At 64.2% G+C, this 57,671-nt stretch carries 45 protein-coding genes and 1 riboswitch (1 of these 46 running past the window's edge); of the genes, 19 read left to right on the forward strand and 26 right to left on the reverse strand.

Annotated features, from left to right (window positions below):
- Window positions 1-74 precede the first annotated feature (74 nt).
- A complete protein-coding gene (locus RTP54_RS22410; protein WP_312365839.1) occupies window positions 75-1,046 on the forward strand; it encodes a 3'-5' exonuclease in 972 nt (323 codons plus the stop codon).
- Window positions 1,047-1,303: 257 nt separating this feature from the next.
- On the opposite strand, the gene dinB is transcribed toward RTP54_RS22410, so the two are convergent.
- From dinB to RTP54_RS22435, 5 genes are all read right to left on the reverse strand, one after another.
- Window positions 1,304-2,479, reverse strand: a complete 1,176-nt coding sequence (dinB, locus tag RTP54_RS22415) for a DNA polymerase IV (protein ID WP_409517183.1) — start codon at window positions 2,477-2,479, stop codon at window positions 1,304-1,306.
- Window positions 2,445-4,511 (reverse strand): ATP-dependent helicase, encoded by a 2,067-nt coding sequence (locus RTP54_RS22420; RefSeq protein WP_312365986.1) that lies wholly within the window; start codon window positions 4,509-4,511, stop codon window positions 2,445-2,447. Before RTP54_RS22420 ends, dinB begins: the two co-directional genes overlap by 35 nt.
- A 216-nt stretch (window positions 4,512-4,727) precedes the next feature.
- The gene (locus tag RTP54_RS22425; RefSeq protein ID WP_312365840.1) at window positions 4,728-5,252 is read right to left on the reverse strand and encodes a helix-turn-helix domain-containing protein; all 525 of its coding nucleotides are present in this window, start codon (window positions 5,250-5,252) and stop codon (window positions 4,728-4,730) included.
- Between the two features lie 24 nt (window positions 5,253-5,276).
- Window positions 5,277-6,323, reverse strand: coding sequence for an NAD-binding protein (locus tag RTP54_RS22430; RefSeq protein WP_312365841.1), 1,047 nt, complete (start codon window positions 6,321-6,323; stop codon window positions 5,277-5,279).
- On the reverse strand, window positions 6,320-6,991 hold the full coding sequence (locus RTP54_RS22435; RefSeq protein ID WP_312365842.1) for a class I SAM-dependent methyltransferase: 672 nt from the start codon (window positions 6,989-6,991) through the stop codon (window positions 6,320-6,322). The genes RTP54_RS22430 and RTP54_RS22435 overlap by 4 nt, the downstream gene beginning before the upstream one ends.
- Window positions 6,992-7,358: 367 nt before the next feature.
- Here RTP54_RS22435 and recX point away from each other — a divergent pair, with 367 nt between their 5' ends.
- Together recX and RTP54_RS22445 are read left to right on the forward strand one after the other, a co-directional pair.
- A complete protein-coding gene (gene recX / locus RTP54_RS22440) occupies window positions 7,359-7,967 on the forward strand; it encodes a recombination regulator RecX (protein WP_312365843.1) in 609 nt (202 codons plus the stop codon).
- A 223-nt stretch (window positions 7,968-8,190) separates the two neighbouring features.
- Window positions 8,191-8,925 carry a L,D-transpeptidase gene (locus tag RTP54_RS22445; RefSeq protein ID WP_112810770.1) on the forward strand — a complete coding sequence of 245 codons (735 nt, stop codon included), beginning with the start codon at window positions 8,191-8,193 and terminating at the stop codon, window positions 8,923-8,925.
- Window positions 8,926-8,976: 51 nt separating this feature from the next.
- On the opposite strand, the gene RTP54_RS22450 is transcribed toward RTP54_RS22445, so the two are convergent.
- The 10 genes from RTP54_RS22450 to RTP54_RS22495 form a co-directional block, all read right to left on the reverse strand.
- Complete coding sequence (locus RTP54_RS22450) at window positions 8,977-9,768, reverse strand: L,D-transpeptidase (protein ID WP_312365844.1); 792 nt, start codon at window positions 9,766-9,768, stop codon at window positions 8,977-8,979.
- 73 nt (window positions 9,769-9,841) lie between these two features.
- A complete protein-coding gene (locus RTP54_RS22455) occupies window positions 9,842-10,807 on the reverse strand; it encodes a murein L,D-transpeptidase family protein (protein ID WP_112832547.1) in 966 nt (321 codons plus the stop codon).
- Window positions 10,808-11,114: 307 nt separating this feature from the next.
- A complete protein-coding gene (gene dhaL / locus RTP54_RS22460; RefSeq protein ID WP_312365845.1) occupies window positions 11,115-11,762 on the reverse strand; it encodes a dihydroxyacetone kinase subunit DhaL in 648 nt (215 codons plus the stop codon).
- A 57-nt stretch (window positions 11,763-11,819) separates the two neighbouring features.
- Window positions 11,820-13,907 (reverse strand): bifunctional sugar-binding transcriptional regulator/dihydroxyacetone kinase subunit DhaK, encoded by a 2,088-nt coding sequence (locus RTP54_RS22465; protein WP_112815133.1) that lies wholly within the window; start codon window positions 13,905-13,907, stop codon window positions 11,820-11,822.
- A gap of 282 nt (window positions 13,908-14,189) precedes the next feature.
- The gene (gene dhaL / locus RTP54_RS22470; protein WP_312365846.1) at window positions 14,190-14,831 is read right to left on the reverse strand and encodes a dihydroxyacetone kinase subunit DhaL; all 642 of its coding nucleotides are present in this window, start codon (window positions 14,829-14,831) and stop codon (window positions 14,190-14,192) included.
- A 15-nt stretch (window positions 14,832-14,846) separates the two neighbouring features.
- Window positions 14,847-15,839, reverse strand: a complete 993-nt coding sequence (locus RTP54_RS22475) for a dihydroxyacetone kinase subunit DhaK (protein ID WP_312365847.1) — start codon at window positions 15,837-15,839, stop codon at window positions 14,847-14,849.
- 30 nt (window positions 15,840-15,869) lie between these two features.
- Window positions 15,870-16,643 carry an SDR family oxidoreductase gene (locus tag RTP54_RS22480; protein WP_112811134.1) on the reverse strand — a complete coding sequence of 258 codons (774 nt, stop codon included), beginning with the start codon at window positions 16,641-16,643 and terminating at the stop codon, window positions 15,870-15,872.
- Window positions 16,644-16,704: 61 nt separating this feature from the next.
- A complete protein-coding gene (locus RTP54_RS22485; protein ID WP_112811135.1) occupies window positions 16,705-17,691 on the reverse strand; it encodes a substrate-binding domain-containing protein in 987 nt (328 codons plus the stop codon).
- A 147-nt stretch (window positions 17,692-17,838) separates the two neighbouring features.
- Complete coding sequence (locus RTP54_RS22490; RefSeq protein WP_112811136.1) at window positions 17,839-18,843, reverse strand: ABC transporter permease; 1,005 nt, start codon at window positions 18,841-18,843, stop codon at window positions 17,839-17,841.
- Between the two features lie 58 nt (window positions 18,844-18,901).
- Window positions 18,902-20,380 carry a sugar ABC transporter ATP-binding protein gene (locus RTP54_RS22495; RefSeq protein WP_312365848.1) on the reverse strand — a complete coding sequence of 493 codons (1,479 nt, stop codon included), beginning with the start codon at window positions 20,378-20,380 and terminating at the stop codon, window positions 18,902-18,904.
- 300 nt (window positions 20,381-20,680) lie between these two features.
- Between RTP54_RS22495 and RTP54_RS22500 the strand changes: the two genes are divergently transcribed.
- The 9 genes from RTP54_RS22500 to RTP54_RS22540 all read left to right on the forward strand — a co-directional run bounded on the left by RTP54_RS22500 (window position 20,681) and on the right by RTP54_RS22540 (window position 32,484).
- Complete coding sequence (locus RTP54_RS22500) at window positions 20,681-21,751, forward strand: HlyD family secretion protein (RefSeq protein ID WP_312365849.1); 1,071 nt, start codon at window positions 20,681-20,683, stop codon at window positions 21,749-21,751.
- Window positions 21,751-24,537 (forward strand): ribosome-associated ATPase/putative transporter RbbA, encoded by a 2,787-nt coding sequence (rbbA, locus tag RTP54_RS22505; RefSeq protein WP_312365850.1) that lies wholly within the window; start codon window positions 21,751-21,753, stop codon window positions 24,535-24,537. Before RTP54_RS22500 ends, rbbA begins: the two co-directional genes overlap by 1 nt.
- A gap of 2 nt (window positions 24,538-24,539) precedes the next feature.
- Window positions 24,540-25,652, forward strand: a complete 1,113-nt coding sequence (locus tag RTP54_RS22510) for an ABC transporter permease (RefSeq protein ID WP_312365851.1) — start codon at window positions 24,540-24,542, stop codon at window positions 25,650-25,652.
- Window positions 25,653-25,744: 92 nt separating this feature from the next.
- Window positions 25,745-25,954, forward strand: a riboswitch (cobalamin riboswitch).
- 175 nt (window positions 25,955-26,129) lie between these two features.
- Complete coding sequence (locus tag RTP54_RS22515; protein WP_312365852.1) at window positions 26,130-28,043, forward strand: TonB-dependent receptor domain-containing protein; 1,914 nt, start codon at window positions 26,130-26,132, stop codon at window positions 28,041-28,043.
- Window positions 28,043-28,912, forward strand: a complete 870-nt coding sequence (locus RTP54_RS22520) for an ABC transporter substrate-binding protein (protein ID WP_312365853.1) — start codon at window positions 28,043-28,045, stop codon at window positions 28,910-28,912. Before RTP54_RS22515 ends, RTP54_RS22520 begins: the two co-directional genes overlap by 1 nt.
- Window positions 28,909-29,910: an iron ABC transporter permease gene (locus tag RTP54_RS22525; RefSeq protein ID WP_312365854.1), complete on the forward strand. Its 1,002-nt coding sequence runs from the start codon at window positions 28,909-28,911 to the stop codon at window positions 29,908-29,910. Before RTP54_RS22520 ends, RTP54_RS22525 begins: the two co-directional genes overlap by 4 nt.
- On the forward strand, window positions 29,907-30,701 hold the full coding sequence (locus tag RTP54_RS22530) for an ABC transporter ATP-binding protein (protein ID WP_312365855.1): 795 nt from the start codon (window positions 29,907-29,909) through the stop codon (window positions 30,699-30,701). Before RTP54_RS22525 ends, RTP54_RS22530 begins: the two co-directional genes overlap by 4 nt.
- 11 nt (window positions 30,702-30,712) lie before the next feature.
- A complete protein-coding gene (locus RTP54_RS22535) occupies window positions 30,713-31,747 on the forward strand; it encodes a DUF6925 family protein (RefSeq protein ID WP_312365856.1) in 1,035 nt (344 codons plus the stop codon).
- Between the two features lie 116 nt (window positions 31,748-31,863).
- The gene (locus RTP54_RS22540; RefSeq protein WP_112832548.1) at window positions 31,864-32,484 is read left to right on the forward strand and encodes a pentapeptide repeat-containing protein; all 621 of its coding nucleotides are present in this window, start codon (window positions 31,864-31,866) and stop codon (window positions 32,482-32,484) included.
- A gap of 33 nt (window positions 32,485-32,517) precedes the next feature.
- Here the strand turns inward: RTP54_RS22540 and RTP54_RS22545 are convergent, their stop codons facing one another.
- Entirely contained in the window at window positions 32,518-32,772 is a 255-nt protein-coding gene (locus tag RTP54_RS22545; protein WP_112811314.1) for a hypothetical protein, read from the reverse strand.
- A 102-nt stretch (window positions 32,773-32,874) separates the two neighbouring features.
- Window positions 32,875-36,897 carry an AAA family ATPase gene (locus RTP54_RS22550; protein WP_312365857.1) on the reverse strand — a complete coding sequence of 1,341 codons (4,023 nt, stop codon included), beginning with the start codon at window positions 36,895-36,897 and terminating at the stop codon, window positions 32,875-32,877.
- Window positions 36,898-37,369: 472 nt separating this feature from the next.
- Between RTP54_RS22550 and RTP54_RS22555 the strand changes: the two genes are divergently transcribed.
- Complete coding sequence (locus RTP54_RS22555; RefSeq protein ID WP_312365858.1) at window positions 37,370-43,153, forward strand: alkaline phosphatase D family protein; 5,784 nt, start codon at window positions 37,370-37,372, stop codon at window positions 43,151-43,153.
- 35 nt (window positions 43,154-43,188) lie between these two features.
- On the opposite strand, the gene RTP54_RS22560 is transcribed toward RTP54_RS22555, so the two are convergent.
- The gene (locus RTP54_RS22560; protein WP_312365859.1) at window positions 43,189-44,097 is read right to left on the reverse strand and encodes an SDR family oxidoreductase; all 909 of its coding nucleotides are present in this window, start codon (window positions 44,095-44,097) and stop codon (window positions 43,189-43,191) included.
- Between the two features lie 89 nt (window positions 44,098-44,186).
- Between RTP54_RS22560 and RTP54_RS22565 the strand changes: the two genes are divergently transcribed.
- On the forward strand, window positions 44,187-44,771 hold the full coding sequence (locus RTP54_RS22565; RefSeq protein ID WP_312365860.1) for a TetR family transcriptional regulator: 585 nt from the start codon (window positions 44,187-44,189) through the stop codon (window positions 44,769-44,771).
- Window positions 44,772-44,877: 106 nt separating this feature from the next.
- Entirely contained in the window at window positions 44,878-45,900 is a 1,023-nt protein-coding gene (locus RTP54_RS22570; protein ID WP_312365861.1) for a serine hydrolase, read from the forward strand.
- 33 nt (window positions 45,901-45,933) lie between these two features.
- On the opposite strand, the gene RTP54_RS22575 is transcribed toward RTP54_RS22570, so the two are convergent.
- The 6 genes from RTP54_RS22575 to RTP54_RS22600 all read right to left on the reverse strand — a co-directional run bounded on the left by RTP54_RS22575 (window position 45,934) and on the right by RTP54_RS22600 (window position 52,857).
- Entirely contained in the window at window positions 45,934-46,950 is a 1,017-nt protein-coding gene (locus RTP54_RS22575; RefSeq protein WP_312365987.1) for a LacI family DNA-binding transcriptional regulator, read from the reverse strand.
- A gap of 122 nt (window positions 46,951-47,072) precedes the next feature.
- On the reverse strand, window positions 47,073-48,353 hold the full coding sequence (locus RTP54_RS22580) for a D-tagatose-bisphosphate aldolase, class II, non-catalytic subunit (protein WP_312365862.1): 1,281 nt from the start codon (window positions 48,351-48,353) through the stop codon (window positions 47,073-47,075).
- A 5-nt stretch (window positions 48,354-48,358) separates the two neighbouring features.
- Window positions 48,359-49,300, reverse strand: a complete 942-nt coding sequence (locus RTP54_RS22585; protein ID WP_312365863.1) for a sugar kinase — start codon at window positions 49,298-49,300, stop codon at window positions 48,359-48,361.
- A gap of 19 nt (window positions 49,301-49,319) precedes the next feature.
- Window positions 49,320-50,282 (reverse strand): ABC transporter permease, encoded by a 963-nt coding sequence (locus RTP54_RS22590; RefSeq protein ID WP_112811154.1) that lies wholly within the window; start codon window positions 50,280-50,282, stop codon window positions 49,320-49,322.
- A complete protein-coding gene (locus tag RTP54_RS22595) occupies window positions 50,279-51,790 on the reverse strand; it encodes a sugar ABC transporter ATP-binding protein (RefSeq protein ID WP_312365864.1) in 1,512 nt (503 codons plus the stop codon). The genes RTP54_RS22590 and RTP54_RS22595 overlap by 4 nt, the downstream gene beginning before the upstream one ends.
- 176 nt (window positions 51,791-51,966) lie before the next feature.
- Window positions 51,967-52,857, reverse strand: a complete 891-nt coding sequence (locus RTP54_RS22600; RefSeq protein WP_112811156.1) for a substrate-binding domain-containing protein — start codon at window positions 52,855-52,857, stop codon at window positions 51,967-51,969.
- A 343-nt stretch (window positions 52,858-53,200) separates the two neighbouring features.
- Here RTP54_RS22600 and RTP54_RS22605 point away from each other — a divergent pair, with 343 nt between their 5' ends.
- The 4 genes from RTP54_RS22605 to RTP54_RS22620 all read left to right on the forward strand — a co-directional run bounded on the left by RTP54_RS22605 (window position 53,201) and on the right by RTP54_RS22620 (window position 55,296).
- Window positions 53,201-53,896 carry an RNA polymerase sigma factor gene (locus tag RTP54_RS22605; RefSeq protein ID WP_312365865.1) on the forward strand — a complete coding sequence of 232 codons (696 nt, stop codon included), beginning with the start codon at window positions 53,201-53,203 and terminating at the stop codon, window positions 53,894-53,896.
- Between the two features lie 87 nt (window positions 53,897-53,983).
- The gene (locus tag RTP54_RS22610; RefSeq protein ID WP_112815185.1) at window positions 53,984-54,508 is read left to right on the forward strand and encodes a DUF4142 domain-containing protein; all 525 of its coding nucleotides are present in this window, start codon (window positions 53,984-53,986) and stop codon (window positions 54,506-54,508) included.
- Between the two features lie 9 nt (window positions 54,509-54,517).
- Window positions 54,518-54,838 (forward strand): cupredoxin domain-containing protein, encoded by a 321-nt coding sequence (locus RTP54_RS22615; RefSeq protein WP_312365866.1) that lies wholly within the window; start codon window positions 54,518-54,520, stop codon window positions 54,836-54,838.
- A gap of 173 nt (window positions 54,839-55,011) precedes the next feature.
- Window positions 55,012-55,296, forward strand: coding sequence for an acylphosphatase (locus tag RTP54_RS22620; protein ID WP_312365867.1), 285 nt, complete (start codon window positions 55,012-55,014; stop codon window positions 55,294-55,296).
- 122 nt (window positions 55,297-55,418) lie between these two features.
- On the opposite strand, the gene RTP54_RS22625 is transcribed toward RTP54_RS22620, so the two are convergent.
- Window positions 55,419-56,861: an RtcB family protein gene (locus tag RTP54_RS22625; RefSeq protein ID WP_312365868.1), complete on the reverse strand. Its 1,443-nt coding sequence runs from the start codon at window positions 56,859-56,861 to the stop codon at window positions 55,419-55,421.
- Between the two features lie 192 nt (window positions 56,862-57,053).
- Window positions 57,054-57,671, reverse strand: partial view of a class 1b ribonucleoside-diphosphate reductase subunit beta gene (nrdF, locus tag RTP54_RS22630; RefSeq protein ID WP_112815109.1) — the 3' portion only. 372 nt of this gene lie beyond the right edge of the window; the window shows 618 of its 990 coding nt (coding positions 373-990); the start codon falls outside the window, past its right edge — the gene reads right to left on this strand; it ends in the stop codon at window positions 57,054-57,056.

The following is a 57,671-nucleotide window of genomic DNA, read 5'->3' on the forward strand; positions in this document are numbered from 1 at the left end:
TGACAGTGCCGGAAAGTGGTGGCGCGATGGGCGCTCGCTCTTCCCTTCCATCGAAAGTTCCGGGAAAAGGGCCGATGGCATTGCAATACGACATGTTCGTCTCGCCGGATCCGGACGAGACCGGTGCACGCTCAAGGCGTGGCTCCCCGCGCGCCGCGGTCGGCATGAGTGCCGGCGCCATGGTCGACCACCTGGAGGCGACGGGTCGCTACCGCGTCCTGCAAAAGCTTGAGGCGCGTCCGGTCGTCTCGGCACCGCGTGCCGGGTTTCCGCTCGTCGGCGTCATCCTCGACACGGAGACCACTGGCCTCAATCACCGCAAGGACGAGATCATCGAGATCGGGCTCATCGCCTTTACCTTCGACGCCGAAGGCAGGATCGGCGACGTGATCGACGTCTATGGCGGCCTCAGGCAGCCGGGCGGGCCGATCCCGCCCGAGATCACCCGCATCACCGGCATAACCGACGACATGGTTGCCGGAGAGACGATCGACCTGGCTCGGGTGCAGGCGATCGTCGCGCGCGCCGATCTGATCATCGCCCACAATGCCGGGTTCGACCGGCCGTTCTGCGAAGCTTTTTCACCGATGTTCGAGAAGAAGGCATGGGCCTGCTCGGTGTCCGAGATCGGTTGGAGTGATCGCGGTTTCGAAGGCACGAAGCTCGGCTACCTGATCGGGCAGGCCGGCTATTTCCACGACGGCCACCGCGCCGTCGACGACTGTTTTGCGCTGCTCGAAGTGATTGACGGTGCCCATGAGGGCCCGCAGCCGTCACCCTTTGCCGAACTCTATGCGGCAAGCCAGCGGTCACGCGTGCGTCTCTACGCTGAAAACAGCCCTTTCGAAATGAAGGACCACCTGAAGGGCCGCGGCTATCGCTGGTCTGACGGCAGCGACGGCCGCCCGAAATCCTGGTGGATCGAGGTCGGTGAGGACGCGCTGGAAGACGAACTGCGGTATCTCAGAGCCGAGATCTATCGCTGGAGCGAGGCAGATCCGCCGACGGTGCGGCTGACGGCCTTCGATCGCTTCAAGGCGCGCTGAACGTTCCGATCGGCGCTGAGCGCATGGCTGGTCTGCGAAGTCGGCTCTACGAAAACCGTGGGCATTCTGTATATTGAACTCATCGAAGCGATGCACCTCCTCCCGCAGAACTTCGATGCATGCAGGCGCTTTCTCCTCCTCCCAATGAGCGCCTGCCGGAATGGCAACACTCCTCCTCCCAGTTGCCATTCAATCCCTTTAAGAGCCTGCCGCACCTCCTCCCGCGGCAGGCTTTTTCTTTTGCAGAACACAATCCTTCAGAACGAGAGCTCAAGCTGCAAGCGAGCTTGTTCCTCGCTGCCGCCGAGCGACGACAGCGTGACGCCGAGCAGGCGTATCCCGCGCTTGAACGGGTGGACGGATGAAAGCAGCGATCCGGCGACCTCCAGCATCTCAGCAGCGCCGCTGACGGGCAAGCCGAGCGTTCGGCTGCGTGTCGCCTGCGTGAAGTCCGAATATTTCACCTTGACGGTCACGGTCTTGCCGCTCATCCCGTGTGCCTCGCAATAGCGCCATACCTTGTCGGCGAGCGGCAGCAATTCGGCCAGGGCCGGCTCGAGCTCGTAGATGTCCTCGACGAAGGTGTCTTCGGCGCCGACCGATTTGCGCACCCGGTCGGGCTGGACGCGCCGTTCGTCGATGCCGCGGGCAATGCCGTAGAAATAGGGGCCGGACTTGCCAAAATGTTCCTGCAGGAAGGCAAGGGACTGCTGGCGCAAATCGAGGCCGGTCTCGATTCCCAGCCGCTTCATGCGCTCGGCCGTTGCCGGCCCGACGCCATGAAACTTCTTCACCGGCAGCGCCTCGACGAAGGCCGGCCCGTTCTTCGGCGTGATCACGAACAGGCCGTCAGGCTTGCGCTGGTCGCTCGCCATCTTGGCGAGGAACTTGTTGTAGCTGATGCCGGCAGACGCCGTCAGCTTCGTTGCCGCCTTGATTTTCGCCCGGATCTCCTCGGCAATCTCGGTGGCGATCTCCATGCCCTTCAGATTGTCGGTGACGTCGAGATAGGCCTCGTCGAGCGATAGCGGCTCGATGACGTGCGTGTATTCGGCAAAGATCTCGCGGATCTGCTGCGACACGGCACGATAGACCTCGAAGCGCGGCTTGACGAAGATGAGGTCCGGACATTTGCGCTTCGCCGTGACGGAGGGCATGGCGGAATGGACGCCGTATTTCCGCGCTTCGTAGCTTGCTGCCGCCACGACGCCGCGCGCGGCCGCTCCGCCGACCGCCACGGGCTTGCCGCGCAGTTCCGGGTTGTCACGCTGTTCGACCGAGGCATAGAAGGCATCCATGTCGATGTGGATGATCTTGCGCTGTCGCTCCGTGCCGGCCGCGTCGGATGCGGGCTGTCGGGCGGTCACGCTGTCTTCCGGCTCGGCCACGTGCGGCTTCCTACTTCCACATCGTCCGCATGCGGGCGCCGACATCGATGCGGATCTGCTTGGCGCTGCGCTCGGACGCAGCCGCGCTGACCAGTGGCCAGGACGCCGTTTCGAAGAACTGTAGGAGCGTTGCCGGGATGAAGCGCGTGCGCGCGGCAAAGACATGGCGGTCGCCCTGCGCATGCTGGCCGCTGGTGAAGAAGCGCTGCGGGGTAATCAGCGTCAGATTGTCCTTTGCCCTGGTCATGCCGACATAGAGCAACCGGCGTTCTTCCTCGAGCTCGTGCGTCGTGCCGACGCTAAGGTCGGAGGGGATGCAGCCGTCGACGACGTTGAGCATGAAGACCGAGCGCCATTCCTGCCCCTTGGCCGAATGGATGGTCGACAGGATCAGGTAGTCCTCGTCGAGCAGCGGCACGCCTGCCTGGTCGCTGGTCGCATCCGGCGGATCGAGCGTCAATTCGGTCAGGAACCGTTCGCGGCTCGGGTAGCCGCCGGCGATCTGTTCCAGTTGCAGGAGATCGGCTTTTCTCGTGTCCGCATCCTCGTGAATACGATCGAGATGCGGCTCGTACCATTCCCGCGCCTGGGCGATTTCACCCGGCCAGCCTCCGGCCTGTTTGCGCAACCCCTCGATCAGGGTGACAAAGGCAGCCCAGCTGTCGCCGGAGCGCGGCGGCGCCGGGATTTCGGCAAGCGCCGTCAGCGGTTCCGGATCTGCGGCAATCGCGTCTAGGATCTTGCCGGCCGTCTGCGGCCCGACACCCGGGATCATGTGCAGGAGGCGAAAGCCGGCGACCCGGTCGCGCGGATTCTGGGCAAATCTCAGCACCGCCAGCATGTCTTTGACATGGGCGCTGTCGAGAAATTTCAGCCCTCCGAATTTGACGAAGGGGATGTTGCGCCGGGTCAATTCCACCTCGAGCGGTCCGCTGTGGCTGGACGTGCGAAACAGCACCGCCTGCTGCTTCAGCGTCATGCCGACCTCGCGGTTTTCCAGCACCTTCTCGACGATGTAGCGCGCCTGGTCGGCTTCATCGGCGACCGCCAGCAGTTTCGGCCGTTCCGTCGATTGCCGCTCGGTCCAGAGGTTCTTGGTGAAGCGCTCGCGGGCGAGGTCGATGACGCCATTGGCGGCGGCGAGGATCGTCTGGGTGGAACGATAGTTTCGATCGAGCGTGATGACGTCGGCCGGCGGGGTGAAGGTGCCCGGAAAATCCAGGATGTTGCGCACGGTCGCCGCCCGGAACGAATAGATCGACTGGGCATCGTCACCGACAACCGTCAGCCCCCGGCCTCCCGGCTTCAAAGCCATCAGCACCGAGGATTGCAGGCGGTTGGTATCCTGATACTCGTCGACCAGCACATGGTCGAAGCGGCCGCCGATGTCATCTGCGAGTTCCGGCACGCTGACGGTCTGCGCCCAATAGAGCAAGAGGTCGTCGTAATCGAGCACGTTTTGCGCCTGCTTTGCCTCGACATAACAGGCAAACAACTGCTTCAGTTGCTCTTCCCAGCTGGAAACCCAGGGGTAGTGCGCGCGCAAGACCTCGCCGAGCGGCGTCTCGGAGTTGACGGCACGCGAGTAGATCGACAGGCAGGTGCCTTTGGTCGGAAACCGGGTCTCGGTCTTCGACAGGCCAAGTTCGTGCCGCACAAGGTTCATCAGGTCGGCGCTGTCTTCCCGGTCGTGGATGGTGAAATCGACGTTGAGCCCGATCTGCTCGGCGTAGATGCGCAAGAGGCGCGCGCCGATGCCATGGAAGGTGCCAGCCCAGGTTAGCGCGTCGGTGGCAACGGCAGCGTTTGCGCCCAGCACCTGGGCGCAGATGCGCTCGACCCTTCGTGCCATTTCGGACGCTGCCCTGCGTGAAAACGTCATCAGCAGAATGCGGCGCGGATCGGCGCCGTTGACGATGAGGTGAGCGACGCGATGGGCAAGCGTATTGGTCTTGCCGGAGCCTGCGCCCGCTATGATCAGCAGCGGCCCGGCGATGGTTTCGCCCGGCGCGGTGACGCCAAATTCGACGGCGTCGCGCTGCCGGTCGTTCAATTTTTCCAGATAGGCCGCCGCCACGCCGAAGTCCCCGGTAAGTCCCTGCAGATGCTGCCCCTTGCGCCGAGCACCGGCGCAAACGCCCGTCGCTCCGGGCAATGCCGAGGCATCCCCGCGCTTGAGATCGTGATTCACGGCGGGGAACGAATAAGGAACATATCAGCCGAAGATCATATTGCAAAGGCCCGATTGGCTTTGCCGCAGCCGCAGCGTCTTCGGACGAAAGCCGTTCAGCGCTCAGGTCGCAAGCGAGATTCCGTGCCGGTTGGCCACTGCGGCAACAGAGGGACGCTCGCCGGGGGCGGGGTCGCTCAAGTGGCGAAGGCCGATACCGCGCAATTCATCGACGAAGGACTGTACCGCGGCGTCTTCGGCGGGCCGGCCGAGCCGGGTGGCGACGACGCGCACAAGCTGGGCCAGATGGGCGTGCAGAACCGCCTGCAGCTCTCGATCGTCGTCGATTTCGAGCAGGATCGCCAGGAGAAAACGCATGCGTCCACGGTCGAACACCAGCGTTGACAGCATGGCCTCGACGGACGACGCGTCCGCCTGCGTCTGCCCTGCGGCACGCGAATGGGATGCGTCAAGCAGGGCGATGAACAGGTCGGCCTTGCGCGGGAAATAGTAGGTGAGGTGCGATTGCCGCAGGCCCGTCGCCTTGGCGATCTTCGGCTGGGTCAGCGCCTTCATGCCCTGCGCCTCGATGATGTCGAGCGCTGCATCGAGAATGCGCTGGCGGGTTGTGTTGTCAGGTTTGGCCATGACCTCTCTTTCCTTAGCCGAGTTCTAGCTCATAAAAGGCGCCGGGCAAGGGTCATCGCCAAGATGGATGATGCCGCCCTCCTCGCCAAGCGGTGCGACGAATGTGCCGAGCGACATCAGCCCCTCCAGGTGATGGACCCCCGCTGGAGGGCGAGCGGACAGAGCGTGTTCGACGGTGACGGCGGCGATGAGAGCGGTGATTTCAGCTTCGTGCTGCCCTTCGAAGTGGGCGGTGATCGCATGCGGCATGCCATTTCGACTGCCCGACACGACGATGGACAATGCCGCGCGTTTGGATCCGAAGCGCAGCCGCGACAGTATTCTGGTCAAGGTCGGCACCCATGCGCTCCGGCCGCGCAACAGCGGCAAGGCACGAAACAACAGACGGCTGATCGCAGCCGGACAGAAGGTCAGATAGGTCGCCACGTCGGGGATCGGGAGTGTACGACGAAGCACATGCTGGTCGGCGAAATCGAAGGCCAGGGCCGGATGGTTCGTTGCCTTTGCGCCGAACGGGAGTTCGACAAGTTCGGTTGACCGCCCTGGATCGACGATCCCCTTGAGCGTCCAGGCGATCGCCGCGGGACCGTGATCGTCGCCCAGCCCCAGCATGATGCCGATGGTGGCGCGGTGCACCTGATGCAGCCGCGCGGCGCAGGCCTTGACCATCAGATTGGTGAGGCCTGGCGCGAAGCCGACGGAAAGAATGGCGCAGCCGTCGTTTGTCTTCGCAAGGTCCTCCAACTGTTCGACCTTTCTGAAGAAGGCGTCGGTGGCGGTCACGTCGATATAGAGGATGCCTCGGGAGAGGGCGAAGGCGGCAAAGGCGACCTCATCCTGATCGATGCAGACCACGACCGTGTCGATGTCGGCAAGGGCGGCCTGCCAGCCGGCCGGATCTGACAGGTCTACGCTGCGCGCCGTGCAACCGAGCTTTGCTGCGGCTTTTCGGCCCTTGTCACAACTTCTGCCGGCGATGACGACCGTGCCGATCCCCAAAGTTATGAGGCGCCGCGCGATCCGGCTACCGACATGGCCGTAACCACCGACAATGAGGATTGTTGTCGTCATGACGCCCGAATTCTCCTGGCAACGACGCCGCGATAGCCAAGCGCGGTGAAAAACACCTGCGGCGCTTCAAAGCCGGCCTCTGTGACCAGATCAGCGAGCCGCTCCGGGGTTGCGCGGAACCAGTCTTTGCGGACGCGGGTCATGACGTCATCGGCGGCTTCGACCTCAAGTCCTTGGCCGATCATCCATTGGCGATAATCGTCTTCGAAGAGGGATGCGTCAGTGGGGTCGATGAGCACCAGCGGTGCTCCGTCACAAAGCCGATCGGCAACAGCCTTGAGAAAGGCCGCCTTCGCGCCGTCGTCTCTGAGGAAATGCAGGACGAGGGACGCAAGGGCTGCGTGATAGGTTTCGCGCGGCGCATCTACTGCTGTTGCCTGTTCGAACCGGACCCTGTTGGCAAAACCATATTGCCGCGCCTTTGTCTCGGCGCGTGCCAGCATTCCGGCGGAAGGGTCGATCGCGGTGAAGTCTGCGACCGGCAGCGCGCGGACAAGCGCGATCAGGTCTTCACCCGTGCCGCAGCCGACGACGAGGACATGTGTGCCGTCGCCGAGCCGGTTTGCGAGTATCGCAGCGGCCAGTTGCTGGCCCAGCCGATAGCCCGGCACCCTCGCCACGATGCGCTCGTCATAGTCGACGGCGGCCAGATCGGAAAAGGCGGACATATCGATTGTTTCCTTGGCGTTGTGGCAGAGGCGTGCGACTCGCATCCGCGGGGAGGGGTGAAGCAATGGCAATGCCGTCGGATCGCTTGCGCGACCCCTACTTTCTCCGGAGTTTGCAATAATTAGTTGGTAGCCTACCAAGAAAATTCTTGCAACTGGAAAAGAGCTGGACCTCAGATCCCGTTCTGCTGCCAACGAGCGTCGTGGTGGCATCGATCGGAGCGCCGCCATAGACCGGGTTGGCCACTCCCGGTGATGACGACTGTCGCGCGCACGCGCCACCCTGCCGAGATCAATCCGATACCCGCGACTACCGAAGCGGTGCGTTTGCGGCTATCTCTGTGGACCACGCCTTCCGATCCGTCGCATGACCAGCGAGCCCGCCGCCCCCGTGACAGCAAACGACCTGCAAAACGATCATCCTCAACCTGACGCACCGGTTTCCGGCGCGCCTACGCCTCGCATGCTCTCATGGGCGCGCAACTCGGCCGTCTATCGCCTTGAACGCCAGATGATGACGGAGAAGCAGCTGTTCGATGCCATCAGCAGGAAGGCGCGGCAGAAGTTCGAGGATATCAGCCCGGAGCAAATCAAGGCGGTCGCCGAATTCGCGGTGAAGTTCGCCTATGACCTGAACGCACTGAATGACGCCGACTATGCCCAACTCTCCACCCAATCGGCGGTGCGCAGCGGCAAGTCGAAACGGGCAATTGCGCAGAAGCTCTCGGCAAAAGGTATCGACCGGGAGACGGCATCCGTCGCGCTCGAGGCGACCGACGATCTCTATGCGGCCGTCGTCTTCGCCCGCAAGCGCGGGTTCGGTCCATTTCGCCGCGGCGAACTTGACGACAAGCGCAAGGCCAAGGAACTCTCCGCCTTCGCCCGCAACGGCTTCGGCTTCGAGATCGGCAGAAAGGTGTTCGAGATGAGCCCTGACGAGGCGGACGCCGCCTTGCGCAGGGATGCCGTTTCGTAACGCAAGGGTACGCCCATCTCTGCCCATTCATTCGGTCGACCGCCTGCCAAGGTCATGGGCATCGTCGCGGCGTTCGACCGAGTGAATTTTGCAACAGTCGGACAATGGTGAGCGGCAGGCGGGCGCCATCCACCAATGAGATCGGTTTTGACCACATTTCGGTCACGAATGGGACCAAAAGCAGACCTCTCTCCGCGCATGTCCCCAACCCCGGAATAAAACAGTGTCTTTTCAATTGTCCCGCCGATCGCTGCTTGCAGTGGTCGCAAGCTCCATTTTGAGCGCCTGCACGCAGGTTCCCAAGCCCGGTCTCGATGCAAACGCCGCCGACAAGGCCAACAAAAAGGTCGTCACCCCACCGGAGAAGGCTCCGGTCGAGGTCGAGCGCAAGGACGAGCCTGCCTCCAAGCTCGACTACGCCAGGATCTACGGCCCGGTGAAGGATGAGGGATATGATATTCCGGCGGTCGAGTTCGGCGCGATCAAGCCGGAGTTCCTGCGCCAGGAGGTTGCCTATGCGACCAACGAGCCGGCCTATTCGATCGTCGTCGATACGCAGAGCATGTTTCTCTACTGGGTGCTGCCCGGCGGCAAGGCGATCCGTTACGGCGTCGGCCTCGGCGCGGCGGGCCGCGCCTGGAAGGGCAGGGCCGTCGTGCACTGGAAGCGCAAGTGGCCGCGCTGGACCGTGCCGGACGACATGGTCGCGCGCCAGCCGCATCTGAAGAAATACGGCATCGAGGCCGGGGGCATGGATCCGGGCCTCAGCAATCCTCTCGGCGCGCGCGCCATGTACATCTTCCAGGACGGTCAGGATACGCTCTATCGCATCCATGGGTCGCCGCAGTGGCGCTCGATCGGCAAGAATGCGTCCGCCGGCTGCGTGCGCATGCTGCAGCAGGACGCGATCGATCTTTACAACCGCGTCCGCGGAAAAACGCCGCTGCTCGTCATCTGACGCCACGGCTCACGCGTGGGGGCATTGCTGCTCCCACGTCGTCCTCCCGCCTCAATAGATCGGCGGGGGTGCTCCGGGGATGCCGCCTTCGCCGGGAAGCAGGCTGTTCTGCGGCTCCATCTGTTGCGCCGCCATGCCGCCGGCTGACAGATCCGTCACCACGATTGGCGTGCCGTTCGGCACACGGTCGTAGAGGTCGACGACGTCCTGGTTGATCATGCGCACGCAGCCCGACGACACCGACTGGCCGATGGTCCACCATTCGGGCGAGCCGTGGATCCGGTAGAGCGTGTCCTCGCCATTCTGGAAGATGTACATGGCGCGGGCGCCCAGTGGATTTTTCAGCCCCGGCTCCATCCCGCCGGCCTCGATGCTGTATTGCTGCAGCTCCGGCTGGCGGGCGACCATCTCGTTCGGCGGCTTCCAGCGCGGCCACGGCCGCTTGTACTGGATGACGCCGCGACCGGCCCAGGCAAAGCCTGCCCGCCCGAGGCCGACGCCGTAACGCATCGCCTGCCCATTTTCATAGACCCGATAAAGGAAATGGTTGCCGACATCGACGACCAGCGTTCCTGGCCGCTCGCCGGTCGGGTCAGGAACCATCTGCCGGTAGTAACGCGGGTCGATCTTTTCGTAAGGGATAGCCGGCAGCGGATAGGTCTCACCCGGCTTTTCGCCGTACATCTCCGAAAGCACGGTGTTGCCGACCGGCACCGGTTCGGGGGCCGGCGCATATTGCTGCGAAACCTGCTCGCGCGGCGTGCCGCACCCGGCCAGTCCGAGTGCCGCTATCCCGGCAGAAAGCTTCAGGAAGGATCGGCGGCCGACATTACGGTGGGGCATGGGTGTCCTCAGTTACCTACGTTCGACGACCACCGGGCGAGACCGCATCAGCGTCATCGCCCGCCGCCACCGCTCACAGGCCGGCAAAGGGATCTGCCAGCGCCGCATCCGGTCGGCTAATGGGGTATTTAGTTGCGGATATCTTGGCGGCCAGCTTTTCAGCACCGTTTTTCTCAAGCAGCGCCCGGAAGCTCGGGTGCATGCCGCCATCGACATAGGCGTTGATGGGCGCCGTGGTCTGGTTGGCGACCAGGCCGGCGATCTTGGCGTCTTCGCTTTGAAGCCGTGCCATCAGCCCGGCGTCGGGCGTCGCCGCGGCCGCCGGGCAGGCGGCAAGCGGGCTTGTCGGCTCGCCGCCGACGAATTCCGTATTGAAGACATAACGGCCGCCGCACACCGAGACCTTCGGCTGGCGCTTCGTCGCCTCGAAGATGTCGTAGCCCTGCTTGATGTTCTTCCAGAAGGCAAAGTTCGGATCGCTGCTGTGACTGGCCATGTTTGCAGCCGTCATGCGGAACGGATAGGCCTGGACCTGGAACTGTCCCTGGCCGCCGGCAAGGGCGCGCTGGACAACCGCGTAGATTTCGCCGACCCCCTGGTCCGTCAGCGCGTAGCAGCCCGACGAAGAGCAGGCACCATGCACCATCAGCGCCTCGCCGGTATAGCCGAGCGCGGATTCCAGCCGGTTGGGATAGCCCAGATTGAACGACAGATAGAACTGCGACTTCGGGTTCAGCATGCTCGCGGACACGTGGTAGAAGCCTTCCGGCGCCTGGCGGTCGCCGGCCTTGGTCTTCGGCCCGAGCTTTCCCGACCAGCGGCACATCGGATAGGTCTTCAGCAGCGCATACTGGCCAGACTTGTTCTGCTTCCAGATCTCAAGTTCGCTCTCCTGCTTGAAGATGCGAACGAGGACCGGGCTTTCAGGCTTGGAGCCGTTCTTGGCCATGGCGCCGATCAGCTTGGCCGGGATCGGCGGCGGCGCGCGAACGTCGTCGAATTCCGACATGCAGCCGGAAAGGGCGATGGCGGCCATCATGGCGACAGCGGCGCGGCGGGCCTGTTTCGTCTTGCCCAGAATCTCGCCGGTCTTGGACGGCGACAGGGAAAGAAGATGTCTCGTTATGCGCCGCATGCGGGCTCCTTGAAATGGCGACCGGACCTTAAAACCTCAAGCCGCTATAGCTGCAAGCGCTTGCGGCTGGCTTTCGTCTCGCGGCAGTTCAACAAAACTTGAACGCCGGGCATTTCCGATGCACACCAGCCTTGGCATGTGATGGTAAATTTTGTCCAAACAGCGGCATCACGTGCGCGTGACCCGGTCGGATCTGGTCGCCGCCCGCGTGTCAGGCCGCATTGTTCAGCGAAGATGCCATGGCGCGCAGGATCACCACGGATGATGCGGCCCCAGGATCGACATGGCCAAGCGAGCGTTCGCGCACCCGGGCCGCGCGTCCCTTGGTGGCAATCATCGAGCGCGTGGCGTTGGCGCCGGCCTCGGCCGAAGCGACGACGTCGTGCCAGAAACCGTCCGCACTCTTGTTTTCGGCAAGCGCTGTCGCTGCGGCGTCAGCTGCCGGCAGCCAGGCATCCAGCATCGTCTTGTCGCCGCGTTGTCCCTTGCCGCGTTCGCGCATGCCCGAGCCCATGGCGTCGATGATGGCGGCGCAGGTGGCAAGGTCGAGTTCGGTCTTGCCGGCGACAGCCTGTGCTGCCCGGCGGAAGGCCGTCGCATAGAGCGGCCCGGTCGAGGCGCCGACGGCGTTGAGAAAGGCGCCGGCCGCCGTCGCCATCACGTCGGAGATATGCGCTTCATCAAGGTCGAGCTTTGCCAGTTCGGCTTTCACCGCCAGGAAGCCGAGCGACATGGTGGTGCCGTGGTCGGCATCGCCGATGGCGCCATCGAGTTCCGACAGATGATCCTTCTCGGCTTCCACGGCATCGGAGATCACCTGAAACATGCTGACCAAGCGGCGCGCCGCATTTTCCGACATCACTGTCCTCCCAGAACGCCCGGTCCCCATGATGGATCATGGATCCCTGACGGAATGCTAATTGATACGCAGGAAAGCCGTTTCGCAAGGGTGGTGCAGCAGCCCGGTCAGTTCCTGGTCGAGATGGAGGATCGAGATCGATGCGCCGACCATGTCGAGAGACGTGCAATAATGGCCGATCCAGTTGGCTTCAATCTCTATGTTCTTGGCGGCAAGGCGCTGCGCCACGCGCCGGTAGAGAATATAGAGCTCCATCAGCGGCGTCGCGCCGAAGGAGTTGATCAGAACGGCGACCCGATCTCCCGATGTCGCCTTCATCTCCTTGAAGATGTTGTCCATGATGGCGTCGGTGATGTCGTCGGCGGGCTTGATGCGCTCGCGCGTCACGCCGGGCTCGCCGTGGATGCCCATGCCGATTTCCATGTCGTCGGGACCGATCTCGAAATTGTGCCGCCGCGTCTGCGGCATTGCGCAGGGCTCGAGCGCTACGCCGACCGTGTAGGTTCTGAGGTTCGCCTTGCGGGTGACGGCCTCGCAGGCGTCGAGCGAAAGGCCCTGGTCGCAGGCCGCACCCGCGATCTTGAAGATGAAGAAGTTGCCGGCAACGCCGCGCCGTCCCTCGCGATCCTCGATCGGTGAGGAGGCGATGTCGTCCGTGGTGAGGACGGTGCGGACCTTGATGCCTTTTTCCTCGGCGATCTCAGCGGCCATCTCGAAGTTCATCACGTCGCCGGCATAGTTGCCGTAGACGAAGAGCACGCCCTCGCCGCCGGATGCGGCCACCGCGCATTGGACGATCGGGTCAGGCGGTGGCGAGGAGAAGATGTTGCCGACGGCAACTGCGTCGGCGAGCCCTTTGCCGACATAGCCGAGGAAGCAGGGCTCATGTCCGGTGCCGCCGCCGATGACAAGGCCGACCTTGCCCGGGCGCGGCCCCGATTTGGCGACAAGCGCGCGATGCGAGCCGTTGATCGGTTCGATGTAGTCGCGGTGCGCCCTGACGACGCCGTCCAGCATTTCCTCGACGACTTCATTGGGGTTGTTGAGGAATTTCTTGACGTGGGTGCGGTAGGAGCTGGGCGTCTGCGCCAGCTTCGGGCGTTGCGACATGCGCGCGTCGAGGCCGGTGACGCCATCGGCCCTGAGGATGCCGTGACCCGTGGCGGCGTCGGTGATCAGCACGTTGACATAGCCGCCGCGCAGTGCGGCAAGCAGCGCCGGTACCTTGTCGAAGCCGCCGGCAACCGCGATGCGCGTGCCGATCCGGCGCAGCACGTCGAGCGAAATGCCGACCGTCCTGTCGTCGAGCGGCCCGGAGACGGGGCGGCCGCGCTCGTCGATGAAGCGGCCCGCGACGACACCCACGGCCCCAGCCGCGAGATAGTCCTGCAGCGATACGGTGTCGAAGAAGCCGCTGGTATGGATCGTCGAGTTCGGGCGCAGCGACGAAATGCCGAAGAGGATGCGGTTGGCCTGTGAAAGCGTGGCGAATTGCTCCTGCAGCAGCGGCTCGTCGAGCAGCATCTGCCGCAACGCACCCGACTTGACGATCGCCGGCGCGGTGATGCCGACGCAGCGCGCGCCGATGGCACGGGCGATCGATGCGGCGCAGAGTTCGGGCGTATAGGAAAATGCCGCCGTCGTGCCGCCGGTCGCCTGCACCACGGTCATATCCTGAAGCGCCTGCGCCTCCGCATGCTCGCCGACCGACATGACCGTGCGGCCCCAGGAGACCGCCAGCGTGTCGCCGGATTTCACCAGCTTCTGCAGCGCCATGGCGCCGGCGACGCCGAGCCGGTCGATCAGCGGCCGGGCATTGTCATCGCTCGGAACGACGAGACAGTCGGAAAGGCCGAAATGGCGCTTGAGTTCCTGGGCGATCGTCAGCGAGGCGAGCCGTGCCGGCTCGAGCGAGATGTTGACGATGCCCTTTTCGCGGGCGTCGGCGAGGTAGCTGTTGACGGTCGCACGCGAGACGCCCATGGCATCGGCGATCTCACCCTGGGTCATGCCATCTTCGTAGTAAAGCCAGCAGGCCCAGACATAGGGATCGTCACCATAGCGCAAGGGGATGGCATCCGACGGGTCGGTCGTGGCGCTTCTGCCGGCGCCGCCCTTTCGTGACGAGGATGTCTTCGATGTCATCTGGTTGCGTTCGTTCCCTGTTTTGGTTGGTGAACATGGAAGCAACGTCGTGCTTTTGCAACCTTGCAGCAGTGCGACTTTGGCCGGGCCGAAGGAAGTGCCAGGTTTATACAGTCGATTTGTTGCGCCACGCATTTCGGTGCGGGCGCCGGCCGGCGCCACCGGCCGAACTCCCTTGGTCGCGGTGCGCGATCCCGCCGTATTCAGCGGGATCGCGCCGGCCCTGGGAGGCGTAGCGTTCAGGCAAAGGCACGCTAGCCGTGCCGTCGCCCTCGTCGTGAATTAGGCAAGGCGCGCGCGGGCGCCGAGCGAGAGTTCCTTCAGGATGATCGCGCAGGAGGTGGCGCCCGCATCGAGCACGCCGAGCGAACGCTCGCCGAGACGGCTGGCGCGACCGATCTTGGCAACGAGATCAATGGTCGAATCGCGGCCAGCCTCGGCGGCTGCAACCAGCGCGTCGAGCGCTTCCTCGAACGGCTTGCCATCGGCCGTCGCGCCGTCGAAGGCTTCGACTGCCGGAACGAGCGTGTCGATCAGCGTCTTGTCGCCCACCTTGGCCGAGCCGATCGACTGGATGCCCTCGAGGCCGGCATGCAGCATGGTGCTGTAGGTCGCGGCATCGATGGCAGGAACGCCGTCGAGCTTTTCGGCGAATTCGGTGAACATCACGCCGTAGAGCGGGCCCATCGAGCCGCCGATCTCGGTCATCAGCACGGTGCCGAGCGTGTCGAGCGCCTCCGACAGGGTGGTTTCCCTGTCCTTCAGCCGGTCTGCCGCCATGCCAAAGCCCTTGGCCATGTTGACGCCGTGGTCGCCGTCGCCGATCTTGCCGTCGATTTCGCTCAAGTAAGCGCGGTTCTCGATGATGCGCTCTGCGAGCGACAGCACGATCGCGCCGGAACTGGCGTTGCTAAACGTCTGCATGATACGCCTCTTTCGTCACAGGATGGTGGTGCAGCGAACCTCGACGTCGAGGAGCGCCTTGAGTTCGTCGTCGAGCGCCAGAACGGTCAGCGTCGCGCCGACCATTTCGAGCGATGTGAAGTAGTTGCCGATATAGGTGCGGTAGATCTTGAGGCCGCGAGCGGTGATTTCCTTCTCGATCGTGTCGTTCAGGATGTAGAGTTCGTTGAGCGGCGTGGCGCCAAGGCCGGAAACCAGCACTGCGACTTCGGTGCCAGATTCCAGATTGTGATCGTCGAGTACGATCTGGCACATGTCTTGCGCGACTTCGTCGGCGGTCTTCAACGCCTCGACCCGCACACCCGGTTCGCCGTGGTGGCCGATGCCGACTTCCATGGTGCCGGGCTCGATCTGGAAGTTCGGATGGCCGACGGCGGGAAGCGTGCAGGGGCCAAGGCCGACGCCGATCGAACGGCAATTGTCGATCGCCTTCTGTGCGGTTGCGCGCACCTCTTCGAGGCTTGCGCCTTCGGCTGCCTTGGCGCCGCCGATCTTCCACATGAAGATCTCGCCGGCCACGCCGCGGCGCTTCTCGCGCTCCTCGGGCGGTGCCGAGCAGACGTCGTCATTGGCAACGACGGTCAGGACGTCGATGCCGTCCTTGGCCGCAAGCTTGATCGCCATCTTCACGTTCATGTTGTCGCCGGCATAGTTGCCGTAGAGGCAGACGACGCCCTTGCCGCCATTGGCTTCGCGGATGGCGTCATGGAAGCTTTTGGCGGTCGGCGACGAGAACAGCTCGCCGACGGCGACCGCGTCGAGCATGTTGCGGCCGGCGTAGCCGATGAAGGCCGGCTCGTGGCCCGAGCCGCCGCCGGTGACGACGCCGACCTTGCCGGCGATCGGCGCGCCCCTGGCGACGACCACGCGCGGGTTGTCAGCCAGGCGAACGATGTCCGAGTGAGCCTTGACGAAGCCCTTGACGGTATCCTCGACGACCTCGTCGGGATTGTTGATGAACCTTTGCATGGTGTCTCCTGTAGATGGGGTCGTGGCTCGTCAGAGAATGGTGTAGCCGCCGTCGATCAGAAGATCGGCGCCGTTGATCATGTCGGCTCCCGCCGACGACAGGAACACGGCGGCGGCCGCGATCTCTTCCGGGTAGGCGAAGCGGCCGGCCGGGATGCGCTTCTTGGCAGCCTCGCCCTTTTCGCCGCTCCAGGCCTTCTTGCCGAGCTCGGTCAAGACGATGGTCGGCGAGATGGTGTTGACGGTGATGCCGTGCTTGCCCCATTCGGCCGCAAAGGTCTTCGACATGCCGATGACGCCGAACTTCGAGGCGCAATAGGCGACATGGTCCTCGATCGCGACGGTGCCTGCCTGCGAGGCGAGGTTGACGATCTTGCCGCCCTTGCCAGCCGCGATCATCGCCCGGCCGACGGCCTGGGTGACGAGAAAGCTGCCCTTCAGGTTGATGGCGATGGTCTTGTCCCAATGGTCGAGCGACAGCTCTTCGGCGGGTGCCAGGAAAACGACGCCGGCGCTGTTGACGGCGATGTCGATACCGCCAAAGGCGGCGACCACGCCTGAAACGGCCGCATTGACCGAGGCCGCGTCCGAAACGTCACAGACGAACGGCCTTGCATCACCCCCGAGAGCCGTGGCCTTGGCGCGCGCGATGTCTTCGTTGATGTCGAGCACGGCCACTTTCGCGCCCTTTTCGGCAAAGGCGCTGGCAACGGCCGCGCCAATGCCGGAGGCGCCGCCGGTGACGAGGGCAACCTTGCCGCTCAGCGGAAAATTGAGGTCGATCTGGGGTGTGGTCTCGGTCATGTCCTGGTTCCCTCGGCGGTTTGAGAAGCGGGGCGGGAAGGCCGCCCCGCTTCGGTTGGCGTTACTTGCGGGCTTCGAGCAGCTTGTCGACGTTCTCGGTCGTGACCGGCGTCCAGGGAACGTTGTATTCCTTGCCCTTGCCGTCGTTGAACGGCATGTCGGGATACTGCGCCCAGATGTCGGACTGCGGCTTGTAGTCGCCCTTCTTCGCCTGGAAGATCGCGAGGTCGAGCGCGCCCTGCGCCTGGGCGCGGGCATCCTGTAGGATCGACGTCATCGTGCCTTCCTTGACGGCCGTCAGAGCATCGGTCACGCCGTCGATACCGGCAATGGCGAAATCGTCGACCTTGAGGCCGGCCGACTTGATCGCTTCGATCGCGCCGAGCGCCATCTCGTCGTTCTGGCCGATGACGCCGTTGATCTGGCCCGCATGCGCCGTCAGCCAGTTTTCCATCAGGGTCTGGGCTTCGGCACGCGACCAGTTGGCGGTCTGCTGCTCGAGAACCTTGACGTCAGGGCACTCGGCCAGCGCCTTCTTGTTGCCTTCCAGGCGGGAGATCTGCGCCGACTGGCCGATCGGCCCTTCGATGATCACGACATTGCCCTTGCAGCCGATCTTGTCGAGCACGGTCTTGGCTTCCATGTAGCCCGAGACGGTGTCGTCGGAGCCGACATAGGCTGTCAGGAGATCGGAGTTGACGCGGGTGTTGGAACCGACGACCGGGATGCCGGCGTCGTGGGCGGCCTGAACGGCGGTAGCACCGGCCTCGATATCGATCGGAACGAAGATGATCGCGTTGAACTTCTGCGTGATCATCGTGTTGAACTGTTCCTGCTGGACCAGGGCGTCGTAGCGGCCGTCGAATACGGTCAGTTCGACTTCGCCGCTCTTGACAGCGGGATGCTCCTCGAGGGCTGCCGACCAGATCTGCATGAATTCGGCGTTCAGACCGTAAGGTGCGGCGCCGATCTTGAGCTTTTCCTGCGCGACGGCTGACGACGCGAAGAGGGCCGTGGCGGAGGCCAGGGCGATCACGAGTTTCTTCATGCTACTCCTCCTTGAGTGTTGTTTCCGCGGCCTTCATGGCGCACGGGTTGGTGGACGGCCGCTGACGGGCGGCCATTCCTCGGGGTCAACGACCCTGATTTTCGGGTGAGCGACCCTGACCCCTTGAGGGCAGGCTCGCTGACGGGGTCAAAGACCCTGATTGCGCTTCTGGTCGAGCATCACGGCGCCGACGATCAGGGCGCCCTTCAAGACCTGCTGGTAGTAGGATTGGATACCCATCAGATCGAGGCCGTTGTTCATCACGCCGATGATCAGCGCGCCGATCAACGTCCCCGTCACCCGGCCGACGCCGCCCGAAAGGCTGGTGCCGCCGATGACGACCGCTGCGATCGCGTCGAGTTCATAGGCGATGCCGGCCTGCGGCAGGGCCGAACCCGTTCTCGCCGACAGCATCATGCCTGCCAGGCCGGAGAGCCCGCCGGAAATGACATAGACGAGGAAGCGGATGCGGGTGACGTTGATGCCGGAGGTCTTTGCCGCGTGCGGGTTGCCGCCGACGGCATAGATGTAGCGGCCGAAGCGCGTGCGCGTCAGGATCCACCAGGAAGCGAGAAAGACGATGGCGAGCAGGATGACCGGCATCGGGATGCCGAGGATGTTGCCCGTTCCGATCCAGCGGAATTCCGGCGTGAGCGCCGGCACCGGCTTGCCGCCGCCATAGATCAGCGTCATGCCGCGTGCTGCGGACAGCATGCCGAGCGTGGCGACGAAGGCGGGAACCGAAAAGCGCGAGACGATGAAGCCGACGATGATACCGCAGGCGACGCCGACGAGAATGCCGATCGCCAGTGCCACAAAGAAGGGGTAGGGCGCCCCGGCGACGCCGGCCGTGGCCGATGTGGTCGCGAAGCTGGCGCTGACCATGCCGGCGAGCGCCACCACCGAGCCGACGGAGAGGTCGATCCCGCGCGTGAGGATGACGAAGGTCATGCCGATCGCCAGCACGCCGTTGATCGACGTCTGCAGGAGCACGTTGGAGATGTTGCCCGGCGTCAGGAAATACTCGTTGGAGAACGAGAGGATGACCGCCAGGAGCAGGAAGGCGAGAAAGATGCCGTATTCCTGGATCAGCGTGCCGCGTTTTTCGGCGCTGAACCAGCTGCTGGACGGATTGTTTTCTATATTGGACACGGTTCTCAGGCCCCTTTGATGTCGGACAAGCGCTTTTGGCGTCGATCTCGCGGGTGGTTCAGGTCGATAGATGCACGAGCGACTGGGCGTCCGTCGCCCGGCGCTCGTAGATGCCGGCGGATTTTCCCTGGCGCATGACGAGGATGCGGTCGGACATGCCGAGCACCTCGTCGATCTCGGAGGAAATCATGACGACGGTGCCGCCGGCGGCGGTGAAGTCGCAGATGATGCGGTAGATCTCGCGCTTTGCCCCGACATCGACGCCGCGGGTCGGCTCGTCGAGCAAAAGCAGTCGCGGCTGGCGCAGGAACCACTTGCCGAGCACCACCTTCTGCTGGTTGCCGCCCGATAGGCCAGAGACGGGCATCGTGTCGCGCGCAGCCTTGATGCCGAAGCGGGCGATCATTTGGGCGCTGGCTGCAGCCTCGTCCCGCCCCTTCATGACGAAGCGCGGGCTCATCTCTGGCAGGCTCGCCAGGCAGATGTTGCCGCGAACGCTGTCGGCGAGATTGAGGCCGCTGACCTTGCGGTCCTCGGTGACAAGCGCGATGCCGCTCGCCATCGCGTCGGCGGGCTTGCTGACCGTGATCCGTTCGCCTTCGAGCAGGACGCTGCCCTGCGACGGGCGATCGAGGCCGAACAGGCAGTTGAAGATTTCCGTGCGGCCCGAACCCATCAGTCCGTAGATCCCGAAGATCTCGCCCTTGCGCACGGAGAACGAGATGTCCTCGATCTTGCCCGGCAACGTCAGGCCCGAAACCTCCAGGCCGATCGTGTCGGTCGGATCATTGGTCTTGATGTATTCCTCGCCCAGTTCGCGCCCGACGATCATCTTGATCAGGCCCGGACGATCGATATCGGCAAGCAGCCCGCTGCCGACATAGCCGCCGTCGCGGAACACCGTGTAGCTGTCGGCGATCTGGAAGATCTCCGACAGCCGGTGCGACACGTAGACGACGCCCTTGCCCTCGGCCTTGAGGCGGGCAACCGCGGCAAACAGGTGCTGTGCTTCCTTCTCGCCGATCGCCGATGTCGGCTCGTCCATGAAGATGACTTCGGCTTCATGGCTGAAGGCCTTGGCGATTTCGACGAGTTGCATCTGCGCGACCGAAAGCGTCATCATCGTCTGGGTGGCGCGGATGCCGAATTCGAGCCGGTCGAGAAGCTGCTGCGCGTCGCGGTTCATCTTCTTGAAGTCGATGCCGCCGAACCGCCCCGATGGCTCGCGCCCGAGGTAGATGTTTTCGGCGACCGTCATGTGCGGAACTGGGCTCAGTTCCTGCTCGATGATGGCGATGCCGGAGGCAAGCGCCTCGGCCGGGTTGCCGTAGCGCACCTCCTTGCCGCGCCGCCAGATCGTGCCGCCGTCGCGCTGCTGGATACCCATCAGGATCGAGAGAAATGTCGATTTGCCGGCGCCGTTGCCGCCGCACAGCGCGTGGACGGAGCCGGCCTGAAGTTCAAGGCGACCGTCGCGCAAGGCCGCGACGCCCCCGAATGATTTCTTCAGTCCTTCAACCTTCAAAAGCGGTTGCATGGTGTCCTCCCACGCTGCGATGGCGATTTAGCCGCCACCGATTTCGACAAAAATCACATGATGATCGACATCTGTCAATATCGAGATTTTACTTTTGATTTTTTTGGTCGTCTTTTGTCAAAATCGAGTTTGGCCGTGGCATGAATTGACATGAGTCAATGCAGGCCTCCGGCCCCTCGGGCTTGTTTTAGCGATCCGTTTACGTCGCGATGACGGTTTGCCACGCCGGGCCTATTCCCGGTTGAGTTTGGGTCATCGCGGGCTATTGTCGTGCTGTGCATTGGAAGGTGGGACGCTGATATGGAAAAAGCCCGGAAGAATTGGCTGATACTCGGCCTCGCCGTTCTGGCTCTGGCCGGCGGCTACTACGCCTGGCAGAACCTCGATCGCAACGCGCTGCCCGCAGGGATCGCCAGCGGCAATGGCCGCATCGAGGCGGTCGAGATCGATATCTCGACGAAAACGCCGGGCAGAATCAAAGAGATCATGGTTGACGAGGGCGACTTCGTCACTGCCGGTCAGGTGCTCGCCCAGATGGACACGGTCCAGCTCGAAGCCCACAAGCGCCAGGCAGAAGCGCAGCAGCAGCGTGCCATCGTCGGCGTCGAAGCGGCAAAGAACTTGGTGACCCAGCGCGAGGCGGAAAAGGCCGCAGCCGAAGCCGTGCTGGCGCAGCGCCGGGCACAACTGGACGCTGCCGAGCGGCGCCTCGCCCGATCGGAGCAACTCGTCAAGACGAGCACCGTCTCGCAGCAAGTGCTGGATGACGACCGTGCAACGGCGGAAGGCGCCCGCGCTGCGGCGAAGGCCGCGGAAGCCTCGCTTGCGGCATCCGATGCCGCGATCAATTCGGCGAAATCCCAGGTGATCGATGCGCAAGCCTCGGTCGAGGCGGCCAAGGCTTCGGTCGAGAGCATCGATGCCGACATCAACGACAGCACGCTCGTCTCGCCGCGCGACGGCCGCATCCAGTATCGTGTCGTCCAGCCCGGCGAAGTGCTGGCGGCAGGCGGCCGCGTGCTCAATCTCGTCGATCTCGGCGACGTCTACATGACCTTCTTCCTGCCGACGGAACAGGCCGGCCTGTTGTCGATCGGTAGTGAGGTCCGGTTGATGCTCGACGCCGCACCGCAATACATCATTCCCGCCAAGGTCTCCTATGTCGCCGATGTCGCCCAGTTCACGCCGAAGACGGTCGAGACGGCCGAAGAGCGCCAGAAGCTGACCTTCCGCATCAAGGCGCAGATCCCGAAGGAGCTGCTGAAGAAGTATATCCGCATGGTGAAAACCGGGCTTCCCGGTGTCGCCTATGTCAAGGTCGATCCCAAGGCCGAGTGGCCGGCGAGCCAGACCGGCACGCTGGTGCAGTGATGGCGGATCCCGACAGGGCCGGCCTGTCGCCGGCAGAGCCCGTGGTTCGCCTGAATGCCGTCACGCTTTTCTACGGCAAGGTGAGGGCGCTCGATGACGTGACACTCGACGTCCCCTCCGGCTGCATGGCCGGCCTGATCGGGCCCGACGGGGTTGGAAAATCGAGCCTGCTCTCACTCGTCGCCGGCGCACGCGCCGTCCAGGGCGGCCGCGTCGAGGTGCTAGGCGGCGACATTGCCGATGCCGGCCATCGCCGCCGGACCTGCCCGCGCATCGCCTACATGCCCCAGGGCCTGGGCAAGAACCTCTATCCGACGCTCTCCGTGTTCGAAAACGTCGATTTCTTCGGCCGGCTGTTTGGCCATGATCGCGAGGAGCGCGAGCGGCGGATCGCCAGCCTGCTTCAAAGCACCGGCCTTGCCCCCTTCGCCGACCGTCCGGCGGGAAAGCTTTCCGGCGGCATGAAGCAGAAGCTCGGCCTCTGCTGCGCTCTCATCCACGATCCCGATCTCCTCATCCTCGACGAGCCGACAACCGGCGTCGATCCCCTGTCGCGCCGGCAGTTCTGGGAGCTGATCGACGAAATCCGCACCGAGCGGCCAGGCATGAGCGTCATCGTCGCCACCGCCTATATGGAAGAGGCGGCTCGCTTCGACTGGCTGGTGGCGATGGATGCCGGCCGGGTGCTGGCGACGGGGACGCCGGACGAACTGCTGCAAAAGACCGGCGTCGACACGCTTGATGCCGCCTTCATCGCGTTGCTTCCGGAAGATCTCAGGCGCGAGCATCATGACGTCGTCATTCCGCCGCGCCCGGAAGGGGTGGGCGACGATATCGCCATCGAGGCCAACAACCTCACCATGCGTTTCGGCGATTTCGTCGCCGTCGACAATGTCAGCTTCCGCATCGGCCGCGGCGAGATCTTCGGCTTCCTCGGCTCGAACGGCTGCGGCAAGACGACGACGATGAAGATGCTGACGGGCTTGCTTGCCGCAAGCGAAGGCACGGCCAAGTTGTTCGGCCGCGAGGTCGATCCGCGCGACATGGAGGTGCGCCATCGCGTCGGTTACATGTCGCAGGCCTTCTCGCTCTATACCGAGCTCACGGTCCTGCAGAACCTCGAACTGCACGCCAAGCTCTTCGGCATGGCGGCGGACACGATACCGAAGCGGATCGAGGAGCTTGCCGATCGTTTCGACCTTTCGGGCGTGATGGCGGCGCTGCCGGATGCCTTGCCGCTCGGCGTGCGCCAGCGCCTGTCGCTGGCGGTCGCCCTGATCCATTCGCCCGATATCCTCATCCTCGACGAGCCGACATCGGGTGTGGATCCCGTCGCGCGCGACAGTTTCTGGCAGATCCTCGTCGACCTCTCGCGCAACGAGCAGGTGACGATCTTCATCTCCACCCATTTCATGAACGAGGCGATGCGTTGCGATCGCATGTCGCTGATGCATGCGGGCAAGGTGCTGGTCAGCGACACGCCCTTGGGCATCATGAAGAGCCGCTCGGCATCGACGCTGGAAGAAGCGTTCATCGCCTATCTGGAAGAGGCGATCGCTGGCGCCAAGCAGACGGCCCCTTCCGTGGTGAGGGCGCAGGCTTCGTCGAAGCCGGCAATCGCCCAGGCGGTCGAACGAAAGGCGTCGGCGACGTCCGGGTTCTTCGACGTCGGGCGCATGTTCAGTTACACCCGCCGCGAGGCGCTGGAGCTGGTGCGCGATCCCATCCGGGCGACACTTGCGACCATCGGCACGGTCATCCTGATGTTCGTCATCGGCTATGGCATCAACATGGATGTTGAGGACCTGACTTTTGCGGTGCTCGATAACGACCAGACGACCACCAGCCGCGAATATATTCTGGAAATCGCCGGCTCGCGCTATTTCATCGAGAAGGACCCGATCACCGATTACGCCGACCTCGACCGGCGCATGCGCAACGGCGAACTGAGCCTCGCGATCGAGATCCCTCCGGGCTTTGCCCGCCGCGCCGCCCGGGGCGACACGGTCGAGATCGCCGCCTGGATCGACGGCGCCATGGCGAGCCGCGCCGAAACGGTCAAGGGCTACGTGCAGGGCCTGCATGCCCATTGGCTGACCGGCAAGATCCGCGAGCGCTATGGTGCCGCGGCCACCGCCGGCACGTTCAAGATCGAGACGCGTTTCCGCTACAATCCCGACGTCAAGAGCATCGTCGCCATGGTACCCGCGGTCATCCCGCTGTTGCTGATGCTGATCCCGGCCATGCTGTCGGCGCTCAGCGTCGTGCGCGAGAAGGAGCTGGGCTCGATCGTCAATCTCTATGTCTCGCCGGTGACGCGGCTCGAGTTCCTGGTCGGCAAGCAGCTCCCCTATATCGCGCTGGCCATGCTCAATTTCGCGCTTCTGACCGCCTTCGCGATCTTCGTTTTCCGGGTGCCGTTTACCGGCAGTCTTTTGACCTGGACCGTCGCGGGCCTGATCTATGTCTCGGCAGCAACGGCCATGGGGCTCGTGATCTCCACCTTCATGTCGAGCCAGATCGCGGCGATCTTCGGCACGGCGATCCTGACCCTCATCCCGGCCATCCAGTATTCCGGGATGATCGATCCGGTATCCTCGCTTGAAGGGGCGGGCGCCTTCATCGGCCAGATCTACCCGACGACGCATTTCATGACGATCGCGCGCGGGACCTTCTCCAAGGCGCTCGGCTTCGGCGATCTCGCCGGCGCTTTCGTGCCTATGCTGATCGCGGTGCCGGTGCTTTTGACGATCGGCACCTTCTCCCTCAAGAAGCAGGCGAGGTGACCATGCGCCTGTCCCACATCTACCAGCTCGGCATCAAGGAACTCTGGGGGCTCTGGCGCGATCCGATCCTGTTGATCCTGATCGTCTATTCCTTCACCCTGTCGGTCTATACCGGCTCGACCGCGATGCCGGAGACGCTCAATCGCGCCGCGATCGCCATCGTCGACGAGGACCGTTCGCCGGTGTCGACGCGGATCTCGACCGCGTTCTATCCGCCCTATTTCGTGCCGCCGCAGATGATCACGCCGGCGGAGATGGACCGGCGCATGGACCAGGGGCTCGATACCTTCGCGCTCGACATACCGCCGAATTTCCAGACGGATCTGCTCGCCGGCCGCTCGCCGACGATCCAGCTCAATGTCGACGCGACGCGCATGAGCCAGGCCTTTTCGGGCAACGGCTATATCCAGCAGATCGTCACCGGCGAGGTCGCGGGCTTCCTCGACCGGCACCGCAGCGAGCAGCAGCTGCCGGTCGATCTGGTCCTGCGGGCGCGCTACAATGCCGAGTTGAACAAGGGCTGGTTCGGCGCAGTGATGAACGTCATCACCAACATCACCATCCTGTCGATCGTTCTGACCGGGGCGGCGCTCATCCGCGAGCGCGAACATGGCACGGTCGAGCATCTGCTCGTCATGCCCGTGACCCCGTTCGAGATCATGGTCAGCAAGGTCTGGTCGATGGGACTTGTGGTGCTCCTGGCTTCGGCCGTCTCGCTGGTCTTCGTCGTCAAGGGCGTGCTCGCCGTCCCGGTGCAGGGCTCGTTTGGGTTGTTCCTGCTGGCTACCGCCTTGCAATTGTTCGCGACAACGTCGATGGGCATCCTGCTGGCCACCATCGCCGGCTCCATGCCGCAGTTCGGCCTGCTCTTGATGCTGGTGCTTCTGCCGTTGCAGGCGCTCTCCGGCGGCATGACGCCGCGCGAAAGCATGCCCGAGATCATCCAGACCATCATGCTCGCCGCACCCAACACCCATTTCGTCATCCTGGCGCAGGCGGTGTTGTTCCGCGATGCCGGCCTGGACGTCGTCTGGCCACAGCTTCTTGCGCTTCTGGTAATCGGCGCTGTCCTCTTTGCCTTCGCCATGCGCCGCTTCCGGGCATTCCTGAAATAGACCGAGCGTGGCGTGTCGCGGGCAAAGCGCGCGCAGACTTTTACCAGTGGAAAATGCGACCGGCGGTTGACGCGCCGCCGGCATCTGGTAGGTCTCGTCCCTGCGAAACAGGTTCCGTCATGCGATGGATGAAAAGGGAACACGGTGAGGATTACCCATCAGGGGCCGATACCGCGACTGCCCCCGCAACTGTAACCGCCGAGCGGAACCCCATGAAGCCACTGCGCGACATCTCGCGTGGGAAGGCGGGAGGAAGCGACGACGCGGAAGTCAGGAGACCTGCCTGTTTCGGTCACCCATGCCTGGACACGAGGGGTGTCGAGGCGCGGCCGTCCGTAGCGGTGACATTGGAGCAATGTTGCCGCGTGCCGCAGACGGCGCCGGGGTGGTCGCTTGTCGTCTTGCCTCAGCCATTGTCTGCCCGCGGTCGATCGCGCGTGGGCCGGATCGTGCCCGTCGCGCCGGAGTGGGGACGACATGACGAAACAATTGACTGGCGCAGCCGCGCTGGTTCTGACCCTCGTGGGCGGTGCCCAGGCACAGGACCAGGGCACAAACGAACAGCCGACGAAACTTGAAAAGATCCTGGTTTCCGATGGCCTGACGCCGACCGAGCAGCGCAAATCCGGACGCGCCTTTACCGTGATTACCGGAGATCAGATCGAGAAAAACCAGATCCGCTACGTCGCCGACGCCCTGCGTCTGGTTCCCGGTTTCTCGGTCTCGCGCACCGGTGCCCCCGGCGGCCTGACGCAGGTGCGCGTGCGCGGTGCGGAAGGCAATCAGCTCTTGGTGGTGATCGATGGCGTCGAGGCGAACGATGTCTCTCAGGGCGAGTTCGATTTCGGTGGCCTGGTTGCCGACGACATCGAGCGCATCGAAATCCTGCGCGGACCGCAAAGCACCTTCTGGGGCGCCAATGCCATGGCAGGTGTCATCAACATCGTCACCAAGAAGGGAAGCCGCGATGGTGCCGTGTCAAACGCCCGCACCGAAGTCGGCGGCGACGGCACCTGGCTTGGCGGCCTGTCGACCCGCGGCGGCGGCGAGGGCTATGATTACGCGCTGTCCGGCGTGTTCCAGAGAACCGGCGGTTTCAATATCTCCGATACCGGCTCCGAGGATGACGGCGACCGTAATGGCACCGTCAACGGCAAGTTCGCCTTCGATCTCTCGCCGGATCTGCAGCTCGACGCGACCTTGCGGGCCGTCAACCGCAAGACCGACCTTGACGCACAGGACTACATGACGGCGCTGACCTACGACACACTGGACTACACGCGATCGCGTGAGCTGTCGGGCTCGCTCGGCCTGACCCATTCGGCGCTCGACGGCGATCTCACCCAGAAGGCGCGCGTCTCCGGCCTCGACGTTCACCGTGACAATGTCAGCGGCTTCGGGCGATCCTGGAACGACGGCAACCGCTACAACGGCAGCTACCAGGCAAGCTACGGCTTCGATGGTGGAGACGGTATCCGCCACCAGATCACCGGTGGCTACGAGTGGCAGCGCGAGACGTTCAGGCCGTCGCATCTGCTCGAGACCTTCAGCCGCAATGCGCATTCGCTCGTCGGCGAGTATCGCGGCGAGTTCGCCGACCAGTTCTTCGTCAATGCAGGCCTCAGGCGCGATTTCAACGATCGCTTCGAGGACGCGACCACATGGAGCCTCAGCGCCTCCTGGGAGATACCGGGCAGCGATACGCGCCTGCACGCATCCGTCGGCACCGGCGTGACCAACCCGACCTTCTACGAGCAGTTCGGGTATATCCCGGGAACCTTCATCGGCAATCCCTACCTGAAACCGGAGGAGAGCCTCGGCTGGGACATCGGTGTCGAGCAGAGCTTCTTCGACGACGGTCTGACTGTCGATGTCACCTATTTCGACCAGAACCTTAAAAACGAGATCGCCACCGTCTACGACGCCAGCTTCCGCTCGACGCCGGTCAATCGCTCCGGCGAAAGCCTGCGCCACGGGGTCGAGGTCTCCGCGATCGTCGACTTCTTCAACGGACTGACGACGACGGCGACCTACACCTACACCGCCTCGAGTGAGCAGACGCTGGCCGGTGGTCCGCGCCTGCAGGAAGTCCGCCGTCCGCGACATGCCGCAGCGCTCGATGCGGCCTACGTCTTCCATGATGATCGCGCGCGCGTCTTCGGCGAGGTCATCCTCAACGGTCGGATGCAGGATGTCGCCTACAGGCCCGGGCCCGAGAGAGTGCCGCTTGGCGCCTACACGCTCGTCAATGTCGGCGGCAGCTTCAAGGTCAACGACACGCTTGAGGTCTTCGGCCGCGTCGACAACCTTTTCGATGAGGATTATGAGGAGATCTACGGCTACAACACGCAAGGCGTCACCGCGTTTGCCGGATTGAAGGCCACATTTTGATGATATCCGGTTGGTGTCGGCGATTTCTGGTTGCGGGGCTGCTTTGGGCAGCCTCGCCTGCTGGCATCTCGGCGGCCGAAACGCCGCGCCGCGTCGTTTCCATGAATGTCTGCACCGACCAGATGGCCATGCTTCTGGCGGATAAGGGACAGCTCTATTCGGTCTCCTATCTCGCCGCCGACGCCTCGACCTCGGCGCTTGCAGACGACGCTAAGCGCTATGTCCTCAATCACGGGCTTGCCGAAGAGATCTTCCTGATGAAGCCGGATCTTGTCATTGCCGGCACCTACACGACACGCACCACGGTCGACCTGTTGAAACGGCTCGGCTTTGTCGTCGAGGAATTTGCGCCCGAGGTATCGATCGCCGAGGTCAGGACCAACCTGCGGCGCATGGGGAAAATTCTCGGCCGCCAACAGCGAGCCGACGCACTGGTGGCGGCAATGGATGCAGAGATCGCACGGCTGCAGGCGATGAACTTGTCTGAGGTCGAGCTGGCGCTCTACTACGCCAACGGCTTCACCTCCGGCAGCGGCACCCTTGTTGCCGACATCGTCGGCATCGCCGGACTGGAAAATCTGGCGGAAAGGCTCGGTATTTCCGGCACCGGCAAACTGAGCCTGGAAGCGCTGGTGCTCGCCCGTCCGGATCTGATCGCCGTCGACGCCAGCCCTGATCGAGGGCCGGCGCTGGCAAGGCAGACCTTCGACCATCCGGCCTTCCGGGCCATTTCCGCCGGGCACCGGGCCGTCCAGCTCGACAGCCGCTACACCATCTGCGGCGGGCCGTTCACGCTGATCGCCGCCGGCATCCTGCAGCAGGCCGCCATGACGCTTGGCGGCGTGAAACCCGACATGGGGAAACGATGACCGAAACCGCCCGTTACCGCCTGCTGATCGCAGTTCTTGCCATGGTGGTCGCCCTTCTTTTCGTGCTTTCGCTGACGGTCGGTCCGGCGGAAGTCGCGCCGTTGCAGGGGCTTTCGGCGCTTTTCGCTGACGACGACAGCCTGATCGGGCTGGTGATGCGGGAAATCCGCCTGCCGCGGGCGATCCTCGGGTTGATGATCGGTGCAACGCTCGGGCTTTCCGGCGCTGCCCTTCAAGGCTATCTGCGCAACCCGCTCGCCGAACCGGGGCTGATCGGCGTCAGCGCCTCTGCTTCGCTCGGCGCGGTCATCGCCATCTATACCGGACTGTCGGCCCTCATGCCGCTGGCACTTCCGTTGATGGCGCTCGGCGGCGCGCTCTGCGCCGTGCTTGTCGTCCGGCTGATAGCGGGCGCGGATGCGCGGCCGCTCTCGGTCATCCTCGCCGGCGTCGCCGTTTCGACCTTTGCCGGGGCGATGACCTCGCTGGCGCTCAATCTCTCGCCCAATCCGTTTGCGGCGATGGAGATCATGTTCTGGATGCTGGGCTCGCTCACGGATCGCTCGATGATCCATGTCTGGCTGGCCGCGCCCTTCATGGTGTTCGGCTGGCTGATGCTGGCAAGCCTTGGCCGCGCGCTCGATGCGCTGACGCTGGGGCATGAAACGGCGGCCAGCATGGGCGTCGACATGCGGCGGGTGCAGCGTCTTGCAGTCATCGGCACGGCCGCCTCCGTCGGGGCGGCGACCGCGGTTGCCGGCGCCATCGGTTTCGTCGGCCTGATCGTTCCGCACCTGTTGCGCCCGCTGGTCGGAGCGCGGCCCTCGCGGCTGCTGCTGGCCAGCGCGCTCGGCGGGGCGGCCCTGTTGCTGGCTGCCGACATTCTCGTGCGTGTGGTGGCGCCCGGCCGTGACCTCAAGCTCGGCGTGCTGACGGCGGTCGTCGGCGCGCCGTTCTTTCTCGTCCTTGTCCTGCGCGCACGGAGGCAGATGGCATGAGCCGGCTTGCCGTTTCCAATCTCGCCGCCTCGCTCGGGGGCAACCGGGTGCTGAAGGACATCGCTCTCGACGTCGGTCCGGGCGAATTCGTCGGCCTTATCGGGCCGAACGGTGCCGGCAAGTCGACGCTTTTGCGCGCCTGTCTTGGCCTGGTGCCGTCGAGCGGCGACATTCTCATCGACGGGCAGGATCTGCGACGTATGGCGCCCCAGGATCTTGCGCGCCACGTCTCCTATGTCGCCCAGGATCGGGACATCGCCTGGCCGATCACGGTGGAAGCGCTCGTCGATCTCGGCCGGCAGCCGCATCGCGGCGCCTTCGCGCGACCGACAGATGGCGACCGGGCGGCGGTCGAAGCAGCACTCGAGCGCATGGATATCATCGCACTGCGCGCGCGCCGGGCGACCGATCTCTCCGGCGGTGAAAAGGCGCGGGTGCTGATTGCAAGAGCGCTCGCGCAGCAGGCCGGCCTGCTTCTGGCCGACGAACCGGTCGCAGGCCTCGATCCGGCCCATCAACTCGCGCTGATGCAGGTGTTTCGCGATCTCACGCCTCATGGCACCTCCGTGATCGCCTCCATGCATGATCTCGGTCTGGCGGCGCGCTGGTGCGATCGGCTGGTGCTACTCGAAGGCGGGCGCATCGTCGCCGACGGGCCACCGGCAACCGTGCTGACCGCCGATCTCCTGCGGCGCGTCTACGGCATCGAGGCCTATGTGGCCGAGACCGGAGGCGGGCTGGTCGTGCAGCCTACGCGCCTTGCGCAAACCACGAACGAACAACAGAATTGAGGGACAAATTCATGGCCGACCTTGCCGACGTGCTGCGCACCCATCTGAAAGACCCGGAGGCTGGATGGAGCATGGGGACGTTCGGCGCCATTGCCGAGTTTCATCAGGATCCGGGCGAAACACTCATCGTCGACAGGCCGGATGTGCTGTGTCGGGCGACGGAGCGCGGCGGCGTGCTGATCGATGTGGCGCGGCTTGGTGATATCGTTCCGGTCGCCTGGGAGACTGTGAGCCCGAGGGCGCATCGCTGGAGCCACGCAGTCGCGCTTTGCCTGCCTGAAAGCGATGCCCGGCGCCAGGCGCGCGCGGTGTTGAGCGAACTTGGTCGCGACGACGCTGCCATTCGCCCGGGTGATCGCGGCGCGATCCTGTTCGACATGGGGCTTTCTCTGCCGCAATGCGATTTCTGCATCCGCACCGACGACGCGGCCCTGATCGACACCTTGAGGCGAAGCCTCGGTAGGTCCCTGTTCGAGCCCGACAATGCGGCGATGGCAGCGATCCTCAAGGCCCATCCCCATCGCGTCGCGGTGACGGCGATCGGCCGCGTCGAGGTCTACCAGAAGATCGGCGGGCCGGACACCGGCGGTGTCTCTCCGCCCGGCCCGCACACCCACGTGCTGGCGCAACTGCTGCGCAGCGGCCGCACCCATTCCGCCAACACGCCGATACCACCGGGCCTGCTGCCGCTCGGTAGCCTGCACCCCGGCAATCCGGTCGTCGGCCCGATGGGCGAGGAGCGGGCTTTCGACCCGCATCTGCACGAGCGGTTTCAGGCGCTTCTGGGGCGATACGGCAATGAGGCCACGGTCACCGCCAAGGCTGAGCTCATCGCTGCCTTGGCCCGCGATGACCGCCCGAAGGACTTTGCCGGCGCCAACAGCCGTTCCACCCGCGCCGTCATGCGCGTTGCCCTCAGGCAGCAGGAACACCTCGCCCGCCGGAACGGCGACGACGAGCAACTTGCAAGGGTTCTCGCCTGGCGCATGGTGCATGACCGCGCCGTCGATGTCGCAGACACCGACGATGAAGCGCCAGGGCATTGAAGGCGAAGGCAACGGCCGCTGCCGTCCCGAGCGCGCCAGGTCGCCTTGCGTCGCAGCCGTTTTCACGCCAGACAGGCGATGAACGCAATGCTGGAACCGAAGAAGGGCAGGGGACGATGGCCGAACGCAAGCACGGAGAAGCAGCCCCCGCAACCGAGACAACCGTTGCCGGCGCCGACTGGTATGGGCTCGACGTATCCGATCGCGACCACAGCCGTACGCTGTTTTCCGATCTGGACATGACCGAAGCCACCAGCACCGGTGCCGTCTTCAAGGACTGCACCTTCCGTCGCGCCAAATTCAACTGCTCGCACCATGACGGCAGCGCCTTCATCAACTGCACCTTCGTCGGCTGCAATTTCTACGACGTCGATTTCAGGGACTGCAAGTTCGTCGGCAGCATGTTCGACAGCTGCAAGTTCGACGCGACGCGGGTCAAGGGCGGCAACTGGTCGTTCGTCGGCCTGCCCGGGGCGGATCTGCGCAGCGCGGTTTTTACCGATGCGGTCCTGCGCGAGGCCGACCTGACCGGAGCGCGTTGCCAGGGGGCAACCATGACCGGGCTCGACCTGTCCGGTGCCTGGCTTCACAGCGCCGATTTTACCGGATGCGATCTTCGCGGCAGCGATCTGAGTTCGATCGAGCCCGAAACGGTGACGCTGAAGCGTGCCGTCATCACCATCGAGCAGTCGGTGATGATCTGCGAGGCCATGGGCCTGGTGGTTCGGGCGTCCTGACCGCGTCTGTAGGACGAAAAACGGCGGGAAGCTCTAGTTTCGCGGCTCGCCGCTCGGGGCATAGACCGTCTTCTGCTTGAAGGCGAAGATATTGCCGCAGCGGCAGCGGATCATGTGCTTGGCCGGATCGCTGGACGGACGTTCGGTGGAAAAGCCCGTCGGCATCTGGTCGATCTGAAAGCCGCGGGTCCTCGATTTCGGATCGTCGTTCTCCGAGGCCTCTGCAAAGCCGGAGGCACCGCACTTGGCGCATTCCAGTTTTCTCGAATAACGATCTCTCGACACGATTGTCCCAATCCAAATCAATATGGACCCGGACTATAGGAGGCGAAGCTCAGGTTCAAGGTCATCCGTCGAGACGGCGCTCCGTCGCGGGCCACCTGTTGCCGATCAGACAGTATCCTGCCGACGTCGGATCTCGGCGGCGATTGTCGCCTCGTCCTGCCTGAGGGAAAGACGTTTGGCAGCACCGAGCCCCTGCTTCCATGTCGATAGTGCGCGCTCCTTGCTGTCGTCGAGCCAATGGGCCAGGCCGCACCAAAGACCGTATTGCGCCGTGCCGACCGGAAAAACCCGGCAGTAACGGGCAAGCTCATGCAGCGCCCGGCGCTCCCAATGCCCCCATTGCTCGTACTCGCGCGAAAGGCCCGCTTCCCGTCCGCGAAACAGAACCTCGGCCACGCCTGAAATGCCGATCAGCGTGCTGTGGGAGGAGGGGCGGCGCATGGTGTGCAGCAGGCGAAGCGTATCGACGGCCGCCTCGACGCTCTCTGCGTGTCTGCCGACGCGCGCAAGCGCCAAGGCCAGCGCGCCGCGTGCAGAGATCTGTGCGGCCAGATCGACGGAGCCGTGCATGGCCGAGGTGATCAGCCGGAGCACCTCGACCGCTTCGCGCGGCCGATCCATGTGCAGCACGCATAGTGCCTTGCAGCGCAGCGCCCATATCTCCTGTTGAATGTTTCCGGCGTTTTGCGCGCGTGACAGAAGCGTCAGCGCCGTCGGCTCCAGCGCGCTCCAGTCTCCGCGGTAATAGAGCGACCAGAAGCGCATGCCCTGGGCATTGCACCAGCGCAGCTGATCTCCAGCCTTGAGGCTCAGATCCTGGGACTGGTCGAGGCGGCGATCGACCATCTGCCAGTCGCACTGGCCGATGCGCCACAGCGTGTCGAGATTGCAGACATGCGAGTGGATTGCCGGGTCGGCGATCTCGATCGCCACTCGCTCTGCTCTCGACATGAAATGGCGGCAGACGCGCTGCCAGCCCATCATGCCGAAACCACAGGCGAGTTGTGACGAGGCAACCGCGGCTTCGACGGAAGACCCGATGCGCTCGGCGTGGGTCACTGCGCCGATGAGGTTGCACATCCCGCGTGTGAAGCGCAGCTCGAAATAGTCGACCAGTGCCGCCTGGTTGAGGCACCGCGCCATTTCGCGCTCCCAGCGCAGGAGGTTTTTCTGCCGCGTCCTTTCGGGCGACGGCGGGAACATCTGTTGGTAGGCAAGGCGCGTTCCTCGGGCGAAGAGGCCGATCATCGTTGCACCTGTCGACGTCGGCACGGGTGCACCCGCCGCTCTCAGCGCACGGCGCACGGCGACGCCCTGGGCGTGGATATCGCCCCGGCTGTAATGCGCTTCGGCGAGCTGCCGCCGCCACCGAACGGCCTGCAGCCGTTGATCGTCGCTCCATGGTTGCTTTCGAGTCTCGTGGCTGAGGCAGATGCCGACAAAGGCCTCGACTTCGCGAAAGGCACCGATCTGCAGGGCGTTGGTCGCGGCGAGGTCGGCGTATTTCACCGCTTTCTCGGTGTTGCCAGCCGCTTCGAAATGCTGGACGAGGACGGCGGCATCGGCACCCGCCGTCTCCTTCCGTCCGGATTCCAACCAGGTGGCGAGCGCACCGTGAAGCCGGTTGCGCAGGTCGCCCGGGATCGATCCATAGACGACGTCGCGCGTCTGGTCGTGGCGAAAGGCGTAGTGTCCCGGCTGGTCCTCGGCACGCACCAGATGCGCCGCCACCAGCGTCTCGATTACCGCATGGACGCTCTCGCCATCGAGATCCGGCCCGACCAGGGCCTGCAGCTCCCTTGAGGTAAACGAGCGACCGACGACCGCGGCCGCCTTGATCACGTCCTGGCCCGATACTGTCAGACGGTCGAGACGCTCGCGGATGACGCGCTCGACGCCTTCGAAATAGCCGAGATCGTCGAGCGGGCGGATGGATCGCCAGAAACCGTCGCGAATGGCGATCAGCCCCTCGCTCTTCAACGTCAATGCGATCTCCTCGGCGAAGAACGGATTGCCGCCGGCAAGTTTCGAGATGCGGTGCGCCAGCTCGTCATGGGGCGGCGCGCTTCCGAGCGTTCGCGCCGCCAGCTTCCAGATCGATACGTCGCTCAGTTCGTCGAGTTCGAGGAACTGGCAGAAGCGGGCCGGATCGTCGCTCTGCGACGTTGCTCCCCCGAACCGGGCGATTTCGGCCCTGCGCCTGAGGTTTTTCACCTCCTGCGGGATCTCTTCGGAGCGGATGCAGAGGATGAGCAGCAGTGCGGTCTGCGATCCGAGCACCCATTCGACCAGCCGCCAGGAGGCCGAATCCAGCCATTGGCTGTCCTCTAGCACCAGCGTCAGCGGATGGGGAGCGGATACGGCGATGATGTCGCCCATCAGGCGCATGGTCGCGTCGGCGCGGTGCGCGCCGTCGAGGTGCCTGGTGCTTTCGTTCTGGGCGATGTCGATGGTCAGCACGTCGGCGAGCAAGGGCAGGCGCGCAAGAATGGCAGCGTCGTTGCGGACCCGGCTTTCAAGACGCTCGTAGAGGGTGGCGCCGTCGCTGTCGGGGGGCAGGCCGAAGAGGGTCTCGATGACCCGCCGCCAGGCCCATAGCGAGGTGCGTCGGTCGTCGCGCTCGGCGGGCGCCACGGCGACGACCGCTCCCTTTGCCCGCAGTTCGTCGGCAAAGGCGGTCACCAACCTGGTCTTGCCGATGCCGGGCTCGCCGAGCACCACGACAAGGCTGTTTGTCCCACCGCTGACGCTGGCAAACGTGGTTCTCAGAAACCGCAATTCGCGCTCGCGGCCGATGAGGCTTGCCGGCACGGAGGCCGGCTTGTGGCGCATCTGCGGGCGGAAGGCGGGTGCCATGTCGCCGAGCCCTTCCAGTTGCAACGCGCCACGCCGCTCGAACGCGAAGGTCGCGCGGCTTGCCCGCTCGGTCGGCGCGTCGCACAGCACGTCGTCTTCGGCGACCGCCATCAGCCGCGCGGCGCGATTGACCGGCGGGCCGAGCACCATCAGCTGTCGCCGCCGGGCGCTGCCGACGACGCGAAACAGCGCGTCTCCCGTCGCCACTCCGACCGATACCGACAGATCGAAGCGTTGCGCAGTGCGGCAGATGGCGCGCGCGGCGTCGACAGCGCGCTGAGGGTCGTCGCGATGAAAGGTGCCGCGAGCGCCGAAAGCCGCAATGAAAACGAGGCCCTTGTCGTCGAAGATGAGTTCACCGGGGGGGCCGCCCGCGGCGTGCAGGTCGGCCTGGAGCGAAATGCAGAGGTCATGATGGCGGGCAAGCGCCATGGGATCGCTGTGGTCGAGCCCGGCAATCCGCGCAAACAGCGCCGAAATCGGCCGAAGCTCGGCAAGCCTGTCGAGCCGGGTATCCGGTCTCGGGCCGGTGCCGTCATCATGTGCAAACCCATTGTGCGCCGGCGGCGAGACTTTTCCCGATGCCCGCACGATGTCCTGCAGTTGTAGAGGCAGGAAACCGGTCAGCCAATCGGTGTGCGATGCCGAAGGGAAAAAAGGCGCGTTGTGAAGTGCATCGTCAGCATCCGCGACGGAGACCGTCGAAATCGTCTGCGCGGCGGCGTCCGACAGCACATATTCCCAGCGCCGGGCCCGGGTCAGGGCGCGCGCGGCTTCAACGACGGCCTCGCCGCCAGCGATCAGATTCCAAATTGGCTGGCCACCGAGCGCGGCTGCCCACAGTTGTCCGGCCCCGACGCCGACATGGAGCGCAGGTCCGACTTCGTCTCCGTCCGGTCCTGCATTCCGGTTGCTGCAGATCGCTTCGGCACAATCGGCTGCCGATCGCACGGCGCGGCCGAGGCCGGCATCGCCGCCAGGCCAATAGGCAAGCAGGCTATCGCCTGAGAAGTACAGGACCTCGCCACCGCGCGTGCCGATCTGCTCGGCGCAGCGGGCATAGGAAAGCGACAGAAGTTTCGGGATCTGCTCGAGGCCTTCCTGTCCGCGCCGGGCCAGCTGTTCGACCAGCGCGGTGTAGCGCGACACATCCACAAATAGCACCGCCGCTGGAAACGCGACGGCTGCCGGGCGCTCGCCGTTGCTGCCATGGATCCGACCGAGCAGGTCCAGCGGCAGGAAACCTTCCAGGAACGGTTCGTTCTTGCCCATGAGTTCTGTCTCGCGGCTGCACAAAGATCAAGGAAGCGCCGACGTCCAGTTTGCTCATACGACGGGGTGAGGTGCCTACCACTTCTGGATTAGCGGCCCCCCTCTGACGTATCTGCAGACTTTCGCATATAATTCGCCCGGCGCTAAGAGGGGTCTCTCAACCTCAGTCGGAATAAGGCATGGGTCGAAAGGGCCGATGTGGCGTCATGCGTGAATGCACAACCCAAGGTTAAGTCCGGCATTTCCTGGTAGCGGCGTCTGAACCGGATGCGGCGCGTTGTCTGCCATTGAAAAAGCCCGGAAGACGAGGGTCTGCGACTGCAGCCGACTGCTATCTGGTGGAGAGCACGATGCGAAGCTGTGAGATCGGAAAATGCGCATTTCAATCTGCCGAACGATGCAGGCTGGCCCTGGATGAAGGGCGGCAGTGGACCGGTATCGCCTGGGGCGTTGCCTTGCTGCGGAGGCTTCCATGAGCAGCCTCGACACGGAATCGAAGACCGCCTGGATATCCCAGGGTTTCGAACGGCTGGTCGCGCGTGTCCGCCAGGCGCCGGCCAGCGTCCATTTTGATGTTCTGATCATCGGGAGCGGTTATGGCGGCGCCGTCGCCGCATCGACCTTCGCCGGACGGACACACGAGGGCAGGCAGATCGCGGTCGGCGTACTGGAGCGTGGGCGTGAATACCTGCCCGGCGCATTTCCGACCGGTCTCGGCGAATTGCCGCGCCACATTAGAAGCGACAGCAACAAGGATGGGCTGATCGACATCAGGATTGGCGCCGAGGTCGTCGCCGTCGTCGCCAATGGGGTGGGTGGCGGATCGCTGATCAATGCGGGTGTCATGGAAACGCCGCTGCCGAGCGTCTTCCGTCGGGGATGGCCAACCGCGCTCAAGGACCTCTCGACCTGGAAATCCTACTTCGACCGCGCCCGGGATCTTCTGGGTGGCACCATTCTCGGGGCTCCCAACACGATTGCCGACCATGTCGACGGCGTGCCGCAAAAATTCAGGTCCGTTCGCGCACTGGCCCCGGATGGCAATTTTCGCCCGGCGTCGATCACTGTCGCGATGCGCGACACGGTCAGTTCCGGCAACGTGCGCCTGAACAAGTGCGTGCGCTGCGGCGATTGCGCGACCGGTTGCAATGCCGGCGCCAAGAATTCGCTCGACGTCAACTTGCTTGTGCGCGCGAACGAACACGGCGCGGAGATTTTCAGCGGCGCTACCGTGCTCAACGTGGCACGCGACGGCGAGGCTGGCTGGATCGTCAACTGTGTCCACACGGACGCAAAGCTGCGCAAGCGCGATGGCGCAGTGGTGTCGATCAAGGCACGCAAGGTGGTGCTCGCAGCCGGCACACTCGGATCGAGCGAGATCCTCATGCGATCGCACAGTGCCGGCCTGCAGCTGTCGGACGGGGCCCTCGGCACGCGTTGTTCGACGAACGGCGACATGCTGGTTGCCGACTATGCGACAGCAGCCGAGGTCAATACGGTCGCCGACGAAACGATCAAGCCCTCGACGCGTGCCATCGGTCCGACGATCACGGGCATCATCGACCTGCGCGCCTCAGAAGGCGTCATGATCGAGGAAATGTCCGTGCCGGCGGGCCTGCGCGTTGCCTTCGCCGAGGTCTTTGCCACGCTCAACACGCTGCATAGCCTTTCCAGGCACGACGGCGCGCGCCATCGGCCAGGGTTTCCGGACGATGACATTTACGCCGTGCCGGCGGCGCGCATCGGGCACTCGGCGCTTTACGCCGTGATGGCCGATGACGGCGCGGCGGGGCGGATCGAACTCGACGGCGACCCGGTCGCCACCGGCCGCGATGGCATTGCCCGGATCCGGTGGGACAAGCTGCAGGGCCAGCCGGTCTTCGACAAGGAGGTCGAAGCGCTCGCGGCGCTGACGAAGGGCACGGGTGGTCGGCTCATTCCCAATCCGGTCTGGAAGTTGTTGCCTGCGGACCTCACCTGGTTGCTCAAGGATCAGCACGGACCGCTCGCGACCGTACATCCGCTCGGCGGCTGCGCCATGGCCGACAGCGGAGCGAACGGGGTGGTCGACCATCTCGGCCGGGTGTTCACGGCGACCGGCGCCGATACGGTATATGACGATCTCGTCGTGCTCGACGGATCGATCGTTCCAAGCGCCCTTGCGACGAACCCGGCCCTGACCATCGCCGCGATTGCGTTGCGGGCGGCCGAAACCCTGGCCGAGGCGTGGGATTACGCTGCGGCCGCGGCGCGGCCCGATGCCGCGCCTTTGGTTCGCCCGGTCTTTCGCGAGACCGATGTCGCTGCGCGGGCGCAGTCGAGCGCGGTTGAGATCACCGAGAGGCTTGTCGGCCCTGTCAGGCTGACGCCGTCACAGGGGGTGGAGGAAACCCGGATCGTCGAGTTGACCATGCGCTTCACGCCGACGACGCTTGCGCAGCTGACACCGAACACGGGCGGTCAGCCGATCCTGCGTGTCGCCACCGAACTGCCGGACCGGGCCATTCGCAGCCAGATCCGGATCTTTCCCCGCGATGTCTGGGAAAAGCTTGAAACGACCTGGCTGCCGCTGCATGTCAGGGAGCAGAAACTCGATGCCGCGGTGGAATTCAGCGCCCCGATCTCGGGCAACCTCCGGATTTTCGAGCGGCAGCAGAGTTCGGTGCTGCAGCGTGCGTGGCGCGCCGGCAAGGCCTGGACCCTGAACCGTGGGCTTCGCGATGCCTACCAGGCCATCGTTGACGGTGATGACGGTCCCGGTCCGTGGTCGCGGGTCAAGTCGGCCTTCGCGATCGCCAGCCGTTCCGGCGAAATCAGGACGCTGACCTATGACCTGACGATCGGGCCGCCGGATGTCGGTAGCAAGATCGCACTTACCGGCAACCGCATCGTCGGGACCAAGACCTTCACCTACGAGCGGCGCTGCAATCCCTGGCGGCAACTGATGGAGGTGACGCTCGACCGGTTTCCCGGCCTGAGCCCCGGGGCCACCGAGCGGCTGCTGAAACTCGATGTCGGCTATCTCGCGCGGATCGGCGTGCCCCTGTTCCGGATCGTCGATCAACGCGACGGCGCCAACACCATCGGCGACCTCCTGGCGTTCTTCGGTTTCGTGACGCGGCTTTTGCTTGGCCTGCATATCTGGAGTTTCCGTGCTCCCGACCAGGACCGGCGTCCGCGCGATGCGATCGTCAACAGGCTGCCGCCGGACACGCTCAAGCTGCCGGGCGGGGGATCGATCACCGCCGAACTGCACCGCGTCGCACTCGCGCCGGAAAGACCGGATGGCGGCGGCAACGACATTCCCGGCGAGGTGCGGCTCACGCGCTACCGCCATCCCAATACCAAGAAACGCCCGTTGGTGATGTTCCATGGCTATAGCGCCAGCGGCACGACGTTTGCCCATCATGCCGTCAACCCGAATTTCGCCAGTCATTTCTGGAACACCGGTCGCGACGTCTGGATTGCCGACTTGAGAACCAGCGCCGGCCAGCCGACGGCCACGGAGGCTTGGAGCTTCGACCAGATCGGCAATGTCGACGTGCCCGCGGCGCTGCGGACGGTGGCGGCGACGTCGCCCGACGGGACGGTCGATGTGATCGCCCATTGCATGGGCACCGTCGTCTTCAGCATTGCGGTCCTCAACGGCCACGCGGCGGGTCTCGTCAATCGCGCCGCATTCACCCAGGTCGGCCCGCTCGTCGTCTTCGCGCCGGCCAACATCTTCCGCGCCTATGTCGTGCGCTATCTCATCGACTTTCTGCCGGACAGCTACAGCTTCAACCCGAAGGATCCGACCCTTGCCGACGATCTTCTCGACCGGTTGTTGTCGACGCTGCCCTATCCGGTCGAGGAGTTCGATGTCGAGAATCCGCTCTGGCCGGCGAGACGAACGCCCTGGACCCGAACCCGGCATCGCATGGATGCGCTTTACGGGCGGGATTTCAACGTGCGCAACATGGAGCCGGAGATGTTGCGCTACATCGACGAGCATTTCGGCCCCCTCAGCCTGTCGACCGTGTCGTCGACGCTGCATTTCGTGCGCTATTCGACGATGACGGATTTTCACGGGCGCAACCGCCTCGTTTCGCGTCAGAACCTGGAAAAGCACTGGTCTTTCCCGACATTCAGCGTGCATGGAGCCGAAAACGGTCTGTCGCATGTCTCGACCGTCGATCGCATGCGCCAGATCTTTGGCGATGCCGGCCGCAACTACCGGCCGCCCTTCGTCAATCCGGGCGCCGGGCACCAGGATGCGCTGGTCGGAACGACGCGCCATGCGACCCTGCAGCAGATCCAGCAGTTCCTCGATGCCGACATTGCTCCGGGCAAGCTCAGGGCCGATAGCGACAAGGTCGTCTATCCGCCGTGGATCGGACCCATCCTGACCGAAGAGCGCCCGAAGACACCGGCGCTGGTGATCCGTCTGGGGTCGGCGCCATCGCACCGGGCGACGGAAGCAGCGCTCCTGCTTCGGGTCAAGCTGGTCGGCGATCGCATTCGTCGTCCGGATGATCCGGCATTGCCCTGGGATACGGCCTACCTTCTGGAGCACCTGGTCGCCTATACCTCCCGGGCGCTCGAAGAGGAAGGCTGGGATACCTTCGAGGTCCCGCTGTTGGCGCGCATGCCTGGCAAACCCGACGCGGATCGCGGCAATGCGCTTCTGGTCCTGCTTGCCTATGACGAGGACGCCGCGCTGGCGGCGCCGGATCTGGAACACGAAGAACCACCACCGCCACTAGAACCTGTCGCAGTGCCGCCGCCGGTGATCGTGCTGCGCGAGGCCGCCGCTCCCCCTGGCCCTGGCCCTGGGCCCGGCGGAGGCGTGGCCGGCGGCTTGCTCCTGCCCACCTTCGACTTCGACCAGCATCTGACGCGGCCCGGTCGCGTGGCGGACGGGCCGGCCTATGGCTACTTCGTTGCCGACATGGCCGAGAGGCGGATGCGGCGGCTGGATCCGACAGGCGCTGGCGATGCGACGAGCACGCAGGCGGTCGCCTTCGCCTTCGGCCGGTTTGAAAAGATGGCCGTCGCGGTCGAACGGGCACTCGTCTTCCCCCCGCCGAACGCCCGGCGCCAGGCGTTCATGCAGGCGGGCGCGCCGCCGGTCGTCGAGCAGGATTTCGACCTCAGGGACGGCGTCATTCCCTATGATCCGCCGCTGCGGCCGGCTCTGGAGCCGGTGGCGAAAGGCACCAGCTTTACATTGTCGTCATGCCAGTATCCGGCCGGATTCCTCGACGAGGCCGTCGCCTACCGCTCCTATGGCCGCATCGGCGAACGGCTGGAAGGCGGCGCCGGCATCAAGCCGGATTTCGCGGTTTTCGTGGGCGACCAGGTCTATGTCGATCCGACGGCGGGGCTTTATGACCCGACCCGCCGCGACGACCGGTACCGGCTGCCCTATGAGGCCTGGCTCAGCCAGAAAAGCGTGCGCAACGTGCTCAGGCAAATCCCGTCCTTCATGCTGCTCGACGATCATGAGATCGACAACAATTGGGAACCGATCTCTGACCCCGACGACGCTGCCAATGCCGAGCAGGCGACGCGTGGCATCGATGCCTATTGCAAGTATCAGCGTGGCATGCACCCCGAGCTGGACATGTTCGATTTCGACGGCTTCCACTTCTTCATGCTCGATACCCGGACCCGGCGCAGCCATCGGATGGTGGGCGACTGTCTGAAGACGGCGACGATGGTCGCGCCGGAGACGATGGAGCGCCTGAAGCTATGGCTTCTGCTGGCGCCCGGTCCGAAATTCGTACTGTCGCCGGTTATGCTGCTGCCGCGCCACCGGCGCGCCATCCAGCGTGACAGCAGCCTCTCATGGACGAACCTCAGCGCGCTGCATTCAGACGGCTGGGACGGCTATCCCAACACGCTTCGCGAGGTGCTTGCCTATATCGCCGACAACCGGATCGAGCACGTGGTGTTTCTGTCGGGCGACGAGCATCGGGCTTGCCTTGCCAAGGTCGACCTGTGCGGCGAGGACGGCGCCGTCACGCGGCTCCACTCGATCCACACGGCGGCGATGTTTGCTCCCTATCCCTTCGCCAACGGCATCGATGAGGAGATCGTCGACAGCGAGACGATCGAGATCCAGTCCGATGGCCGGGCCTATCGCTGCATTGTCAACGCAACGCGCCCGGCGCCCGGCGACGGGCCGACGTTTCTTTGCGTCCGGTCCGCAGGCAGCGGCTGGGAACTCGATTGCGAATTCGGCGATGGCGCGGTGCAGACGGTGACGATCTGACGGGTGCGACCGCCAGGTGGCAACGAGGCCACGTTTCAGCGATATCCCGTCGCATCGGCCGGCTTGTCCGGCTCCATCACCTCGCGCATGTAGCGCCAGCAGTCGGGACGCGATCCGTCGATGTCGGTGAAGCCATAGTCCTTGGCAACGCCGCCACTCGACAGCGACTGCCCATTCCACCGCGCCTTGTTCGGGTCGGCGGCAAGTGCGGCGATGGCGCGGCCGACGAAGCGCGGGCTTTCGGAAATGACGAAATGCGGTTGATCCCTGGCAGCGTCCCGCCAGGTCGCTTCCGTGACGTTGAAATGCTCCAGCATCATCTCCGAGCGCATCCATCCCGGCGTGATCGACAGCGCCGTGGCGCCGTGCGGCTCCAGGTCCTTGGCGTGCGCCCAGGCCATGCGGTTGGCGGCGACCTTGGCAAGATCGTAGAACGGCGACAGCCTGTAGTGGTCGGCATTGTATTCAGCCGTCCCGTCCGTCACCTCGACCAGCAGCCCGCCCGGATTTTCGATCATCAGCGGCAGCGCATGGTGGGCTGTGATCAGATGGGTGTCGATGGCGAGCCGCAGCAGCTTCAGGCCGTTGTCGAGGTCATGGTCCCACACCGGCTTGTTCCATTCGAACAGGTTTTCGCCACCCCAGATGTCGTTGACGAGAATGTCGAGCCGGCCCTGTTCCTGCCGGATGCGCTCGACCAGCGCCTTGACCTCGGCCGGTTGCAGGTGGTCGACCTGCACGGAGATGCCTTCGCCACCAAGATTGGTGACCAGTTCCGCAGTTTCCTCGATCGTTTCCGGGCGCGCGTAGTCCGATTGTCGGGTTCTGGTCGTGCGACCGGTGACATAGACCGTTGCGCCGGCCGCACCGAGTTCGGCGGCGATGCCGCGGCCACCGCCGCGCGTTGCACCCGCCACCAGTGCGATTTTTCCGCGAAGCATCATATTTTCCTCCATTGGTGATCCCTGCCATCTGGTGCCGGCTGGCGCTTTCACATATATAAACGATTGTTCGGTTATTAATGAGAGTCAAGATGCCCCGTCCAAAAACCATGCCCGACGAAGATGTGCTGGCCGCCGCTCTGGCAATCCTGCATGTGAGCGGTCCGGAGGGGCTGACCTTTGCAGCGCTTGCCGGCCGCACGGGGCTCTCCGCCTCGACCCTGGTCCAGCGGTTCGAAAACAAGCAGACCCTGCTTCAGCGCGCGCTTCTGCAGGCCTGGGACGGTTTGGACCGGCTGACTTCAGAGCTTTCGGCGGCGCTGCCGAAGACGCCGGAAGGTGCTGTCGACCTGCTTGTCGGCCTGTCCGGCGATTATGGTGGCATCGAAAGCTACGCTGACGGGTTGCGGATCCTGCGCGAGGATCTGCGCGACCCGGTGCTTCGCGCCCGTGGCGTGTTGTGGCGCGACGCGCTCGCCAAAGCGCTGGATGAACGCGTCGGCGGCCGGTCGGGGCAGATCGACGGGACGGGTCTGCTGATGGCATCCCACTGGCAGGGCGCGCTTTTATGGTGGAGTTTCGATCCGCAGGTTTCGGTCGCCGATTTCGTCCGCCAGAGCCTCAACCGTTTCGTGTCGATGCTGGCGTTGGACACCTTCGCTCCGCGGGGATCGTAGAATTTGGCCTAGGGGCGGCAGCCGGAGCGCTCACTCGGCTTCAAATCCGCGTGACATCGGCAGTCGCCCCATGACGCCGACACGCATACGGCCTAAATCGGACGGCATGATCAAAATTGCTGCCGCCTTGCTTTCGCTGCTGTTGATGTGCTCCCTGGCCAACGCGCAGGATCGGCCGCCGCTTCCGGCCCTGCTGGACGGATTTGCCGGGCGTGACGACCTGACGCCGCTGAAGACGGTGATTGTTTCCCGCTCCGGCGTGGTCGTCGCCGAGCGGGGCTACCGGGGCAATCGCCCGTCCGATAGCACCAACATCAAGTCCGCCTCCAAGTCGATCGTATCGGCCCTCGTCGGCATCGCGATCGACAAGGGGCTACTTGAGGGACCGGATCAGAAAATCGCGCCACTTCTTGCGGTCGAGCTACCGGCTTCGCCCGACCCGCGGCTGCAGGAGGTCACCATCGGCTATCTTCTGTCGATGCAGGCCGGCCTCGGGCGCCTGTCCGGGCCCAATTACGGCCGCTGGGTCGCCAGCCGCAACTGGGTCCGCTTCGCGCTGGCGCAACCGTTCGACGATGTTCCCGGCGGGCAGATGCTCTATTCGACAGCTTCCACGCACCTGCTCTCGGCAATCCTGACCAAGGTCAGCGGCCGCTCGACGCTGGCCCTTGCCCGCGAATGGTTGGGCCCGGTCAACGGCTTTCGCATCAATGCCTGGGACCGTGATCCGCAAGGCATCTATCTCGGCGGCAACCAGATGGCGATGAGCGCGCGATCGCTGCTGGCCTTCGGCGAGGTCTACCGCAATGGCGGCAAGACAGCCGACGGAAAGCAGGTGGTCTCGGCGCAATGGGTGGCACAGTCCTGGCAACCGCGCACCAATTCGCGCTTCTCCGGCGACATCTATGGCTATGGCTGGTTTCAGCGCGAGATCGCCGGCGAGACCGTGCACTTCGCCTGGGGCTATGGCGGCCAGATGCTGTACATCGTGCCGGCGCTGGAGCTCACCGTGGTGATGACCTCGCAGGAGAGCGGCCCGTCGGCACGTACCGGCTACCGCGACGCCCTGCACCTTCTGCTCGGCGACATCATCGACACGGTAAAGGCCGCGCCGCGCCTCGGCGAATGAGGCGAGGGCCCGGAGCGTTGGGCCGGCGTAAACCTAGGCCGAGCCGCGCAGCATGATCTCGGCGCTGAGCAGGATGCGCTCGTCGGCCGGAAAGGCCTGGCCGTCATTGTCCGTTTCACCGAGCTTGTAGAGCAGGAGTTCGATCGCCAGCCGGCCGATCTCGTTGTAGTTCTGCGCCACCGTCGTCAACGGTGGGCAGGTGTAGCGCGACAGCGGATGATCGTCGTGGCCGGCGACCCGCAGGTCGCTGTCGGCCTCCCGGCCGACCTTGACACCCGACTGGAAGGCGGCCGCGATGACGCCGAAGGCGACGCGATCGTTGGCGCACAGCACCGTCTTCGTCGGAAAGCCGCCTTGGCCGAGAATGCGCAGCGTTTCGTCGTATCCGAATTTTTCGAAGTCCCAGGAAGCATTGGGTGCGGTCGGCACGATGGCAGGATCCATCTTCAGCTGCTGCATCGCCTCCTGGTAGGCGTTCAGTCGGGCGAGCGCATTGTTGTTGACCGGCGGCATGCCGAAGTAGCAGGGCGGCGCGCCGGAGCGGCAGAGATAGTCGACCATCAGCTTGAAGCTCTGCCGGTTGTCGGTACCGACGAAGGAGGAGCTGCCGTCGAGCGGCGAGTCCACATAGACGAGCGGAATGCTCTCGCCGAGCGAGGTCAGCTTATGGTGATGCGACTGGACGCCGAGCGGCGCGATGATCGCGCCCGCGACGTTCATCGACTTGAAGGTCTCGATCGCACGTTCTTCCATCTCCGGCTTGCCGTCGGAGGACAGCACGAAGGCGAGAAAGCCTGCCTGGTTGGCGATATGCTCGATCCGCCGCGTCAGCGCCATGTAGAAAGGGTCGGTCGAGTTGGGAACGATGACGCCAAGAATATTGGTTCGCCGCCGGTTGAGATTGACGGCGAAGATATTCGGCCGGAAGCCCGATTGCTTGATCGCAGCCTCGATGGCGTCACGGGTCTTCTTGCGAACCGAAGTCGGATCGTTGAAGTATTTGGAGACCGTGGGGCGCGACAAACCGACGAACTCCGAAAAATCCTCCATCGTCTTGATTTGTCTGTCCACGGTCGAAGCGCCCCCATTCTTCTTTTGGGTTTCGTTTATAGATTTATTTCCGAGGGATAGGCAGTGTCGACTGCGAAATATTCACGGGATCAACGGCCGGCCTATCCTTTGCAGGCGGCGAAGTAATCCTCCAGAACCGCGTCGACGGCGGCGATCGCCAGTGCCTTTGCTTGCGGCGCGACCCGCCCGTCCCGGACGCGCTCATAACTGCCTGCGAGATACTGGCTGATCAGTGTCTCCGGGATGGTGACGCCATCGAGCAACCGCAAGAGCTCGTCGACCGCTGTCGCGACCTTCGGATGCGGCCAGTAGTAGCGGATGCGGTCGCTATAGGAGAAATGGCGCTGGAGGCGCAAAGCCTCCGGCGAACCGTGATAATACTTGCCCCAGTTGGCCGGTTCCTCGCGCATCACCTCTTCGGTGATTTCAGCCAGGCTCTTTGCGCGTGCACCCGGAAACAGGAACGCGGCGATCTGGTCGAGGCCGTATAGCGCTTCCCGCAGGGCGAAGGTCAGGCCGGGGCCGACCTTGAGGATGGCGAAGCCATCGGCGACGAGCGCGCGAAGCGCATCCTGGGTCTGGTAGTCGGTGGAATGCGCTTCGAAGACGAGGCCGTCGAGTTTAGTCAGGCTGTGGCTGAGCGCCGCCGCCTTCGGCCTGTCATAGGGGATGACGTTCTCGTTGCCGAATTCGACACCCGGCTGAACCACGGCTCCGACGACCCGCGAAAATGCCGCCTCGGCACCCGCGTCGCCGAAGGCCTTGCGATGAATATCGACGGTTTCGACGGCCGCGTCGGGTGCGGTGACCTCGAGCTCGTCCAGTTCCTCCAGCGCGCCGCCGGGGACCGGAACCTCGGTGCCGATAATATAGACCGGAGCGGTGCCGTCGCGTCCGCGGATCGCGTCTTCGGCGGCTGCGGCAAGCCGTGCCGCGCGTAATGCCGTGATCGCATCGGGAAGGGCGACAGGCTCGCCCGCGCAGCCCATGCTGGTGTCGAGATGCAATTTCGTGAAGCCGGCCTGCGCATAGGCGCGGATCATCGCCTCGGCCTTCGCCATCGCCTCATCGGCCGGCAGGTTCTTCCATGGGTTTGGGCCGAGATGGTCGCCGCCGAGGATGATGTTTTCGACCGGAAAGCCGGTCTTTCCCGCAATTTCCCCGACGAAGCCGGTGAAGTCGGCCGGCGTCATGCCGGTGTAGCCGCCGTCCTGATTGACCTGGTTGCAGGTCGCCTCGATCAGGAGATGGGTGCCTTCCTTCAGGGCGCGCAGCATCGCCGCCTCGATGACCAGCGGATGTGCAGAGCAGATCGAGGGAATGCCGCGCAGGCCCGGACGGTCGCGCCACTTGGCGATATCGATCAGATAATTCGGTTTCATGGGCTTCAATCCTTTCGCGCACTGATGAAGGCCTTGAGCTCCACCCTCGTGGATGCCCCCTCCATCGGGCCTGAGATCATCACGGCGCGGGCGCCGGAGGCGTTGGCGAGTTCGAGGGCTTCGCGAGGAGACGCATCGTTCAGCCATGAGGTGACGAAGGTGGCGCCGAAGCAGTCGCCCGCGCCGGTCGGATCGATCTCGTCGACGGCAAAGCCGGGCAGGGTGAAGGACGTTTGCGCATCGAAGTAGCTGGCGCCGTCGGCGCCACGCTTGACGACGACCACCTTGATGCCGGAGGCAAGGAGTTCCGCGATAGCGTCCGCCTCGGTTTTGGCCGCGGTGAACAGGAAGAGTTCGGCGCCGCTCGGCAGGAAGACGTCAGTCTTGGCGAGCACCGTCCTTAGCGCTTCGCGCATTCCCGGGCTTTCAAGGATTTCGGCGCGCAGATTGGGGTCGAAGGACACGGTGCCGCCGGCGGCCTTGACGATGTCGATCGCCGAAAGAATGCTTTCGACCACGCTCGGCGCGTAGAGCGAAGATCCCATCACATGCAGGTGACTGCAGCCGCGAACGAGCGCCATCGCCTTGTCGTCGAGGCGAATGGTGCCGCAGGCGCTGTCGCGGATGTTGAAGACGAAGGCGCGGCTGCCGTCTTCGCGGTAGCGAACGAAGGCGCTGCCGGTGGTGGCCAGCGGATCGACGGCGATGCCGGAGATATCGACGCCGTCGGCCTCAAGTCGGGCGAGGTTGACATGGCCGAAATCGTCGCCGCCGACACGCGAAATGATCGCGCTTGCCTGGCCGAGTTTGCCGACCTGATCGATGAAGATGGCAGGCGCGCCGGATGGGAAGGGGCCGACCAGCGGTGTCGCCTGGCGGAAGCCGTCGCCCTTTTCGGTGGCGATGATTTCGACGAGAATCTCGCCGATCGTGAGTATCTTGTGCATGGATGTCACTCGTGTCGGCTCAGCGCTTTGCCTGCTTGGCGCGCACGTCGAGCCAAACGGCGACAAGGATCACGAGGCCCTTGACGATGAGCTGGTAGAAATAGGGGACGGACAGCATGTTCATGCCGTTGTTCATCACGCCGATGATGAGCGCGCCGATGAGCGTGCCGACCATGGTGCCGACGCCGCCGGCAAGCGAGGTTCCGCCGAGGACGGCCGCGGCGATGGCGTCGAGCTCGTAGCTCATGCCGGCATTGGTCTGGGCGGAGAAGAGCCGGGAGGAAAGAAGCACGCCGCTGATCGCCGCCATCACGCCCGAGATCATGAAGATGATGATCTTGAGGCGATCGACCTTGATGCCCGAATAGATAGCCGCTTCGCGGTTGCCGCCGGTGAGGTAAGCACGGCGCCCGAAGCTGGTCTTGCTGAGCACGATCTGATTGATGACGAAGAGCACGGCAACGACCCAGATGATGATCGGCAGGCCGAGGAAACCTTCGGTGCCGATCGCCGTCCATGTCGAATTGTCGATCATCGCCGGCGCGCCGTTGGTCGGCAGGCTGACGAGGCCACGATAGATGCCCATGGTGGCAACGGTGACGATGAAACTCGGTAGCAGCAGCTTTGCCGTCAGGACGCCGTTGAGCATCCCCATCAGCGCGCCCGCCAGGATCGTCACCGCAAGCGCCGGGCCGAAGCCGAGCCCGAAGGCGAAACATTGTGCCCCGACCATGCCCGCGACCGCGATGATCGAGCCGACCGAAAGATCGATCTCGCCGAGCAGGATCACCCAGGTCATGCCGAAGGCGGCAATCGCGATCACGGCCACCTGCTGCAGGATGTTCATGAAGTTGACGACCGACATGAAGCGGGGATTGAGGAAGGAAAAGATGACGCAGAGCATCACCAGCGAAAGAAGGATGCCGCCATATTGCTTCATTGCCCTGACGAGGGCGGCCTGGGCTGCAGTTTGCTGGGTCATGATTGGAAACCTGTCGCGTGCGCCATGATCGTTTCGGGAGTGAGGTCGGTGCCGGAGAGGGTCGCGCCGATGACGCCCTCATGCATGACGACGACGCGGTCGCTCATGCCGAGCACTTCCGGCAGCTCGGAGGAGATGAGAAGGATCGCCGTGCCTTCGGCCGCCAGCTGGCGGATTATCTTGTAGATTTCGAATTTCGCGCCGACATCGACGCCACGGGTCGGCTCGTCGAGGATCAGCACCTTCGGCCGGGTCAAAAGCCATTTCGCCAGCACGATCTTTTGCTGGTTGCCGCCGCTGAGGGCGCCGGCCGGCGTATCGAGCGAGTGCGTCTTGATCGCCAACCGGCCGACTTCGGCAGCGGCCGCCTTGCGCTCGGCGCCACCGCGGGTAAAGCCGAAGGGGCCGGTGAAATCGGGAAGCGCGGCCATGGAGATGTTCCATCCGACGCTGTGGCCGAGCACCAGGCCCTCTTCCTTGCGGTTCTCGGTGACGAAACCGATGCCGCGGGCAATCGCTTCGGCCGGCGAGCGGAAGCGCACGTCCTTGCCGTCGAGCCGCACCACACCCTCGGCATTCTTCATGCCGAACAGCGCATTCATGACCTCCGAGCGGCCGGAACCGACCAGCCCGAAGAAGCCGAGGATCTCACCCGCGCCGACCGCAAAGGAAATATCGGCGAATTCGCCTTGGCGTGTCAGGTTCTCAACGGCGAGCATTGGCGCGCCCTGCGTCGAGCGTTCATGGCTCGGCGGCGGATAGATCTCCTCCATCCGGCGTCCGACCATGAGCGCGATCAGCGCCTCGATGGTGACGTCGTTGCGGTCATGGGTGGAGACGTATTCGCCGTCGCGGATGACGGTGATGTCGTCGCTGAGCCGCATGATCTCTTCCATGCGGTGGGAAATGTAGATGACGGCAACGCCGCGGCTTTTCAGCCGGCCGATGATATCGAACAGGATCTCGGCCTCGCTGTCGCTGAGCGACGAGGTCGGCTCGTCTAGAATGACGACCTTGGCTTCGTGGCTGAGGCCCTTGGCGATCTCGACCAGCTGTCGCTGCGCGATCGAGAGATTGCCGACCTTCTCGGTGACGTCGATGGGCAGGCCGAGGTCGGCGACGATCGCCTTTGCCCTGGTCACGAGCGCCTTGTCGTTGATGAAGCCGAATGAGCGCGGCTCGCGGGTCGCAAGGATGTTCTCCGCCACCGTCAGGTTGTTGCAGAGGCTCAGTTCCTGAAAGACGATCGCAAGCCCGAGGGCGGAGGCCTGCTGCGGGTTTGCCGGGCGGTAGGGCTGGCCGTCGAGGGTAATCTCGCCTGACGTCGCGTTGTGTACGCCGGCAAGGATTTTCATCAGTGTCGATTTGCCGGCGCCGTTTTCACCGAGCAGCGTGTGCACGCGTCCACGGCGCACATCGAGCCGCATGCTCTTCAGCGCCGCGACCTGCCCGAAGGATTTGGTGACATTGCTGATCTTGAGAACGGTGTCCGTGGTCGAACCATGCATGGCGGCCTCCTTGGATCGCGCCGAAAAGCATCTCCGGCGTTGCCGCGCCCTGGCGTCTCGCAAGACGGACAAAGGTGCAGCGACACTCTGGATTGCCGCATGTTTCATGCCGCAGGCCGGAGACGTTCGCGTAGGGGTGCCGCCGCCTTTCGGGCGGCGGCTGTCCTTGGGAGGACTTACTTCGCGGTGTAGACGCCGGGAACGATCGGCTGTTCGGCCGGGACCTGTTCGCCGGCGGCGACCTTGACGGCGGTGTCGACCGCCTGCTTGCCCATCTGGTCCGGGAACTGCTGGATCACGCCGACCATGACAGGGTTGGTATCAACCGCGTCGCGGGCTTCCTTCATGCCGTCGAAGCCGATGACCTTGACCTGGGCTTCGAGGCCAGCGGCCTTGACGGCAACGGCTGCGGCGAGTGCTGCATCATCGCCGAAACCGAAAATGCCGGTGATGTCGGGGTTGGCCTGCAGCATGTTCTGCGCGGCCGCAAGGGCTTCCGCGCGGGTGATACCGGTCTGGATCGCGACGATTTCCATGTCGGGATGCTTGGCGATCGCTTCCTTGAAGCCGTTGACGCGGTTCACCACCGACTGGACCGTCGGATAATCGATGACGGCGACCTTGCCCTTGTTGTCGAGGACCTTGGCCATCAGTTCGCCGGCCTTGACGCCGCCGGTGAAGTTGTCGGTGCCGATATGCGAGGTGACGGTCGCGCCGTTGGCCGGCACGTCGACGGTGATCACCTTGATGCCGGCCTTCTCGGCCTTTTCGATCGCGGCGCGCACGCCCTGGCTATCGACCGGCGAGATGACGATGACGTCGACGCCCTTGACGATGAAGTCTTCCACATCGGCGAGCTGCTTGTTGAGGTCCTGGTTGGCGATCGCAACTTCAAGCGCGACGTTCTTTTCCTTGGCTTCGGCTTTCATGGCGTCGGCAAGCTCGATGTAGAACGGATGCTGCTGGGTGAGAAGCGACGCGCCGATGCCTTCGGCCGATGCTGCCGATGCGATCAGGGTCAGTGCGGTGCCGGCGACGAGCGCTTTCAGAATACGGGGCATGTTCATGGGTTTCCTCCCTGGAAACGACGTGGGCCTTTGGTCGTGGCGGCCAAGCAGGAGGGCCCTCCCATCACCGTCTTGGCGATGGTGTAAAAACCACAAAACTTTTCGCGCGTCAATTTTTAAAATTACGCGATATAATTACTAACAGCGCAGCGCGAAAAATATTTCACTTCCCGTCTGAGTAGCTGGCGGGAGTTCGGTGGTCGGGCGTGGCACTGAAACCTGCTACAATGAGGCGACGGATCACCGGCACACACCGTCAAGAAGCGGGCGCCGTTGCCGGCAACAGAAAAGAAGCGGGAACGTTTGGCGGAAACGTGCATCCAATGCTGCGGGAGGTCCAATCATGGCGGCAATTCGAGCAAGTGCGCGGGTGATCACGGATCCGGCTGCGGACATGGAACTGGCGCAACGGGCGCTGGCCGGTGACGGGCAGGCCTTCCTGACGATCATGCAGGCTCATAACCAGCGCCTCTACCGCATGGCCAGGGGGATCGTTCGAAACGACGGCGAAGCCGAAGATGTGGTGCAGGAGGCCTATGTGCTGGCCTTTGCGCATCTTGGTAGTTTTCGTGGCGGCTCGTCTCTTGGCACATGGCTGTCTCGCATCGTCATCAATGAGGCACTCGGACGGGTGCGACGGGGCCGCCGCAGAGCGCAGGTGCTGGGTTCAATCAACGGCGGGCAAAACGCGACCATCATTCAGTTTCCCGTGCCGGCAGGCGTCGAGGATCCCGAGCGCGCGATGGCTCAGCGGCAGATCCTGCATCTGGTCGAGCACGCAACGGACAATCTGCCCGACATCTACAGAACCGTTTTTATCGCGCGGGTGATCGAGGGGCTGAGCGTGGAGGAAACGGCGGATCTGCTGTGCTTGCGCCCCGAGACAGTCAAGACCCGGTTGCATCGGGCGAGGCACCTTGTGCGCAAGCAGCTGCACGAGCAGATCGGCCCGGTTTTGCTCGATGCGTTCCCCTTTGCCGGGCGCCGCTGCGCCCGGCTGACCGCCGCCGTGATGGAGCGCCTCGGTCTTTCCATTTGATTTGCAGGAACCTTTGCGAGCAGGCGACATCCAATGGGTGTCAAAAGCAAACAGCTTCCACGCCATGCGTGGAAGGAGGAGGTTATCGTGAACATTCGGCCCATGACTGCGCTCGTGACGCTGTGCATGCTCGCCTTTTCGCCGCCGGTGCAGGCGGCGGACAAGCCGACCGATCCGCAGATTGCCCATATCGCCTATACGGCCGGGGTGATCGACGTGGAAAACGCCAGGCTTGCTATCTCGAAATCCGGCAACAAGGCCGTCGTCTCCTTTGCCGAGGACATGGTGCGCGACCATGAGGCGGTGAACACGCAGGCGCTTGACCTCGTCAAGAAGCTCAAGGTGACACCGGAGGATAACGACACCAGCAAGGCGCTTGCCAGGGCGGCCGACGACGAGCGCGCCAAGCTTGCCAAGCTCGATGGCGCCAGCTTCGACAAGGCCTATGTCGACAATGAGGTCGCCTACCACAAGCAGGTAAACGGCGCACTCGAGACCTTGCTCATCCCCTCGGCCAGCAACGCCGAACTCAAGGCGTTGCTTGAGACCGGTCTGAAGATTTTTCAGGGTCATCAGCAGCATGCCGAGCATGTCGCCGCAACGTTGAAATAGGGCGCGGCCATGCGAGCCGGCTTTTATCTCGTTGCCATTACCGGGCTCATGCTCGGCAATGGCGCAATGCTTGCGGAGGCGAGGACCATTCGCGTGACCATCGATAAGATGGCGTTCGTCCCCGCAGAGATCGAGGCACAGGTGGGCGACACGATCGAGTGGGTCAACAATGACATCCTCGTCCATACCGCAACCGTCAAGGGAGGCTGGGAGGTCATGATCCCGGCGAAAGGTACGGCAAGTCGTGCCGTGGTGGAGGCAGTGCAGGTGGACTATTACTGTCGCTTTCATCCGAACATGAAGGGGCGGATATCGGTGGCGGCGCCATAATCACTTCCGGCTCGTTGGCGGAGCTTCGGGGGATGCGTCGAACATAGGGGAGGTGCGCGTCAGGGGCCGGCCCCGATGCGCAAGCACCTCATATTGCAAGCGATCATACCGTGGGGCGGCTTGCCTTTGCCGGTCTTTGCCCCAGTTTCTCCTGTACAGCGAGAGGTGCCAACATGAACGCAGAGCGCAAGGCGATGCTGGTTCGCGTCAGCGGCAGGGTGCAGGGCGTCAGCTTCCGCCTCTGGACCCGCCGCGAGGCCGAGCGCCTTGGCGTGGCGGGCTGGGTGCGCAACGAGCGCGACGGATCGGTGGCTGCGATGATCGTCGGCAGCGACCGGGCGCTTGCCCACATGGTGGAACGGCTATGGATGGGGCCGGCGGCAGCTTCGGTCGTGAGTGTCGAAACCGAACCGGTCGCAGTGCCCGATCCCGTAGAGGGGTTTCAGATCACGGGCTAACGGGCGGACATCGCCCTGTGCGCGCCGGTCGGCGCTTGGCGAAGAATGCGACAAAACCGGAGAGTGCGGCAGAAAACGCCGGGGAGGCGTTTTTCCTCCCCGGCACCTAGTCTTGAGTGGCCCTATCCCTTGACGGTCAGGACCGGTCTGATGCGGGCGACGGGGGCGACCAGGCCGGTCGCCACCATCGGATCGACCACCTGGTCGATCGGCCGGTAGGCTGCCGGAGCCTCCTCCTTCATCCGGCCCTGGATCTCCGCGAGGATATCCGGCCGGCCGCGGATCGCCGCGCTCGCGGCGTCGACCGGGCCGACCACGCGCAGCCCGGCAAGCGTCGTTTGCGCGGCGCGTGCCTCCTGGCGCGAGAGCCGCCGACCGGCGCCATGGGCCGACGATTCCATGCCGTCGGCTGCGCCCAGTCCACGTAGCAACCAGGTGCCATCGCCCATCGAGCCCGGCAGGATCACCGGTTCACCGGACCATTCGTAAGGCGAACCCTTGAGCGTGCCCGGGCCGCGCGCCGGACAGGCGCCCTTGCGATGGCGAACCGTATTGCCGGCCTGCCAAACGGTGTTGTGCGGCGCGTCGTAGACCAGCCGGTGTGCGACCGGCCGGCCGATCGTTCGCGTGAGCGCTTCCACCGCCGCCAGGCCAATCAGGAAACGATTGACGAAGGCGGCATTCGCGGCGTTGGCATGGCCGTTCATGTACCGACGGTAATGGTCGGCGTCCCGGGTTTTCGAGACGATACCATCGCGCGGTCCGGTCGCGCCGCCTTGCTGCGCGCGCTCCCTCGCCGCCGTTCCGATGCGCTGGCCGAAGTCGAGCGAACCGGAATGCACCACGATCACAACGCCTGCCCGCTTCAGCCCGGCGATGCGGGCGAACCCGCCGTCGACGATGCGCTCGACCACGCCGAACTCGACGAAGTGATTGCCGCCACCGATGGTGCCGAGAATGGCATCATGCCGGTGCCGGTCATCGGGTGCCGCGTAGTCGGCAAAGTCCGGATCGATGCCGTCCGAGCGGAAGCAGCCATCGTCGGACATGCGCGCGACATCCGCCCAGGCTGATGCCAGATCGAGGCGGGCAAGCAGCCCCTGACGCTTACCGGAAAGGCTTTCGAGCAGGCCCGGTACGCCGTCCCTGAGGACTGCGTGACGATCCCTGCCGGTCAGGGCGATATCGCGCCCTCCCTGGAAGAAGACATGCCGCAGCTGTCCCTCCAGGCATGGCGCGAGCTCGTCCTCGCGGATGTCGTCGAGCACGATCATGCGCATGCCGCATCCGATATCGTTGCCGATCAGATGCGGAATGACGGCATTGTCGATGTCGGCGACCAGCCCGACCGGAACCGGCTTGCCCGGATGGAAATCCGGGGTCGTGACGATGCGTCCGGCGACCGCACCACGGATCGCCAGCGCTTCCGGCAATGGAAGGGCCGAGGCGAGATCGTTGAGTGCGCGCGCGCGTTGATGCTCAGGCTCGTCGATGGCGACGACGGACCTGATCGCATGCCCGGAAACGACATCGTTCCGGACGATAGGATTATGTTGGTTGGACATTTGGATTCTCCGTCGCCTTGGGGTCAGCAGCCGCGGCAATACGGATTGGCGCACTCACTAGTTGAAAGCGGGCCGGCAGTCAATCCTGCGGCCGGCATGGGCCGGCAGCACGGTCGAGCCGCTCAAGGCTTTCAGCCCCGGACCGGTTTGGGCCGGGGAAAAATGCTAGGGCGCCGGAAGACGTCCTTGCGCTCAAAAATCCCAGTCTTCGTCTTCGGTGGCGACCGCCTTGCCGATGACGTAGGACGAGCCGGATCCGGAGAAGAAGTCGTGGTTCTCGTCGGCGTTCGGCGACAGGGCCGACAGGATCGCCGGGTTGACCTTGCAGGCATCGGCCGGGAACAGCGCCTCGTAGCCGAGGTTCATCAGCGCCTTGTTGGCGTTGTAGTGCAGGAACTTCTTCACGTCCTCGGTCAACCCGACGCTGTCGTAAAGCGATTCCGTGTACTTCGCCTCGTTGTCGTAGAGTTCAAGCAGCAGGTCAAAGGCGAAGTCCTTGATCTCCTGCCGGCGCTCTTCGCTCAGGCGCTCGAGGCCCTTCTGGAACTTGTAGCCGATGTAATAGCCGTGCACCGCTTCGTCACGGATGATGAGGCGGATCATGTCGGCTGTGTTGGTCAGCTTGGCGCGGCTCGACCAGTACATCGGCAGGTAGAAACCGGAATAGAACAGGAAGCTCTCGAGGAAGACGCTGGCGATCTTGCGCTTCAGCGGATCCGCGGTGCGATAGTGCTCCAGGATCAGTGCCGACTTCTTCTGGAGATGTTCGTTTTCCTCCGACCAGCGATAGGCGTCGTCGACGTCAGGCGT

The sequence above is a fragment of the Ensifer sp. genome (assembly GCF_031989085.1).
Classification (GTDB): Bacteria; Pseudomonadota; Alphaproteobacteria; order Rhizobiales; family Rhizobiaceae; genus Ensifer.

What these genes read in the sequence shown, in the direction of transcription:
- RTP54_RS22410 (WP_312365839.1), top strand. Translation starts at nt 75, where the DNA reads ATGGCATTGCAATACGACATGTTCGTCTCGCCGGATCCGGACGAGACC.
- dinB (WP_409517183.1), bottom strand. Translation starts at nt 2,479, where the DNA reads ATGTCGGCGCCCGCATGCGGACGATGTGGAAGTAGGAAGCCGCACGTG.
- RTP54_RS22425 (WP_312365840.1), bottom strand. Translation starts at nt 5,252, where the DNA reads ATGGCCAAACCTGACAACACAACCCGCCAGCGCATTCTCGATGCAGCG.
- RTP54_RS22430 (WP_312365841.1), bottom strand. Translation starts at nt 6,323, where the DNA reads ATGACGACAACAATCCTCATTGTCGGTGGTTACGGCCATGTCGGTAGC.
- RTP54_RS22435 (WP_312365842.1), bottom strand. Translation starts at nt 6,991, where the DNA reads ATGTCCGCCTTTTCCGATCTGGCCGCCGTCGACTATGACGAGCGCATC.
- recX (WP_312365843.1), top strand. Translation starts at nt 7,359, where the DNA reads ATGACCAGCGAGCCCGCCGCCCCCGTGACAGCAAACGACCTGCAAAAC.
- RTP54_RS22450 (WP_312365844.1), bottom strand. Translation starts at nt 9,768, where the DNA reads ATGCCCCACCGTAATGTCGGCCGCCGATCCTTCCTGAAGCTTTCTGCC.
- RTP54_RS22455 (WP_112832547.1), bottom strand. Translation starts at nt 10,807, where the DNA reads ATGATGGCCGCCATCGCCCTTTCCGGCTGCATGTCGGAATTCGACGAC.
- dhaL (WP_312365845.1), bottom strand. Translation starts at nt 11,762, where the DNA reads ATGTCGGAAAATGCGGCGCGCCGCTTGGTCAGCATGTTTCAGGTGATC.
- RTP54_RS22465 (WP_112815133.1), bottom strand. Translation starts at nt 13,907, where the DNA reads ATGACATCGAAGACATCCTCGTCACGAAAGGGCGGCGCCGGCAGAAGC.
- dhaL (WP_312365846.1), bottom strand. Translation starts at nt 14,831, where the DNA reads ATGCAGACGTTTAGCAACGCCAGTTCCGGCGCGATCGTGCTGTCGCTC.
- RTP54_RS22475 (WP_312365847.1), bottom strand. Translation starts at nt 15,839, where the DNA reads ATGCAAAGGTTCATCAACAATCCCGACGAGGTCGTCGAGGATACCGTC.
- RTP54_RS22480 (WP_112811134.1), bottom strand. Translation starts at nt 16,643, where the DNA reads ATGACCGAGACCACACCCCAGATCGACCTCAATTTTCCGCTGAGCGGC.
- RTP54_RS22485 (WP_112811135.1), bottom strand. Translation starts at nt 17,691, where the DNA reads ATGAAGAAACTCGTGATCGCCCTGGCCTCCGCCACGGCCCTCTTCGCG.
- RTP54_RS22495 (WP_312365848.1), bottom strand. Translation starts at nt 20,380, where the DNA reads ATGCAACCGCTTTTGAAGGTTGAAGGACTGAAGAAATCATTCGGGGGC.
- RTP54_RS22500 (WP_312365849.1), top strand. Translation starts at nt 20,681, where the DNA reads ATGGAAAAAGCCCGGAAGAATTGGCTGATACTCGGCCTCGCCGTTCTG.
- rbbA (WP_312365850.1), top strand. Translation starts at nt 21,751, where the DNA reads ATGGCGGATCCCGACAGGGCCGGCCTGTCGCCGGCAGAGCCCGTGGTT.
- RTP54_RS22510 (WP_312365851.1), top strand. Translation starts at nt 24,540, where the DNA reads ATGCGCCTGTCCCACATCTACCAGCTCGGCATCAAGGAACTCTGGGGG.
- RTP54_RS22515 (WP_312365852.1), top strand. Translation starts at nt 26,130, where the DNA reads ATGACGAAACAATTGACTGGCGCAGCCGCGCTGGTTCTGACCCTCGTG.
- RTP54_RS22520 (WP_312365853.1), top strand. Translation starts at nt 28,043, where the DNA reads ATGATATCCGGTTGGTGTCGGCGATTTCTGGTTGCGGGGCTGCTTTGG.
- RTP54_RS22525 (WP_312365854.1), top strand. Translation starts at nt 28,909, where the DNA reads ATGACCGAAACCGCCCGTTACCGCCTGCTGATCGCAGTTCTTGCCATG.
- RTP54_RS22530 (WP_312365855.1), top strand. Translation starts at nt 29,907, where the DNA reads ATGAGCCGGCTTGCCGTTTCCAATCTCGCCGCCTCGCTCGGGGGCAAC.
- RTP54_RS22535 (WP_312365856.1), top strand. Translation starts at nt 30,713, where the DNA reads ATGGCCGACCTTGCCGACGTGCTGCGCACCCATCTGAAAGACCCGGAG.
- RTP54_RS22540 (WP_112832548.1), top strand. Translation starts at nt 31,864, where the DNA reads ATGGCCGAACGCAAGCACGGAGAAGCAGCCCCCGCAACCGAGACAACC.
- RTP54_RS22550 (WP_312365857.1), bottom strand. Translation starts at nt 36,897, where the DNA reads ATGGGCAAGAACGAACCGTTCCTGGAAGGTTTCCTGCCGCTGGACCTG.
- RTP54_RS22555 (WP_312365858.1), top strand. Translation starts at nt 37,370, where the DNA reads ATGAGCAGCCTCGACACGGAATCGAAGACCGCCTGGATATCCCAGGGT.
- RTP54_RS22560 (WP_312365859.1), bottom strand. Translation starts at nt 44,097, where the DNA reads ATGATGCTTCGCGGAAAAATCGCACTGGTGGCGGGTGCAACGCGCGGC.
- RTP54_RS22565 (WP_312365860.1), top strand. Translation starts at nt 44,187, where the DNA reads ATGCCCCGTCCAAAAACCATGCCCGACGAAGATGTGCTGGCCGCCGCT.
- RTP54_RS22570 (WP_312365861.1), top strand. Translation starts at nt 44,878, where the DNA reads ATGATCAAAATTGCTGCCGCCTTGCTTTCGCTGCTGTTGATGTGCTCC.
- RTP54_RS22575 (WP_312365987.1), bottom strand. Translation starts at nt 46,950, where the DNA reads ATGGAGGATTTTTCGGAGTTCGTCGGTTTGTCGCGCCCCACGGTCTCC.
- RTP54_RS22580 (WP_312365862.1), bottom strand. Translation starts at nt 48,353, where the DNA reads ATGAAACCGAATTATCTGATCGATATCGCCAAGTGGCGCGACCGTCCG.
- RTP54_RS22585 (WP_312365863.1), bottom strand. Translation starts at nt 49,300, where the DNA reads ATGCACAAGATACTCACGATCGGCGAGATTCTCGTCGAAATCATCGCC.
- RTP54_RS22590 (WP_112811154.1), bottom strand. Translation starts at nt 50,282, where the DNA reads ATGACCCAGCAAACTGCAGCCCAGGCCGCCCTCGTCAGGGCAATGAAG.
- RTP54_RS22595 (WP_312365864.1), bottom strand. Translation starts at nt 51,790, where the DNA reads ATGCATGGTTCGACCACGGACACCGTTCTCAAGATCAGCAATGTCACC.
- RTP54_RS22600 (WP_112811156.1), bottom strand. Translation starts at nt 52,857, where the DNA reads ATGAACATGCCCCGTATTCTGAAAGCGCTCGTCGCCGGCACCGCACTG.
- RTP54_RS22605 (WP_312365865.1), top strand. Translation starts at nt 53,201, where the DNA reads ATGGCGGCAATTCGAGCAAGTGCGCGGGTGATCACGGATCCGGCTGCG.
- RTP54_RS22615 (WP_312365866.1), top strand. Translation starts at nt 54,518, where the DNA reads ATGCGAGCCGGCTTTTATCTCGTTGCCATTACCGGGCTCATGCTCGGC.
- RTP54_RS22620 (WP_312365867.1), top strand. Translation starts at nt 55,012, where the DNA reads ATGAACGCAGAGCGCAAGGCGATGCTGGTTCGCGTCAGCGGCAGGGTG.
- RTP54_RS22625 (WP_312365868.1), bottom strand. Translation starts at nt 56,861, where the DNA reads ATGTCCAACCAACATAATCCTATCGTCCGGAACGATGTCGTTTCCGGG.